This window comes from Catellatospora sp. NPDC049133 (genome assembly GCF_040648455.1).
Lineage (GTDB): Bacteria > Actinomycetota > Actinomycetes > Mycobacteriales > Micromonosporaceae > Catellatospora > Catellatospora aurea.
In genome coordinates, this window is the sequence record NZ_JBEZDT010000003.1 from 171,459 (window position 1) to 227,479 (window position 56,021).

The 56,021-nt window shown below is 71.9% G+C and carries 49 protein-coding genes and 2 pseudogenes (2 of these 51 cut by a window edge); 24 read left to right on the forward strand and 27 right to left on the reverse strand.

Going from position 1 to position 56,021, the window contains the following annotated elements:
• The 8 genes from AB0B35_RS04515 to AB0B35_RS04550 form a co-directional block, all read right to left on the reverse strand.
• Positions 1-902, reverse strand: partial view of a hypothetical protein gene (locus AB0B35_RS04515; protein WP_361040584.1) — the 5' portion only. The gene continues 229 nt to the left of window position 1, outside the view; only the first 902 of its 1,131 coding nucleotides appear in the window; its start codon is at positions 900-902; the stop codon falls past the left edge of the window.
• Positions 899-1,219, reverse strand: coding sequence for a type VII secretion target (locus AB0B35_RS04520; RefSeq protein ID WP_361040586.1), 321 nt, complete (start codon positions 1,217-1,219; stop codon positions 899-901). The genes AB0B35_RS04515 and AB0B35_RS04520 overlap by 4 nt, the downstream gene beginning before the upstream one ends.
• Entirely contained in the window at positions 1,209-1,529 is a 321-nt protein-coding gene (locus tag AB0B35_RS04525; protein WP_361040588.1) for a YbaB/EbfC family nucleoid-associated protein, read from the reverse strand. Before AB0B35_RS04525 ends, AB0B35_RS04520 begins: the two co-directional genes overlap by 11 nt.
• Positions 1,530-1,699: 170 nt before the next feature.
• A complete protein-coding gene (locus tag AB0B35_RS04530) occupies positions 1,700-4,486 on the reverse strand; it encodes a glycoside hydrolase family 9 protein (RefSeq protein WP_361040591.1) in 2,787 nt (928 codons plus the stop codon).
• 374 nt (positions 4,487-4,860) lie between these two features.
• Positions 4,861-5,907: a LacI family DNA-binding transcriptional regulator gene (locus AB0B35_RS04535; protein WP_360521274.1), complete on the reverse strand. Its 1,047-nt coding sequence runs from the start codon at positions 5,905-5,907 to the stop codon at positions 4,861-4,863.
• Between the two features lie 55 nt (positions 5,908-5,962).
• Positions 5,963-8,794, reverse strand: a complete 2,832-nt coding sequence (locus AB0B35_RS04540) for a glycoside hydrolase family 3 C-terminal domain-containing protein (protein ID WP_361040593.1) — start codon at positions 8,792-8,794, stop codon at positions 5,963-5,965.
• 327 nt (positions 8,795-9,121) lie between these two features.
• Positions 9,122-10,141, reverse strand: coding sequence for a sulfotransferase (locus tag AB0B35_RS04545; protein WP_361040595.1), 1,020 nt, complete (start codon positions 10,139-10,141; stop codon positions 9,122-9,124).
• Between the two features lie 214 nt (positions 10,142-10,355).
• The gene (locus tag AB0B35_RS04550; RefSeq protein WP_361040852.1) at positions 10,356-11,567 is read right to left on the reverse strand and encodes an ROK family transcriptional regulator; all 1,212 of its coding nucleotides are present in this window, start codon (positions 11,565-11,567) and stop codon (positions 10,356-10,358) included.
• A gap of 229 nt (positions 11,568-11,796) precedes the next feature.
• On the opposite strand from AB0B35_RS04550, the gene AB0B35_RS04555 reads away from it, so the two are divergent.
• From AB0B35_RS04555 to AB0B35_RS04565, 3 genes are read left to right on the forward strand one after another with little or no spacing between them, the layout of a single operon-like run.
• Positions 11,797-13,467: an extracellular solute-binding protein gene (locus AB0B35_RS04555; RefSeq protein ID WP_361040599.1), complete on the forward strand. Its 1,671-nt coding sequence runs from the start codon at positions 11,797-11,799 to the stop codon at positions 13,465-13,467.
• 13 nt (positions 13,468-13,480) lie between these two features.
• The gene (locus AB0B35_RS04560; RefSeq protein ID WP_361040602.1) at positions 13,481-14,557 is read left to right on the forward strand and encodes an ABC transporter permease subunit; all 1,077 of its coding nucleotides are present in this window, start codon (positions 13,481-13,483) and stop codon (positions 14,555-14,557) included.
• A 17-nt stretch (positions 14,558-14,574) separates the two neighbouring features.
• Positions 14,575-15,486 (forward strand): carbohydrate ABC transporter permease, encoded by a 912-nt coding sequence (locus AB0B35_RS04565; protein WP_361040606.1) that lies wholly within the window; start codon positions 14,575-14,577, stop codon positions 15,484-15,486.
• Between the two features lie 196 nt (positions 15,487-15,682).
• Here the strand turns inward: AB0B35_RS04565 and AB0B35_RS04570 are convergent, their stop codons facing one another.
• From AB0B35_RS04570 to AB0B35_RS04580, 3 genes are all read right to left on the reverse strand, one after another.
• Positions 15,683-16,447 (reverse strand): alpha/beta fold hydrolase, encoded by a 765-nt coding sequence (locus AB0B35_RS04570; protein WP_361040608.1) that lies wholly within the window; start codon positions 16,445-16,447, stop codon positions 15,683-15,685.
• A gap of 299 nt (positions 16,448-16,746) precedes the next feature.
• On the reverse strand, positions 16,747-18,138 hold the full coding sequence (gene xylB / locus AB0B35_RS04575) for a xylulokinase (RefSeq protein WP_361040610.1): 1,392 nt from the start codon (positions 18,136-18,138) through the stop codon (positions 16,747-16,749).
• Between the two features lie 5 nt (positions 18,139-18,143).
• Positions 18,144-20,504, reverse strand: a complete 2,361-nt coding sequence (locus AB0B35_RS04580; RefSeq protein WP_361040612.1) for a TIM-barrel domain-containing protein — start codon at positions 20,502-20,504, stop codon at positions 18,144-18,146.
• A gap of 112 nt (positions 20,505-20,616) precedes the next feature.
• On the opposite strand from AB0B35_RS04580, the gene AB0B35_RS04585 reads away from it, so the two are divergent.
• Positions 20,617-22,668, forward strand: coding sequence for a beta-galactosidase (locus tag AB0B35_RS04585; protein ID WP_361040614.1), 2,052 nt, complete (start codon positions 20,617-20,619; stop codon positions 22,666-22,668).
• Positions 22,669-22,677: 9 nt separating this feature from the next.
• Here AB0B35_RS04585 and AB0B35_RS04590 read toward each other — a convergent pair whose 3' ends face one another.
• From AB0B35_RS04590 to hisN, 4 genes and pseudogenes are all read right to left on the reverse strand, one after another.
• The gene (locus tag AB0B35_RS04590) at positions 22,678-23,070 is read right to left on the reverse strand and encodes a hypothetical protein (RefSeq protein WP_361040616.1); all 393 of its coding nucleotides are present in this window, start codon (positions 23,068-23,070) and stop codon (positions 22,678-22,680) included.
• A 32-nt stretch (positions 23,071-23,102) separates the two neighbouring features.
• On the reverse strand, positions 23,103-24,512 hold the full coding sequence (locus AB0B35_RS04595; protein ID WP_361040618.1) for a DUF1254 domain-containing protein: 1,410 nt from the start codon (positions 24,510-24,512) through the stop codon (positions 23,103-23,105).
• 562 nt (positions 24,513-25,074) lie between these two features.
• Positions 25,075-25,869: pseudogene (locus AB0B35_RS04600) on the reverse strand (hypothetical protein); the annotation flags it as partial.
• 106 nt (positions 25,870-25,975) lie between these two features.
• Positions 25,976-26,779 (reverse strand): histidinol-phosphatase, encoded by an 804-nt coding sequence (gene hisN, locus AB0B35_RS04605; RefSeq protein WP_191841793.1) that lies wholly within the window; start codon positions 26,777-26,779, stop codon positions 25,976-25,978.
• Positions 26,780-26,881: 102 nt separating this feature from the next.
• On the opposite strand from hisN, the gene AB0B35_RS04610 reads away from it, so the two are divergent.
• Positions 26,882-27,160 carry a DUF2087 domain-containing protein gene (locus AB0B35_RS04610; protein WP_361040620.1) on the forward strand — a complete coding sequence of 93 codons (279 nt, stop codon included), beginning with the start codon at positions 26,882-26,884 and terminating at the stop codon, positions 27,158-27,160.
• On the opposite strand, the gene rsgA is transcribed toward AB0B35_RS04610, so the two are convergent.
• Complete coding sequence (rsgA, locus tag AB0B35_RS04615) at positions 27,145-28,146, reverse strand: ribosome small subunit-dependent GTPase A (RefSeq protein WP_361040855.1); 1,002 nt, start codon at positions 28,144-28,146, stop codon at positions 27,145-27,147. The genes AB0B35_RS04610 and rsgA overlap by 16 nt on opposite strands.
• A gap of 43 nt (positions 28,147-28,189) precedes the next feature.
• Positions 28,190-29,476 carry a 3-phosphoshikimate 1-carboxyvinyltransferase gene (aroA, locus tag AB0B35_RS04620; protein ID WP_361040623.1) on the reverse strand — a complete coding sequence of 429 codons (1,287 nt, stop codon included), beginning with the start codon at positions 29,474-29,476 and terminating at the stop codon, positions 28,190-28,192.
• A 111-nt stretch (positions 29,477-29,587) separates the two neighbouring features.
• On the opposite strand from aroA, the gene AB0B35_RS04625 reads away from it, so the two are divergent.
• The 5 genes and pseudogenes from AB0B35_RS04625 (at position 29,588) to rsrA (ending at position 33,009) form a co-directional block, all read left to right on the forward strand.
• Positions 29,588-30,268 carry an SOS response-associated peptidase gene (locus AB0B35_RS04625; protein ID WP_361040626.1) on the forward strand — a complete coding sequence of 227 codons (681 nt, stop codon included), beginning with the start codon at positions 29,588-29,590 and terminating at the stop codon, positions 30,266-30,268.
• A gap of 179 nt (positions 30,269-30,447) precedes the next feature.
• Positions 30,448-30,753 (forward strand): annotated as a pseudogene (locus AB0B35_RS04630) (WhiB family transcriptional regulator); the annotation flags it as partial.
• 363 nt (positions 30,754-31,116) lie between these two features.
• Positions 31,117-31,776 (forward strand): alpha/beta family hydrolase, encoded by a 660-nt coding sequence (locus tag AB0B35_RS04635; protein ID WP_361040628.1) that lies wholly within the window; start codon positions 31,117-31,119, stop codon positions 31,774-31,776.
• A gap of 121 nt (positions 31,777-31,897) precedes the next feature.
• Positions 31,898-32,734 carry a sigma-70 family RNA polymerase sigma factor gene (locus tag AB0B35_RS04640; protein ID WP_360521218.1) on the forward strand — a complete coding sequence of 279 codons (837 nt, stop codon included), beginning with the start codon at positions 31,898-31,900 and terminating at the stop codon, positions 32,732-32,734.
• On the forward strand, positions 32,731-33,009 hold the full coding sequence (gene rsrA, locus AB0B35_RS04645) for a mycothiol system anti-sigma-R factor (protein ID WP_203699406.1): 279 nt from the start codon (positions 32,731-32,733) through the stop codon (positions 33,007-33,009). Before AB0B35_RS04640 ends, rsrA begins: the two co-directional genes overlap by 4 nt.
• A gap of 72 nt (positions 33,010-33,081) precedes the next feature.
• Here the strand turns inward: rsrA and AB0B35_RS04650 are convergent, their stop codons facing one another.
• Both AB0B35_RS04650 and AB0B35_RS04655 read right to left on the reverse strand, forming a co-directional pair.
• Positions 33,082-34,848 carry a hypothetical protein gene (locus AB0B35_RS04650; RefSeq protein WP_361040857.1) on the reverse strand — a complete coding sequence of 589 codons (1,767 nt, stop codon included), beginning with the start codon at positions 34,846-34,848 and terminating at the stop codon, positions 33,082-33,084.
• Between the two features lie 139 nt (positions 34,849-34,987).
• On the reverse strand, positions 34,988-36,049 hold the full coding sequence (locus tag AB0B35_RS04655; protein ID WP_361040630.1) for a MoxR family ATPase: 1,062 nt from the start codon (positions 36,047-36,049) through the stop codon (positions 34,988-34,990).
• Between the two features lie 242 nt (positions 36,050-36,291).
• Here AB0B35_RS04655 and AB0B35_RS04660 point away from each other — a divergent pair, with 242 nt between their 5' ends.
• Positions 36,292-36,507, forward strand: a complete 216-nt coding sequence (locus AB0B35_RS04660) for a biotin/lipoyl-binding carrier protein (protein WP_155374475.1) — start codon at positions 36,292-36,294, stop codon at positions 36,505-36,507.
• Between the two features lie 14 nt (positions 36,508-36,521).
• The gene (locus tag AB0B35_RS04665; RefSeq protein WP_361040633.1) at positions 36,522-37,022 is read left to right on the forward strand and encodes a GNAT family N-acetyltransferase; all 501 of its coding nucleotides are present in this window, start codon (positions 36,522-36,524) and stop codon (positions 37,020-37,022) included.
• Here AB0B35_RS04665 and AB0B35_RS04670 read toward each other — a convergent pair.
• Positions 37,019-37,597 (reverse strand): helix-turn-helix domain-containing protein, encoded by a 579-nt coding sequence (locus AB0B35_RS04670; protein ID WP_360521205.1) that lies wholly within the window; start codon positions 37,595-37,597, stop codon positions 37,019-37,021. The two genes, AB0B35_RS04665 and AB0B35_RS04670, sit on opposite strands and share 4 nt — an antisense overlap.
• A 219-nt stretch (positions 37,598-37,816) precedes the next feature.
• On the opposite strand from AB0B35_RS04670, the gene AB0B35_RS04675 reads away from it, so the two are divergent.
• Positions 37,817-39,334, forward strand: a complete 1,518-nt coding sequence (locus AB0B35_RS04675; protein ID WP_361040860.1) for an MDR family MFS transporter — start codon at positions 37,817-37,819, stop codon at positions 39,332-39,334.
• Positions 39,335-39,569: 235 nt separating this feature from the next.
• Here AB0B35_RS04675 and AB0B35_RS04680 read toward each other — a convergent pair whose 3' ends face one another.
• Complete coding sequence (locus tag AB0B35_RS04680) at positions 39,570-41,402, reverse strand: tetratricopeptide repeat protein (RefSeq protein ID WP_361040635.1); 1,833 nt, start codon at positions 41,400-41,402, stop codon at positions 39,570-39,572.
• A gap of 257 nt (positions 41,403-41,659) precedes the next feature.
• Here AB0B35_RS04680 and AB0B35_RS04685 point away from each other — a divergent pair, with 257 nt between their 5' ends.
• From AB0B35_RS04685 to AB0B35_RS04710, 6 genes are all read left to right on the forward strand, one after another.
• Positions 41,660-42,694, forward strand: coding sequence for an SIS domain-containing protein (locus AB0B35_RS04685; protein ID WP_361040862.1), 1,035 nt, complete (start codon positions 41,660-41,662; stop codon positions 42,692-42,694).
• A 141-nt stretch (positions 42,695-42,835) separates the two neighbouring features.
• On the forward strand, positions 42,836-44,362 hold the full coding sequence (locus AB0B35_RS04690) for a histidine kinase N-terminal domain-containing protein (RefSeq protein WP_361040638.1): 1,527 nt from the start codon (positions 42,836-42,838) through the stop codon (positions 44,360-44,362).
• A 344-nt stretch (positions 44,363-44,706) separates the two neighbouring features.
• Entirely contained in the window at positions 44,707-46,401 is a 1,695-nt protein-coding gene (locus AB0B35_RS04695) for a nitrite/sulfite reductase (protein ID WP_361040641.1), read from the forward strand.
• A 71-nt stretch (positions 46,402-46,472) separates the two neighbouring features.
• Positions 46,473-46,667 (forward strand): hypothetical protein, encoded by a 195-nt coding sequence (locus tag AB0B35_RS04700; RefSeq protein ID WP_239168077.1) that lies wholly within the window; start codon positions 46,473-46,475, stop codon positions 46,665-46,667.
• On the forward strand, positions 46,664-47,374 hold the full coding sequence (locus AB0B35_RS04705) for a phosphoadenylyl-sulfate reductase (RefSeq protein ID WP_360521193.1): 711 nt from the start codon (positions 46,664-46,666) through the stop codon (positions 47,372-47,374). Before AB0B35_RS04700 ends, AB0B35_RS04705 begins: the two co-directional genes overlap by 4 nt.
• Positions 47,364-48,101: a CbiX/SirB N-terminal domain-containing protein gene (locus AB0B35_RS04710; protein WP_361040643.1), complete on the forward strand. Its 738-nt coding sequence runs from the start codon at positions 47,364-47,366 to the stop codon at positions 48,099-48,101. Before AB0B35_RS04705 ends, AB0B35_RS04710 begins: the two co-directional genes overlap by 11 nt.
• Before the next feature lie 260 nt (positions 48,102-48,361).
• On the opposite strand, the gene AB0B35_RS04715 is transcribed toward AB0B35_RS04710, so the two are convergent.
• A complete protein-coding gene (locus AB0B35_RS04715) occupies positions 48,362-48,616 on the reverse strand; it encodes a WhiB family transcriptional regulator (protein ID WP_120318209.1) in 255 nt (84 codons plus the stop codon).
• A gap of 410 nt (positions 48,617-49,026) precedes the next feature.
• Positions 49,027-49,968 (reverse strand): diacylglycerol kinase family protein, encoded by a 942-nt coding sequence (locus tag AB0B35_RS04720; RefSeq protein ID WP_361040647.1) that lies wholly within the window; start codon positions 49,966-49,968, stop codon positions 49,027-49,029.
• Positions 49,969-50,059: 91 nt separating this feature from the next.
• Here AB0B35_RS04720 and AB0B35_RS04725 point away from each other — a divergent pair, with 91 nt between their 5' ends.
• Positions 50,060-50,464 carry a hypothetical protein gene (locus AB0B35_RS04725; RefSeq protein WP_361040649.1) on the forward strand — a complete coding sequence of 135 codons (405 nt, stop codon included), beginning with the start codon at positions 50,060-50,062 and terminating at the stop codon, positions 50,462-50,464.
• 370 nt (positions 50,465-50,834) lie between these two features.
• On the opposite strand, the gene AB0B35_RS04730 is transcribed toward AB0B35_RS04725, so the two are convergent.
• Positions 50,835-51,236: an anti-sigma regulatory factor gene (locus AB0B35_RS04730; RefSeq protein WP_360521747.1), complete on the reverse strand. Its 402-nt coding sequence runs from the start codon at positions 51,234-51,236 to the stop codon at positions 50,835-50,837.
• Between the two features lie 128 nt (positions 51,237-51,364).
• On the reverse strand, positions 51,365-51,775 hold the full coding sequence (gene sodN, locus AB0B35_RS04735; protein WP_360521181.1) for a superoxide dismutase, Ni: 411 nt from the start codon (positions 51,773-51,775) through the stop codon (positions 51,365-51,367).
• Between the two features lie 37 nt (positions 51,776-51,812).
• On the opposite strand from sodN, the gene AB0B35_RS04740 reads away from it, so the two are divergent.
• From AB0B35_RS04740 to AB0B35_RS04750, 3 genes are all read left to right on the forward strand, one after another.
• On the forward strand, positions 51,813-52,190 hold the full coding sequence (locus AB0B35_RS04740) for a S26 family signal peptidase (protein WP_361040651.1): 378 nt from the start codon (positions 51,813-51,815) through the stop codon (positions 52,188-52,190).
• Positions 52,191-52,413: 223 nt separating this feature from the next.
• A complete protein-coding gene (locus tag AB0B35_RS04745) occupies positions 52,414-53,538 on the forward strand; it encodes an NADP-dependent malic enzyme (protein ID WP_361040865.1) in 1,125 nt (374 codons plus the stop codon).
• 366 nt (positions 53,539-53,904) lie between these two features.
• Entirely contained in the window at positions 53,905-54,876 is a 972-nt protein-coding gene (locus AB0B35_RS04750) for a zinc-binding dehydrogenase (protein ID WP_361040654.1), read from the forward strand.
• Positions 54,877-54,882: 6 nt separating this feature from the next.
• Here AB0B35_RS04750 and AB0B35_RS04755 read toward each other — a convergent pair whose 3' ends face one another.
• A complete protein-coding gene (locus AB0B35_RS04755) occupies positions 54,883-55,092 on the reverse strand; it encodes a hypothetical protein (protein WP_361040656.1) in 210 nt (69 codons plus the stop codon).
• Between the two features lie 89 nt (positions 55,093-55,181).
• Entirely contained in the window at positions 55,182-55,727 is a 546-nt protein-coding gene (locus AB0B35_RS04760; protein ID WP_361040659.1) for a GNAT family protein, read from the reverse strand.
• A gap of 139 nt (positions 55,728-55,866) precedes the next feature.
• Between AB0B35_RS04760 and AB0B35_RS04765 the strand changes: the two genes are divergently transcribed.
• A protein-coding gene (locus AB0B35_RS04765) for a LysM domain-containing protein (protein ID WP_361040661.1) crosses the window boundary here: on the forward strand, positions 55,867-56,021 show its 5' portion. The gene runs 298 nt beyond the window's last position; the window shows 155 of its 453 coding nt (coding positions 1-155); the start codon lies at positions 55,867-55,869; its stop codon lies beyond the right edge, outside the window.

Here is a 56,021-nt window from a genome sequence, read left to right on the forward strand (position 1 = left end):
GCGTGTTCGGCGATCTTGTCAGCGATGAGGCCCACGTCGCCGGCCTGGCTCGCCGGGTCGGGCGGGCGGGTGAGGCCGCCGAGCTCGCTGGTCGGCGTCACGCCCCGGCCGCCACGGCCGGGCAGCTCGGGCTGCTGGCGCTTGGCGAACACGATGAAGGCGCCCATGCCGGTGTCGACCTGCTTGATCACCGGGATGAGGTTGCCGAGGCTGCGGAGCAGCGCCTTCACGATCCGGGCGATCTTCGCCGCCCAGCGGGCGACCACGGTGCCGACCTGGGCGACAACCACCGGTGTGGCCAGGCCGAAGGTGAACACCTCCTCGGCGGTCCAGATCGGCAGCCGGGCCAGCAGCGTGGCGACGCATTCGCCGATCAGGTCACGCACGATGGTGCGCACCGCTTCGACCAGCGCACCGGACGCCTCGACGAGCACGGCCATGCACTCGCCGACCTTGGAGAGCGCGAACAGCATCTCCATGCTGCGCTGGGCGTGCGTGCCGTACGCCGCCGCGGCCTGCCCGGTCCAGTCAGGGATGTCGGCGACCGTGCCACGGCCGTATCCCTCGGCGATCCGCTGATGCTCGGCGGCGATGTTGCGCCAGGTCTGGGCGGTCGCCCGCAACTGGTCGGGGTCGCCCGCGAGCTGATCCAGGCACCAGGACAGCGGTTCGACGTGCTCCACGACCCAGCCGAACCCGGCGGTGACCAGCATGCCGAACGGGTCGATCGTCCAGGCGGCGCCTTCCACGACCAGGGTCGCGCCACCGAGGGTGCCGTCGATCCAGGAGCCGTTCTCGATGCCGTCGATGAGCATGTCCAGCGACTCGGCGATGCCGACTCCGGAGAACCACGTCGTGGTGTCGACCCGGTCGGCGACCAGCGTGTCGCCAGGCTCGTTCATCGCACGCCCCGCACGGTGGTGTCGGCGGCGGCGTCGCCCGCGGCGTAGTTGTCGGCGACCGTGCGCAGCCCGTCGGCGACGGTGTCCATGGTGCGGGAGGTCTCGTCGACGCACTCGACGGCACGGTCGACCAGGTCGTCGAGCAGGCGCGGCAGCCAGGAGTTGATCAGCCCGTAGGAGCCGCTGTCGTAGCCGACGCGGGCGGCCGCCGCGCGGGTTTCGGCGACGCGCTCCACCAGGTGGTCGATGGTCCTGCCGTGGTCGCGGATCTGATCGGGCAGCGCCCGCAGCGGCGGGCCGCCGTCGTCAGGTCGCATCACGCAGCCCCGACTCGTCGATGAGCCGGCTCAGTTCGGCCCGCAGCGCCCACCGGGCGGCGTCGTTGGCCTCGATCACGGTCCGCGACAGCTTCTCCAGCGACCAGGCGCGCACACGGTCGTCGAGCTTCAGCGTCGTCAGCCGACCGGTGTGGTCCACCGTCGCGGTCACCGAGCCCTCGGCGGCCGCGACGGTGACGGTCAGCTCACCCTGCCGCTGCGCCAGCTCCCGGGCACGGGCCGCGCGGGCCTCGACGGCCGCCTGCCAGTCGTCGATGCGTTGACTCGCCTGCTCCGGATCACCGAACATCGCGAACCTCGCACCCGACGCGATCGTCGACCCTCACCCGAACCTCCCCCTCCGCCGCCGGTGCCTTCGTCGCGTCAGCCTAGGCACGGCCCAGCGACGTCAGAAGTCCGATGAGGACGGAAGGGGCGCTTTCCACAACACATTGCGTTGTGGAAAGCGCCCCTGGTAAATCAGCTGACAGTGCAGGTCGCGCCGTTGACCTTGAAGGCGGTCGGTTCGGGGTTGGCGGTGGTCCAGACGCCGTTGTAACCGATCGTGGCGGAGGCGCTCGGGGCCAGGTTGGCGTTCCAGGAGAGGTTGGTGGCGGTGACGTTGAGGCCGGACTGGGACCAGTTCGCGCTGTGGCCGCTGCTGACGGCCTGCCCCGCCGCGGGGAACGGGTAGGTCAGCGTCCAGCCGTTGATCGCCGTCGTGCCGGTGTTCTTGATGGTGACCTTCACGGAGAATCCGCCGGGCCACTGGCTCTCGATGAGGTATGCCACGTCGCAACTCGCCCCGCCGCCGGTGCCCGACGTGGTGAACGTGACGGGCGAGGACGCGGTCGAGGTGTTGCCCGCGCCGTCGACGGCGACGACGTAGTAGGTGTACGAGGTGGACGCGGTGAGACCGCTGAGGGCGAAGGAGTTCGTGGTCGGTGACCCGGCCAGCACGTCGGTGGTGCCCGCTTCCCGGTAGACGCGGTAACCGGCCAGGCCGCTGCCGCCGCTGTCGGTGGAGACGGTCCAGACCAGCGTCGCGCCGGTCTGCGTGATCGACGTGGCTGTCGGCGTGCCCGGCTGCGTCGGCGCGGTGGTGTCGTTCGGCGGGGCGGTGGTGCTGAACGTGACCGGCGAGGAGGCGGTGGAGGTGTTGCCCGCGCCGTCGACGGCGACGACGTAGTAGGTGTATGAGGTCGAGGCCGTCAGGCCGGTCAGCGCGAACGAGTTGGTGGTCGGTGAGCCGGCCAGCACGTCGGTCGCGCCCGCCTCGCGGTAGACGCGGTAGCCCGCGAGCCCGCTGCCGCCGGTGTCGGTGGACGCGGTCCAGCTCAGCGTGGCAGAGGTGGCCGTGACCGAGGACGCCGCCGGGGTGCCCGGGGTGCTGGGCGCGACGGTGTCCGGGGTGCCGCCGCCGGGCGTGTCGCCCCAGACCTTGGTGGTCCCGTCGTACAGCGTGATCTTGCTGTTGCGGGCCATGGTCGCCTGGTAGGACCAGTCGTTGCTGACGTCCCAGGTGCCGGAGCTGGTGATCCGGAACTGGATCTCGCGCCGCCAGTCGGACTGCCCGGCCGGGATGATGTTCTGCCCCGCGCACGATATCGTCACGTAGTACACGTTGCCGCTGTGCTGGGTCGGCCCGGTCGGCGGCGAGCACTGGCTGTACGCCACCGACGTGCTGATCTGGCTGGGCGTGGTCGCCCCGTCGAGGGTGAAGTAGTACCGGAACGAGCCGTTGCTCAAAGCGCGCGCCGGCCAGGCCGACTTGTTGTAGACCAAAGCCTTGACCTCGGTGAACGTGGTCCCGGTGGTGTTCAGCCCGGACTCGACGTACATCTCGGCGTCGTCCGGGGTCTCCGTGGGCGGGAAGCTCGCCAGGGGCGTGCCGCCGAACTCGCTGTACATGCGGACCAGCGCGGAGGTGAAGCCGCCGTTGTAGTCGGTGGCGACCTCGTTCATCTGGAAGTTGCTCCGGTCGTCGGTGTACGCGTCGTTGGCCGAGCCGGGCCCGCCGACCAGCGCGCCGTAGAGCACGTGCCGGTTGTTGACCGGGCTGGTCAGGCTGTCGGTCCACGAGCCGTGCGCGGTGCGGTGGTGCGGGTTGATCGGCGGGTTGTTCCCGAACCCGTTGACGTAGCTGCGGTTGTTCGGGTTGTCGCCGAGGATGTAGTTGATCTGCCGGACCGCGAAGTCGTGGTAGCGCGCCTTGCGGGTGGCGTCGCTGATCCAGTCCGAGTAGACGAACGCCACCCAGGCGGTGTTCGCCGAGTAGCGCAGCGAACCCCACTGCTGCAGCCAGGCCTGGCCGCCGGGGGAGTACGTGATGCGCTGGCCGTTGACGCCGACGGTCCAGTAGTCCAGCCACCGGTTGGCGTCGTCGACGTACTGCTGCTTGCCGGTGAGCTTGGCCAGCAGCACGTACGAGCCGTAGGTCTTGTCGTCCCAGTCATGCGTCCACTTGTAGGAGTGGGTGCTCGACTGCGGCTCGGTGCCCAGGTTGGCGTAGTAGGACTCGGCCTTGCTCAGGTAGGCGGCCTCGCCGGTGGCCCGGTGCAGCCAGAGCGCGCCCCAGACCAGTTCGTCGTTGAAGCCGCTCCACGAGTTGTAGTAGCTGCTCGCGTCGGTGATGCACTCGCTGTACTTCTTGCGCACCGTGTCGGCGAAGGTGTACAGCTGACGGGCGTGGCTGACCAGCATGTTCGCGTACGTCGGGTCGGTGGGCCGGAAGACCATCGAGGCCGCGGCCATCGCGGCCGCCGTCTCCGCCGCCAGGTCCGTGCCGCCGCAACTAGAATCGATCTTGTACGCCGGCCGCGCCATCTTCATCACCTCGGCCGGACCCCACCACTGGTGATCCGCCCCGCCGTTGCCGACCTGCCCGTAGAGCACGTTGGCCGACGGGTGCGCCTTGATGAAGTAGTCGTTGACGAAGCGCAGGTTGTTCAGCAGCGGGGTGAGCTGGCCGGACGCCGAGTAGGCGGCGCGGTACTCGACCGCGCCCCAGGCCAGCATGGTGGCCGTGGCCGCCATCGGGAAGCCGAACTTGACGTGGTCGCCCGCGTCGAACCAGCCGCCGGTCAGGTTCACGCCGACGTCGGAGCCGTCGTTCATGGCGGAGTTGCCGCGCCAGGTGACACGGTTCCACGACGGCTTGGGTCCGGCGGCCTGCGCCTCGTAGAAGAACAGGGACTTCTGCAGCGCTTCGCCGTAGTTGTACGGAGCGGCGGCCTGCGCGGGCGCTGCGGACAGACCCGTTGCCATGGAACTGACGATGAGCACGCCGCAGGCTCCGGCGAACAACCGACGCCACCGGCCCGGAGGGCGGATGCCGTCACTGTGGGTAGGCACTAGGATTCTCCTGTCCGTGGAGCCGCGCGACGCGAGTCGCTGCGGTAGGGCACAGGTGGGGCGGATGTGGGCGCATCCGCCCCACCGCTATCGCAGTTCGCGGTGCGGTGGGTTAGTCAGGGTTTTCCTGTACGTTTCGTTCGACATCGATGGAAGCGCTCCCACCTCTGTCAAGCACGATTTAACCGCGCGGTTGCCTTCTTGTGAAGCCCCGATTTCGGCCGCGTCGTCGCCCGCCGATGGTCATGGCCTGACCAGGTGCTTTGTGGACGCCGCGAGCGGGGGCGTCAGGCGGCGGCGGGGGCGGTGCTGGCGCGCGGGGTGAGGATCGGCGGCAACAGCGTGGCCGGCGGCACCGCGCGGTCGTCGAGTTTGCGCATCAGCAGCTCCACGGCCTGCCGCCCGACGTCCTCGGCCGGGATCTGCACCGAGCTGAGCGCCGGGGACGACCGCTCGGCCAGCTCGTCGGGACAGATCGCCACCACGGACACGTCCTCGGGCACCCGGCGGCCCAGCGCGCGCAGCGAGCTCAGCACGTGCGCCACCGCGGCCTCGTTGTGCACCACCAGGCCGGTCAGACGCGGGTGATGGGCGAGCAGCTGGGTGAGGGACTCCTGCACCGCCTGAGGGTGCTCCTCGAACGGCTGCGCGTACGCGGTCAGCCGCAGCCGCTTCGCGGCCTCCACGAAGCCGTCCCGGGTGCGGTGGGCAAAGCCGGTGTCGCGGTCGTACACCACTCGCGGCGCGCCGAGCAGCGCGATCTCCCGGTGGCCCAGTGCCGCCAGGTGCTCCACGCACACCGCCCCGGCCCGGTGGAAGTCCAGGTCGACGCAGGTCAGCCCGGCCGAGTCGGCGGGCAGCCCGATCAGCACGCTGGGCCGTTCCAGCTTGCGCAGGGTCGGCACCCGCGGGTCGTGCATCTCCACGTCCATCAGCACCAGGCCGTCCACCATCGCGCCCGCGGCGACCCGGCGCAGCCCGGCCGGGCCCTCGTCGGCGGTGACCAGCAGCACGTCGTGGTGGTGCCGGCGGGCGCTGGTCACCACGGCGGTGGCGAACTGCATCAGCACCGGCAGGTGCATGCCCTGCCGCAGTGGCAGCACCAGCGCGATCACACTGGACCGGTTGCTGGCCAGCGAACGCGCGCCCGCGTGCGGGTGGAAGCCCAGCGCGCGGATGCTGGCGTGCACCCGGGCGCTGGTCGTGGCGGAGATGGCTCGCTTGCCGCTGAGCACGTACGACACCGTGCTCGTGGACACACCGGCATGCCGGGCCACGTCGGCGATGGTCACCACGCTGTCGCGCTGGGACGACCGCCGTGGACGGCTCCTCATCGGCGGCACCTCCCCGCTGCTCCCGTTCATGCCCACATCCCGCCACCCCTACCGCTCATGAGAAGGCGAGTTCGCTGACGATGATGCCCGGTGCGTCGTACACCAGGTATAGGTCTGTCCGGCCGGATGTGCCGAGCGCGCAGCTGATCTTCTCGTACGCGTACCGGCCCGCCCCCGCGCCGACCGCCTCGGCGAGCACTTCGCCGTCGAGCGGATCGTCGGCCACCAGCGCGACCCGGCCCGCGCCGCCCGCGACGGCGAAGGTCACCCGCTCGCAGCCGGTCAGGTCGGTCGCGCCGAAGGACAGCCACGCGCCCGCGTCGGTGGCGCGCACCGCGTCGCCCCGGTCGAGAGCCGCGTCGACCAGCACCACGCCGCAGGCCTCGTCGTGGTCGATCGCGCGCAGCAGACCGGGCCGGCGGGGGCCGATCCGCTCGCCGCGTACGGTCAGCGTGGCGCAGCTGCGGATGTCGGTCGCCGAACGGCCGACCATCACCTTGTGCCGGGCCGCCTCCACCACGGGCCGTCCCGTGGTCACGTCCCAGAACGACAGGTCGGCGGCGGCCAGCGCGATGCTGACCACGGTCCGCTCGCCCGGTGCGAGCCGGACGCGGCGGAACCCGCGCAACCGCCGCAGCGGCTGCTTGACCCGCGAGCGCTGCTGATGCGTGTAGAGCTGCACGACCTCCTCGCCCGGCCGCTGCCCGACGTTGGTCACCTCGACGGTCACCTCGACCGTGCCGTCGGCGTCGATCGCGGCGGCGTCCAGGCCGACCGCGCCGTACTCGAACTCGCCCCAGCTCAGGCCGTGCCCGAACGGGTACAGCGGGGTGCCGCGGTAGTACAGGTACGTCGCGTCGCTGGTGATGATGTCGTAGTCGTAGAGGTCGGGCAGCTCGCAGTGGCTGCGGTACCAGGTCTGCGGCAGCCGCCCGGCGGGCTCGGCGTCGCCGAACAGCACGTCGGCGAGCGCGTGGCCGAACTCCTGGCCGCCGTGGCTGCTCCACAGCACCGCGGGCAGATGCACGTCGGCCCAGCTGACCGCGTACGGGTAGCTGCTGGTCAGTACGAGCGCGGTGCGCGGGTTGGCGGCGTACACGGCGCGCAGCAGCGCCTCCTGCGCGGGCGGCAGGGCCAGGTTCTCCCGGTCCTCGGTCTCGCGCCCGTTGACCAGAGGGTGGTTGCCCAGCACCACGACCACGGCGTCCGCCTCGGCGGCCACGGCGGCGGCCTGCTCGGCCCCGCTGTGGCGCAGCTCCAGCTGGAGCCGGGACGCCTGCTCGAAGCTCGCGCCGACCGCGGCCACCCCGTCCTCGCCGACGACGAGGTAGCTGCGGCTCAGCTCGTGGTGCAGGGACAGCGTGCCGTCGGCCCGTTCGACCAGCCGGAACGTCTCGTGCACGTCCCAGCCGTGCGGTCCGGGCGCGTCGGCGACCAGCAGGTTGTCGCGTACGGTCAGGTGCCGCCCGTTGGCGGCCGAGCGCAGGGCCAGCACGCTGGTGCCGTGGTGCCCGGCCGGGCCCGGGTGGCTGCCCCAGTCGAACACGTCGAACCCGTGCGGGTCGGCGAACGCCCGCCGCAACGGCTTGGCCTCCTGCGGATCGGCGACCGCCAGATAGCCGCCGCCCACCAGGCGCAGCGCCACCCGGTCCACGCCCTCGTCGAAGCTCACCTGGTCCGAGCCGAGCCGGGCGGCCAGGCCGTCGAGCGCGGTGACCTGGTACGGCAGCGTGCCGCTGTACCAGTCGGCCATCAGCTGGTCGCCGAGCGGCCCGATCACCGCGACCCGCCGCACCTGTTCCGGGTCGAACGGCAGCAGCCGGCACTCCTGCTTGAGCAGCACGATGCTGCGGGTCGCGGCCTCGCGGGCCAGTGCCTGGTGCGCGGGGCAGTTCACGGTGTCCGGGTCGAGGCCGGTGAACGGGTTCGCCTCGGCCGGGTCGAACTCGCCCAGCCGCATCCGGATCGTCAGCACCCGGCGCACCGCGGTGTCCACGTCGGCCTCGGTGATCAGGCCGCGGTCCAGGGCCTCGGTGAGCCGCCCGATGGTGACGTGCGAGTTCGTGTCGGCGTCGGTGAAGCTGTCCACCCCGGCCTTCAGCGAGGCGGCGTGGCTGCTCGCGTGGTCGGGGAAGTAGGCCTGCTGGGCCGGGTCGGCCAGGTTGCTCGGCGCGTACGCGTCCGACACCACCAGCACCTCGTCGCCGGTCCAGGACCGCAGGTCGTCGTCCAGGTGCGGGCTGACGTGCGCGGGACGGCCGTTGACCAGGTTGTACGACGCCATCACGGCGACCGCCGCGCCGCTTTCGATCGCGGGGCGGTACGCGGGCAGTTCGTACTCGTGCAGCACCCGCGGGCCGAGGTTGCTGGAGCTGACACAGCGGTCGTTCTCGTTGTTGTAGCCGAGGAAGTGCTTCAGCGTCGGCGCGGTCTTCAGGTAGACAGGGTGATCACCGCGCAGGCCCTGCGCGTACGCCGCGCCCATCAACCCGGTCAGCCAGGCGTCCTCGCTGTACCCCTCCTCGTTGCGGCCCCAGCGGGGGTCGCGCAGCGGGTTGACCACCGGCGCCCACACGTTGAGCCCGGCCCCGGACGGGTCCTTGTGGTGGCTGGCCCGGACCTCGTCGCCGACCGCGGCGCCGACCCGGCGCACCAGGTCCGGGTCCCAGCTCGCGCCGAGGCCCACCGCCTGCGGGAACACCGTCGCCTCGCCGAGCCAGGCGAGGCCGTGCAGCGCCTCGGTGCCGGTGCGGAAGCCGCCCACGGACAGCCGGGGCACGGGTGGCTGGTGCTGGTGCAGCAGCGCGATCTTCTCGGGGAGCGTGAGCCGGCCGAGCAGGTCGGTGACGCGGTCGGACAGCGGTGCGGAGGGGTCGCGGAAGTTCATCGCCGGGTTCCTTCGTCTGGGCGGACGGTCGGAAGATGCGTCGTGGAGGGGCGGTGCGTCGTGTCGAAGCGCTTCGACAGCGGGTCGCGCGTGTTCCGGATTCTGATCCACAGTCGAAGCGCTTCGACGATCGTCTGAAGAAGACTCCGCATGGCACGTGTTTCTGCCTGATTTCGCAACGGAGTACGCCAGAGATTTACCGTGTTCCACCGGTCGTCGTCAAGGGAGCGTTCCCATGGCTGGTCGGCGGGCATCGAGGTGCGATCGGCTCACCAGCGCCGATGCCCGCCGCTCGGCGAAACTTTCGTGGATCCGCCCCCGGTGGTGTCAGCCCGGCAGTAGTTCGCGCGGCGAGGGTGGGCGGTACGCGAGTTCCTCGGCGGGGCGCAGGCGGTCGCGCAGCCGGGACAGCCCGCGGCGCGCCGCGACGGTGCGGCGCGGCCCGTCCACGTGGGCGTAGTGCAGGTGGTGCACCCGGCCGGGACCGCGCCACCAGGGCGAGCCTGCCCCGGACAGCGGGTAGTCCCGCTCCCGCAGCCGGCTGCCGAGCTTCGCCTCGCACAGGGTGATCTGCCAGGGCTCCAACCGCTCCCGCCAGCTGCCGACCCGATCCGTGGTCACCGGCTCGTGGGTGAGGCGGTGCCAGCTCTTGCGGCTGGGCACGGCGACGTCGGCCAGCCGCGCCGGTTCGGCCATCGCCGGGTCGTACTCCTCGTCCAGGAACCGGCAGATCGCCCGCAGCTCCGGCTCGGGATCGGCGACCAGGTGCTCGTAGCGCACCTCGTGGTAGGAGTCCTCGTCCAGGATGCGGCGGGCGTACGCGGAGGAGTCCATCGCCCGCGCCCAGTCGGAGATCGCGTGGCACACGTCCTTGCCCTGCTGCCAGGGCGTCTCGCCGAGCGAGGCGACGCAGTCGCGGCCGTCGCGCACGATGTTGACGATCTGCGCGTCGGGGAACAGGCGCAGCAGCGGGACCAGGTTGTTCAGGTACGCCGGACGCTTGTCGCCCCAGCGGGGCTTGTCGAAGCGGCGGGCGTAGGCGCGGAACACGGTGCCGAGTGCGGAGCCGAGCGTCGGGGGGCCGGTCACGATCTCCTCGACCACGGCATCCGGGTCCAGGCCGAGGTCACCGAAGGCGGTCCGGGTTCCGGTGATCCACTCGGCCAGGCCGCGCCGGTTGGCGGGTTCGCGCAGGTCGCCGAAGCTCGCCCGGTCGGTGTACGCGCCGAGCAGAAAGCGCGTTTCCGGCGGGATCGCGATCCGCGGGTGCGCGTGCAGCATGAGCTGCAGCATCGTGGTGCCCGACCGCGGGCACCCCACGACGAACACCGGCCGGTCACTGCCCACAGGTGACTCCGTCCATAAGGGTGGCTTGTCCGGATTACACCCTTATTAACGACCCGCGAACAACCGACGATGCGCCGCCCTGCGTCCCACGTCCCCCATGATCGTCCGACTTGCCAGGCACCTGTGCGTATCTTTAGCGCGCATTTGCCCAGGTGCCTGGCAAGTCGAGTGGCCTTGGTGCGCGCCGCGCCCGGCTTGCGCCGCGGTGGAGGGGTCAGAGGCGGGGGAGGCGGCCGGCGTCGACGTGGTCGAGGACGGTGGCGGCACCGCCGGTGGCGGCCGCGCCGTGGTCGAGGATCGAGGCGACGACCTGGGCGCCGCCCTGCTCGGGGCCGATGCGGCGGGCCTTCAGTTCGGCCTCGACCGGGGGCAGGAGCCAGGGGGCGAGGGGGACGAAGTAGCCGCCGAGGACGACGACCTCCGGGTCGAGCAGGTTGGCCAGGATGGAGACGCCCTGGCCGAGGGCCCGGCCCACCTCGTCGAGGGCTCGCAGCGCGGCGGGGTCGTTGGCGCGCGCTCGGCGTACCACCTCGTCGACCTCGGGTTGCAGGTCGGTGAGGTCGCCGTCGCCGGCCAGGTCGGGCAGCACCCGCGCGATGATCGCACTGATGCCCGCGATCGCCTCCAGGCAGCCGCGGCGGCCGCACGCGCACGGCGGGCCCTGCGGGTCGATGGTGATGTGGCCGATCTCGCCGGGGAAGCCACGGTGGCCGCGCAGCGGATTGCCGTCGCTGATGATGCCCGCGCCGATGCCGACCTCGCCGGTCAGGTAGATCAGGTTCTGCGAGCCGGCGAACGCGCCGTACCGCGACTCGGCCAGCACCGCGAGGTTGGCGTCGTTGTCGACGGCGACCGGGAAGCCGGGTTCGCCGAGGGCGCGGTTGACGATGTCGCGCAGGTTGACGTCCTGCCAGCCCAGGTTGGGGGCCATGATGACGACGCCGTCGGGGGAGACCAGGCCGGGCACGCCGACGGTCAGGCCGAGCACCCGGCGGTCCTCCTTGAGGACGCGGTTGACCGCGCGCCGGCCGAGTGCCGCGATGGCGGTGGCGGCCTGCGCGGGGCTGGACGCGAGCCCGGCGAACGAGCGCCGCCAGGACAGCACCTGCTGTCCGGCCAGGTCGATGGCGACCGCGGTGAGGTAGTCGGCGTTGACCTCGATGCCGATCGCCGCGTACGGCGAGCCGTCGAGCACGAGCATGGTCGCCGGGCGGCCGATCCGGTGCTCGGTGAGCCCGGTCTCGCGCAGCAGCCGGCGTTCGATCAGGTCGGCGACGAGGCTGGACACCGTGGCCTTGTTGAGGCCGGTGGTGGCGGCGATCTCCGCGCGGGAGCATGGCGCGTGGCTGCGCACGTAGCGCAGCACGACGGCCAGGTTCGTGGCCCTGACATCGGCGAAGTCCGCCGGTTGAGGGCCGCGCTGCATCGTGATCACCGTCTGCCCTCCGGTGTGGCTGCACTGGTCGCCCCATCATGCCGTATGGAGCCGTCGGTCAGCATCGCCGTCGACGTCGGCGTGGGAACGCTCCCTTGTGGTCGCTCTGACCTTCGGCTAGTTTGTTTAGTCGAAAGCCGAACTAACTGTACCGCGTAACCGCTCCACCGACACCCCTTTCCCTGATCCTGAGCTTGACAAATGACGAAGGGAGCACGCCGTGGACAACCCCCTCGCGGGCGCGGCGGCGAACCGCCGATCGTTCCTGAGCCTGCTCGGCCTGGGCGCGATCGCCGTCGCGGGCAGCGGCACACTCGCCGCCTGCGGTGAGAAGGCGGCGGACGAGGGCACGACACAGCAGCTGGACAAGCTGCAAGCGGTCCTGCCCAAGTACCAGCCGCTGGAACTGGTGCAGCCGGACATCAAGGGCGTCTCGCCGGTCGCCAACGGCTTCACCAAATACCCGTCGACGCTGGTCGACGCGATCACCGAGAAGCCCGGCCGGGGCAGCACCATCACCACGATGACGCCGTACTGGGGGCAGGTGCCGGCCGGTCCGGGGCAGAACGCCTACCTCGACGCGATCAACGCGGAGCTGGGCGCCGTGGTCACCCCGGGCATCCAGGACGGCAACACGTACGCCGACAAGCTGAACGCGATCCTGCCCGCCCGCGACATCCCGGACGTGCTCTGCATCCCGGGCTGGGAGATCAGCAAGATCCCGAACTTCTCCGAGGCGGCCAAGGCGCTGTTCGAGGACCTGACCGACCACCTGGCCGGGGACAAGGTCACGCCGTACCAGATGCTGGCCAGCCTGCCGACCGTCGCCTGGGGCAACGCCGTCTGGAACGAGCGGCTGATGGCGGTGCCGTGGCCGACCGACGGCCCCTACCCGTGGGCGCTGTTCTACCGCAAGGACCTCGTCGACGCGGCCGGTGCCGGGATCCCGAAGACGGCCGACGAGCTGTACGACTTCGGCAAGAAGATGACCAACCCCGGCAAGGGCGTGTGGGCCTTCAACGACATCCAGGCCATGGTCGAGATGATCTTCCGGGTGCCGAACTCGAAGGACGGCTGGGGCTCCAAGAACGGCAAGGTCGTCTTCAAGTACGAGACCGACGAGTTCAAGGCCGCGCTGGAGTTCCTCGCCAAGCTGTACAAGGACGGCCTGATCCACCCCGAGGTCGTGGCAAGCAAGGGCGCGGACGCCAAGCTGCTGTTCTCGGGCGGCAAGATAGCGATGATCCAGGACGGCGTGGGCGCGTGGCTCGGCATGCAGGCCGAGCAGCAGAAGGTCACCACCGGCTTCAACATGCAGCCGGTGCCGTTCTTCGCCGCCGACGGCGGCGCGCCGCTGGTCTGGGGCTCGGGCGACCCGGTCTTCTACACGTTCGTGAAGAAGGGCCTGGGCAAGGAGAAGACCGAGGAGATCCTGCGCATCCTCAACTTCGTCGCCTCCCCGCTGGGCACCAAGGAGTTCGAGCTCATCGAGTACGGCGTCGAGGGCAAGCATTTCACCAAGGGCGCCGACGGCTGGCCGGCCGGCACCGACCTGCAGGGCAAGGAGAAGGCGGACCAGTTCCGCTTCCTGGCCGGCACCGCCCCCACGATCAAGTACGACGCACGGGTTCCGAACTACGTGACCGATCTGATCAACTGGGAGAACGCCGCGGTCAAACACCTCGAAGTGGACCCGTGGCTGGGCATGAAACTGGAGATGCCGGCGGAGTACGTGAAGGTCAAGCAGCCCACTGAGGACAAGGTCAAGGACATCGCCCGCGGGCGGCGTCCGCTGTCCGACCTGGACGCGGTGCTCAAGGAGTGGCGCGACGGGGGCGGCGAGGCCGGCCGCGCGCACATGGCTAAGGCGCTGAGCGACGCCGGTCGATGAACAGGGAGTCGCTGTGAAAGGCACCACCGACGCCGGTGGGCAGTCGCCGGCGGTCCGTCTTCAGGACGGGCCGCCGCGGCAGGCCACCGGCACAGTGGCCGGGTCTTCGGCGGCCCGGCCACTTCCCACACCCCCGGACGGCGCGCCGCCCACCCGGCGGCGGGCCTCGTTCGGGGCGCGCTGGCGGCGGGACTGGCCGCTGCTGCTGATGGCGCTGCCCGCCGTACTGCTGCTGGTGGTCTTCCACTACGTGCCGACACTGGGCAACGTGGTGGCGTTCAAGGACTACGACCAGTGGTCCGGTGACACCGCCATCGAGGCCATCGTCAACAGCCCCTGGATCGGCTTCACCAACTTCGCGGAGCTGTTCGCCGACTCCCAGTTCTGGGACGCGCTGCGCAACACGCTGCTGATCACCACGTTCCAGCTGGTCTTCTTCTTCCCGCTGCCGATCGCGCTGGCGATCCTGCTCAACAGCGTGGTGTCGACGCGGCTGCGCGGCTTCGTGCAGACCGTGGTCTACCTGCCCCACTTCTTCAGCTGGGTGCTCGTCATCACGTTCTTCCTGCAGATGCTCGGCGGCTCCGGCCTGCTGGCGCAGGTGCTGCGGGACAACGGTCTGGAACCGTGGGACGTCATGACCAATCCCGACACGTTCATCCTCCTGGTCAGCTCGGAATCGCTGTGGAAGGACGTCGGCTGGGGCACCATCATCTTCCTGGCCGCGCTGACCGCGATCGACCAGAGCCTGTACGAGGCGGCCGCCTCCGACGGGGCCAACCGGTGGCGGCGGCTGTGGCACGTCACCCTGCCCGGCCTGCGCCCGGTCGTGGTGCTGCTGCTCATCCTGCAACTGGGCAACGCGCTGTCGGTCGGCTTCGAGCAGTTCATCCTGCAGCGCGACGCGGTCGGGCGGCAGGCCGCCGAGGTGCTCGACACCTACGTGTACCACCTCGGCCTGCTCACCCAGGACTACGGCGTCGGCGCGGCGGCCGGGCTGTTCAAGGCCGTCATCGGCCTGATCCTGATCCTGGTCGCGAACCGGGTGGCCCGCCGCTTCGGCGAAGAGGGGGTGTTCGTCCGCTCATGAGCGTTGTCACTCCGGCCATGAGGGCCCGTCGCCGGCGCGCCCAGCGGCCCGCCTGGGAGGAGCCGCCCACGATCGCGGGGCGGATCGGCAAGGGCGTGCTGCTCACCGCCGTGGTGCTGGCGGTGCTGATCCCGCTGTGGTCGGTGATCGTGACGAGCTTCTCGTCGCAGAAGGCGATCGCCGACGCGGGCGGCATGGTGTTCCTGCCACGCGACTTCGACATCTCCGCGTACGTGCTGATCTTCACCCGGGGCGAGGTGTCGCAGGCGGTATGGAACAGCATGTTCGTCACCGTCGTCGGCACCACGCTCAGCGTGCTCTGCACCGTGCTCGCCGCGTACGGCCTGTCCCGCCCCGGCAGTCTCTGGCACCGCCCGCTGCTGCTGTTCTTCCTGATCACATTCCTGATCGGGCCGGGCCTCGTGCCCACCTACGTGGTGGTGACCAGCCTCGGGCTCAAGGACTCGCACTGGGCGCTGATCCTGCCCGCGGCGGTCAACGCGTTCAACCTGATGGTGGTGCGCCAGTTCTTCATGGGCATCCCGGCCGAGCTGCTCGACAGCGCCCGGATCGACGGGGCCGGGGAGTGGACCATCCTGACCCGCATCGTGCTGCCGCTGTCCAAGGCCGTCGTAGCGGTCGTCGGGCTGTTCTACGCGGTCGGGTACTGGAACATCTACTTCAACGCGGTCCTGTACCTCAACGACGCCGAGGACCGGGTGGTGCAGCAGGTGCTGCAGGCGTACATCATCGCCGGTCAGAGCCCCGCCGGCATCGGCTCCCCGCCCGCGCTCGGCTTCAACGCCCCACCCAGCCTCGCCGTCAAGATGGCCGTGGTCGTGGTGGTCCTCATCCCCGTAGTCGCCGTGTACCCCTTCATCCAGCGCCACTTCACCAAGGGCGTCATCACCGGCGCCCTCAAGGGCTGACCAGTCACCCCACCCCTCGCCCCGCCCAGACCGATCGCCGCGGCTCTCCCTTCGCCGCGGCGATCTCTTTTCCGGGTCCCGAGGCCCCTCGATCACGACGATCTTGCGTGGGCTGTGGGTATGACACGCCCATATGAGGCGAACGGCCAACGGTTCGCGCGAGATCGTCGTGATCATGGCGGGGCGGGGGTGAGGGTCAGGCGAGGAAGGAGACGATGGTGGTGGCGAATTCGGGGTTGCGGACGACGGTGAGGTGGTCGCCGGGGAGGACCTTCCAACGGGCGTCGGGGAGGGCGGCGGCGAGGACCTCGGGGCGGGTGGCGAGCCAGTCGTCCGTGCCGGCGAGGACCAGGGCGGGGATCGTGATCCGGTCCAGGGCGATCGGGGTGCGGTGGCCCGCTTCGGCCTGGGCTGCGAGGGCTCTGCGGTCCGCGCCGGAGGCGTCGGCGAACAGGCGGAAGCCCATCACCCGCTCGTCGGTGATGGTGCTCGGATCGTCGGTGAGCAGGCCGTCGATCAGCGCGCGGCCGGGCAGCGCGGACCGGTCCACGCCGCCCTGCTCGACGGCGCCCGCGCCGATGCCGCCGGTGACCAGCCGCCGGACGCGGCGGTCCGCGGCGGCGGTGAGCAGGGCGACGACGCCGCCCATGGAGTAGCCGACCAGGTCCGCCTGCGCCAGGCCGAGCAGGTCGAAGAGGGCGGCGAGGTCGAGCGCCATCTTGTCCTCGCCGTACCGGGCGGGGTCGTGGGGCTTCTCGGACGAGCCGTGGCCGCGGGCGTCGATCGCGATCACGTGGCGGCCCGCGCCGACCAGCGCGTCGACGACGCCGGGGGCCTTCCAGTTGGCCGCCGCAGAGGTGCTGAACCCGTGGTGCAGCACCACGGGCGGCCGGCCGGCGGTGGGCTCGCCCCAGGTGTGGTACGCCAGGGTGGTGCCGTCGAAGGACGGGAAGGTCTGCATGCGGCTCTCCGATCAGGTCAGGGCTCGGAGCCGCCGCACCCGGCCGGCATGCCACCGGGGCACACGATGCCAGGGCGCACGGTGCCAGCGGCTACTTGATCAGTCTGCGCAGTGGCCCGTCACCGCGGCATCGGCGATTTCACCGGTCCGCGGCGAGCCCTGCCGCCCCGGCTTCCGCCCGCTCCGCCGATGTGCGTGCCGTCACCCATCCCACTGCCCTGACCTGTACTTCGACAGGCGTGATGTTGGGAAGGGCACCTTGTACAACGCGGAGCGTTGTCAAGGTGCCCTTCCTTGCACTACAGGCGGGGGAGGGTGAGGTCGCGGGCTTCGGCGTAGCGGGCGCGGAGCGCGGGGAGCGCGTCGGCTTCGAAGAGTTCGAGGCCGTCGAGGGTCCAGGCGGGGGCCGTGCCGGTGGCGATCCAGGCGGCCTGGCGGGCGGCGCCGTCGGCGACGTACTCCCCGGGCGGGGGGACGGCGACGGGGCAGCCGAACACGGAGGGGGCGATGCGGCGCACCGCCTCGGACTTCGCGCCGCCGCCGACCAGGAGCACCCGGTTCACGGTCGCGCCCTGGCCGCGCAGGGCGTCGAGGCCGTCGGCCAGTGCGCAGAGCATGCCTTCGACGGCGGCGCGGGCCAGGTGGGCGGGGGTGGAGCTGCCCAGGGTGAGGCCGTGCAGGGAGCCGGTCGCGTCGGGCTTGTTCGGGGTGCGCTCGCCCTCCAGGTAGGGGACGAGGACCAGGCCGTCGCTGCCGGCGGGGGCGGACAGGGCCAGCCGGGACAGTTCGGCGTGGTCGACGCCGAGCATGGTCGCGGCGGCGTCGAGCACGCGGGCGGCGTTGAGGGTGCAGACCAGGGGCAGGTAGTGGCCGGTGGCGTCGGCGAAGCCGGCGACCGTGCCGCTGTCGTCGGCGGCGGGGACCGTCGCGACGCTGAACACGGTGCCGGAGGTGCCGATGGAGACGATCACGTCGCCCGGCTGCGCGCCCACGCCGAGCGCGGCGGCGGCGTTGTCGCCCGCGCCGGGGCCGAGCAGGACGCCGCCCGGGGTCCGGCCCGGCGAGCCGTCGGGACCGAGCACGGTCGGCAGCAGCACGTCCCGGCCGAGGGCCAGCTTGAGCAGATCGCGGCGGTACTCGCCGGTGCTCGGGGACCAGTAGCCGGTGCCGGAGGCGTCGCTGCGGTCGGTGGCCAGCGCGGACAGGTCGCCGGTGCCGCCCAGCCGCCAGGTCAGCCAGTCGTGCGGCAGGCAGACGGCGGCCGTACGGGCGGCGTTGTCCGGTTCGTGCTGGGCCAGCCAGCGCAGCTTCGTCACGGTGAACGAGGCGACCGGCACGCTGCCGACGGCGTCGGCCCAGGCGCGCGGCCCGCCGAGCTCGGTGACCAGGTCGGTGGCGGCCTGCGCGCTGCGGGTGTCGTTCCACAGCAGCGCGTCGCGGACGACCTGGCCGTCGGCGTCGAGGCAGACCATGCCGTGCTGCTGGCCGCCGACCGAGACGGCGGCGACGTCGTCCAGCCCGCCCGCCGCGGCGAGCGCCGTCTGCAGGGCGTCCCACCAGGCGTCGGGCGGGCAGGACGTGCCGTCGGGGTGGCTTGCCCGCCCCTGGCGGACGAGCGCGCCGGTGTCGGCGTCGCGGACCACCACCTTGCACGATTGGGTGGAGGAGTCGATGCCGGCGACGAGTGCCATGGGGTTCAGTCTCCTGGTGCCTGCCAGGTCGCCGTGAGCAGGCCGTCCACCGGGCCCAGCGTGGCCCGCACGCCGTTGACCAGCACGGTGGCCGGAGGGGTGCCGCCGGCGACGGTGGGGAACGCGATCGCCGTGACCCGGGCCGGCCCGGCGATGGTCACCGAGAGCGTATCCCCGTCCCGGCGTGCGGCGACAGTGCTTACGCAACCGTCGTCCCGGATCTCGGTCACGGCGTCGCCGCCGCCGAAGCTGAGCAGCGTGAGCTGCGCCCACGGCCCGTCGGCCAGATGTGCGGCGGGTACGGTGACCGGTAGCAGAGCGTAACGGCGTACCCACAGCGGCAGCTGGGTCAGCGGGGGAGCGACCCGCGACGTGACGCCGCCGGCGATCACGTCGCCGCTCCACCAGTCGACCCACTCGCCCGGCGGCAGGTAGACGTCCCGCTGCTGGGTGGCGCTGATCATGGGTGCGACCAGCAGCTCCGTCCCGAGCCGGTACACGTGCTCGGCCCGCCACGACGCCGCGTCGGCCGGGGTGTCCACGCCGAGCGCGCGCATCATCGGCTCACCGGTCTCCGCCGAGCGCAGCGCGGCCGAGTACAGGTACGGCAGCAGCCGGTAGCGCAGCCGCAGCGCCTCGATCACGTCGGCCTCGACGGCCGGGAAGCGCCACGGTTCGCGGGTGGTGGTGCCGTGGAAGCGCACCAGCGGCGACAGCGCCCCGAACTGGGCCCAGCGCAGGTACAGGTCGTCGCTGGGGGTGCCGCAGAAGCCGCCGCTGTCGTGCGACCAGTACGGCACGCCGGACAGCCCGTGCGCGAGCCCGCCGTTCATCGACGACGCCATGGCCTCGTACGAGCACATCGTGTCCCCGCCCCACTGCGCGGCATGGCGCTGCCCGCCCAGGTACGACGAGCGCCCCCAGACCGTCGAGTGCCCGTGCACCTCGCGGGTGACCTCGGCCACCGCGTCGTTGAACAGCAGCGCGTACACGTTGTGCAGCTCGGTGCCCGTCATGCCGTTGAAGGCGACCGCGTCGGCGGGCACGCCCTCGGCGAAGTCGGTCTTGAACACGTCCACGCCCTGCCGGGCCAGCGGCCGGAGCAGGTCCTGGAACCAGGCTGTCGCCTCCGGGTTGGTGAAGTCGACGATGCCGCCCGCGGGGAACGAGCCGTGCCAGGAGTCGGCGACGTACACCGCGCCGTCGGCCCGGCGCAGCAGGAAACCCCGTTCGGCGGCCTCGGCGAAGCGGTCGGTGCGGTGCGACAGGTACGAGTTCATCCACACGCACACCCGGAAGCCCTGCTCGTGCAGGGTGGCCAGCATGGCGTCCGGGTCGGGGAACGCCACCGGGTCCCACAGCAGGTGCGACCAGGTGCCCTCGGCCTGCCAGTACGTGTCCAGGTGCAGCACGTCGCAGGGGATGCCGTGCGCGCGGATCGTCGCCGCGCGGGCCAGCACCTGCTCCTGGGTGTCGCGGCAGAAGCCCGAGGAGATCCAGGAGCCGAACGCCCACTTCGGCGGGCAGGCCGGGCGGCCGGTGAGCGCGTTGTACCGGGCCAGCACGTCGGCCGGGGTGGGCCCGGCGAGCACGTAGTACTCGATCAGGTCGTCGGGCACGATCAGCTGGGTCACGCTGCCGGTGGACGCGCCGAAGTCGAACTCCACCGGCATGCCCGAGTCGACCACGATGCCGTAGCCCCTGCTGGACTGGTAGAACGGCACGTTCTTGTACGCCCGGTCGGACTCGCTGCCGAAGGCGTCGAAGTTCCACATCACCGGCCGCTGGCCGCGCAGGTTCAGCGCGGTGAAGCGCTCACCGGTGCCGGACAGCACCTCGTCGGCGGGCATGAGGAAGCTCTCGTGGTAGGCCACGATCCGGCCGTCCACCCGGGAGCAGCCCAGCGGCAGGGTGCGCATGCGGCCGGAGATGTCGGTGAGCCCGGGGTCCGCGCCCAGCAGGCGGCGGCCGTCGGCGTCGTGGAAGGACAGCCGCCACGGGCTCAGCGTCACCTCGGCGGTCAGCGGGCCGGCCGTGACGGTGACGGTGTTCTCGCCGGTCACCACGGTGGCCACCGCGCCCGGATCGGGCTGGGTGAGCGGGAGCAGCCGGGCGCTGCGGCTGCGCGCGCCGGACTCCTCGGACAGCCGCACCCGCAGCACGCCGTCGCCGGCCGCGCCTATGTGCAACTGCAGCGTGGTGCCCGCGTCGGTGTGCGCGTGCAGCGTCGCGCCGGTGGAGTCCTTGCCGGTCAGCTCGGCCCACACGACGGACTCGGGGCCGTGCTCCCCGTACGCGCGCCGGGGCAGTTCCGGCGGGTCGGCGGAGAAGTACTCGTGGGCCACCAGCGGTGGACGGAACGGCATGATCGGCTCCCAGTGCGGCGTCTGCTGCAGGTACGGCACCTTTTAGTTTTCCGTGTAGCCAAACAAACGTCAACGGTTGACGGTCGTGAGTGATCCCTCTACTTTGGCCGCCGTGCCAACTAACCCGTTGTTCTTCGGCGCCGACTGGAACCCCGAGCAGTGGCCCGAGCACGTCCGCGACACCGATCTCGCCCTCATGCGCGAGGCCCGCGTCACCGCGGCCACCGTCGGCGTCTTCAGCTGGTCGCGCCTGGAGCCGAGCCCGGGGGTGTACGACTTCGGCTGGCTCGACCGGGTCCTCGACGGCCTGCACGAGCACGGGATCGGCGCGGTGCTGGCCACCCCGACCGCCTCCCCGCCGCCCTGGTTCACCCAGGCCCACCCGGGCGCGCTGGCGATGCGCCGCGACGGCGTACGCCTGGTCCACGGCTCCCGCGACACCTACTGCGTCAACGCCCCCGCCTACCGCGCCGCGAGCCTGCGCATCGCGACCGCGCTGGCCGAGCGCTACGCGAGACACCCGGCCGTGCGGCTGTGGCACGTGCACAACGAGTACGGCACCTGGTGCTTCTGCGACCACTGCGCTCGTGCCTTCCGCGCCTGGCTGCGCGAACGCCACGGCACGGTGGCCGACCTCAACGACGCCTGGACCGCGGACTTCTGGAGCCAGCGCCACACCGACTGGGCACAGGTCCTCCCGCCCCGCGCCACCCAGTACCTCGGCAACCCCGCCCACGAGCTGGACTACCGGCGCTTCCTGTCCGACAGCATGCTCGCCGCGTACGCCGAGCAGCGCGACGCGATCAAGGCGGTCGCGCCGGACGCTCAGGTCACCACGAACTTCGTGCTCGGCGGCTGGGTGCCCGTCGACCACGCCCGCTGGTCCCGCGAGGTCGACCTGGTCGCCATCGACCACTACCCGTCCTCCCTGGACGGCACACCCGCCCAGAGCGCCTTCGCCGCCGACGCCGCCCGAGGCTGGTCGGCCGCCGCCGGCCACGACGGCACCTGGCTCCTCATGGAACACGCCCCCGCCCACGTCACCGAGAACGGCGTACAGCGCCGCAAGCCACCCGGCATGCTCGCCCGCATCGCCCTCGCCCACCTCGCCCGTGGCTCCCTGGGCGCGATGTACTTCCAATGGCGCGCGAGCGTCGGCGGTGCCGAACAATGGCACAGCGCGATCATCGGCCACGCCGGCCCCGACACCCGCCTCTACCGTGAAACCCGCGCCCTCGGCGAAACCCTCGCGAGCGAAGGAAGGGCACCTTCTTATCGCTCCGCGTATAAGAAGGTGCCCTTCTTAACCGACGAACCCGGCGGAGCTGGGGCGGAGTTCGGCGAAGGCGGGTCCGGCGCGAGGGCAGCCGATCGGCGTGCGGAGGCGGACGCGGTGGCAGCGGACGGCGACGGGGTTGCCGGCCGCGGGGAGGTGGCGGTGTGGTTCGACGAGGTGTGCGGGTGGGCGGTCGGGGCGTCGCACCTGCCCGCGCCGCTGGACTACCGGGGCGTAGTCGAGAGCTGGCACCGCGCGCTGTGGCGGCGGGGGTATCCGATCGACGTCGTGCCGCCCACGGCGGCGCTCGCCGGGTACCGCGTGCTGGTCGTGCCCGCGGCGTACCTGCTCACCGACGAATCAGCGCGCAGGTTGGACGAGTACGTCCAGGCGGGCGGGCACCTGGTGGTGACCTACCTGTCCGGGATCGTGGACGAGCACCTGCGGGTGCGGACCGGGGGCTATCCGGGTGCGCTGCGCGAACTGCTCGGCATCCGGGTCGAGGAGTTCGACCCGCTGCCGCCCAGTGCGGTGGTCACCCTCGACACCGGAGATGTCGCCTCGTCCTGGACGGAGCACCTGACCGCGTCCGGCGCGGAGGTGCTCGCCCGCTACCCGGACGGCCGCCCGGCCGTGACCCGGCGCGAGCACGGCGCGGGCGTCGCGTACTACGTGTCCTGCGCCCTGGACGACGCGGCGACGGCCCGCCTGCTCGACGGGATCTGTGCCGCCGCCGGGTCCGCTCCGATCCTGCCCCACCTGCCCGACGGCGTGGAAGCGGTGCGCACCCTCGACGGGGTCTGGCTCTTCAACCACACGGACGAACCGCACACGATCGCAGGCCGTCTCCTCGCCCAGGGCACCGCCGCAAGACTCGCGGCCGCATAGCGGCTCCGGTCAGGCGGGGCGGTGGTCGACGAAGCGGTCGCCGCCGTACGCCGCGAGCGTCGCCGCGATCTGATCCGGCGTGTCCTTGACCTTGGCCAGGTCGAGCAGCACCCGGCAGGGGCGGCCGTCGACCGGGTTGGGCGCGTGCACCAGTCCCCGGTCGAGCAGCGCGCCCGGGACCGGCACAAGCAGCAGCCGGCAGACGACACCACCGTCGAGGCCCGGTCCCTGGTACAGGATCACGGTTTCCACCTGGGACCAGAGCACCTCGGTCGCCCAGGCGCCCCGGGTCAGCGACAGGCTGTGCGCATCGACCCGGAACCCGTGCCACCGACCCCACCAGACACCGGCGCTCCAGCGCCCGAATCTGCTGAGCCACCCGTCGAACCGCCCGCCAGCCATCGGGCACATGCTAGGGGACGGCGTCGCGGGAGTCAGCCGGTGCGCTCGATCTCGCCGGGTCGCCAGGTCTGGTCGTACCAGGGCTGGAGCGGGCCGTAGAGGCGCAGCATGGTGAACCAGTGCTTGCCGGGCACGGTCTGGATCCAGTTCGGCTCCCGCCCCGGCGGCGCGGTCGGGCCGAAGAACACGTCGGTGGTGCCGTCGGCGTTCGCCGAGACAGTGCCGGACAGGCTGCTCACGCTCGGGTACGGATTGTCGGTGACGAGCAGCGAGCGGGTCTGGCAGTCGTACACGGTGACCGACCAGAACGTCTTCGCGGGCACGTGCCGGGGCAGGCGCAGCCGGTAGGAGCGGCTTCCGTCGAGCCACCGCCCCTCGTCGTCCTCGGCGGTGTAGGCGTACGCGGAGCCGGTGCCCACGGGAGAGGCCGCCATCGCGGGCGTGACCACGGTGGCGAGGTGGTGGAACATGACGCGGGCGTCCAGTAGGCGGGCGCCCTCGCTCAGGAACTCGTGGCTGCCGCCGACGAAGATGCGCTTCCACGAGGAGTCCGGGTAGTAGTAGGCGTGCGGGTCGCGAGGGCGGAAAGCCAGCGCACGGGCGATGCCCGCACCCAGCGGGGCGGCCGTGGCGAGGATCGCGCGCATCCGGTGGTCGGGGCCGAACACGTCGCCCTTGACGATGCCGATGCTCGCCAGGATGCCGCGCCGTTCGGGGTCCAGCGACTCCAGCGGCTCCTCCTGGACCACCACGTCGACCTCGTCGTAGAAGGTCGCGTCGTTGGCGTGCACGGTGTTGTGCGGCCGGTCGGCGAGGTCGACGAACTCGTTCGGCGGCGGGTAGGCGGCCTGTGCGAGCGGGTACACCCGGACCTGGCGGACCGCTTCGACGCCGTCGAGCGCCCGGAACACCGCCCAATTGGTGAAGGTCGGGCAACGGAAGGTGTAGTAGCCGTCGGGCACCTCGTCCTCGTGGTCCGGGGGCAGGAACAGGTATTTGCCGCCCCGGCCCTGGTCGGGCCCGGCCAGGCCCAGGTCGGTGACGTAGCGGAACCAGAAGTCGTCGACGACGCACAGCGAGTTCGGCGGCACCTCGACCACGGTCGGCCCGTCGGTGTCCAGGTCCAGGAAGGTGTGCCCGTACGTGGTGTCGGTGTTGGGGGTCAGGTAGAGGCTGGTGGAGTTCAGGCGCGGGTCGGTGATGCCGATCTGGCGGGCCGAGGTGACGCCGACGTTGCGCAGCCCGGCCCGCATCGCGGCGAGCGACGCGCCGGGCATGGCCACCAGGAACGCCTCGACCGCGCGGATGAGGTCGAGCGCGTCGTACAGCCCGTCGACGCTCTCCGCGGTGGGCAGGCCGTCGTGGAAGCCGAACTGCCCGAGCGGAGTGTCCAGGCTCTCGGGCATGCCGATGGCGGCCAGGATCTCCTTGGCGATGGACATGACGCGCACCTCTCGCGCGGCCGCGTGCCGCGCCTTACCGCACGGTACGCAGAGATGAGGCGATATGTCCCGGTTATCAGAAGGAAGTGCGCGTCCCCGGCGGGGCAGGCCGTGGTCAGTCGGCGTTGACCGACAGCGGGCGGCGGACGGGGCCTGGCAGCGTCATCGGTGGGTGTCCGGCCGGGTGGTGCCCGTTGCCCGGGTCGGCCGAGCCGTGGCCGTTTGCTGCGCCGGGTCCGAAGCCGTTGCCGGTGCCGGGCAGGTAGCCGCCGGTCGCCTGCTCGGGGGCCGGGCCCGCCGGCGCGGGCAGGTGACCGTTGCCCGCGGCGTGGCCGTTCGCGGGAAGCTGCGTCGTCGAGACGGGGACCATGACCGGCACGTAGCCGCCGGTCGCGGGCTCGGGGTCGGGGGTGCGGGCGGGCAGCGGGATGGTTCCGGTGCGCGGGCCCGCTTCACCCGCGCCGGGCACCTGGAACACGCCGCGTGCCGGATGCTCGGGTAGACCGGGCACGGAGGCGGAACTGAACCGCACCGGTAGCGGCACCGGCTCGGCGACCAGGTCGTGTTGGGGCTCGGCGTAGCGGGTGAGCGCGATGACCGCGCCCAGCGTGATCACGAAGCCGAGCGCGGCGACCCAGGACATACCGGGGCGGATCTTGTCGCCCAGCAGCAGCATGCCGATCACCGCGGCGGGCACCGCGCCCGCGGCGTCCATCGCGGCGACCGCGGCGTTGGTGGAGCCGCGCTGCATGGCCAGGCCGAGCAGCAGCTGCCCGGTGAGCGAGTGCGCGATGACCAGGTAGAGCAGCGGATTCAGGCCGAACTCGACGATGGTCTGCGCCGAGGCCAGCGGCCGGGCCGCGATGGCGGCGGAGGCGAAGCAGAGCCCGGCGAGCGAGCCGAGCACCACCGAACCCAGCACGCCCTTGACCTTGCCGGCGAACGCGCTCACCCCGGCGATCGCGACCAGCGCGACGACCAGCGAGATCACGCCCTTGGTGTCCAGCGGCTCGGCGTGGCCGGGCTCGGCGGACACGGCCAGCATGCCGATGCCGGCCATGACCCCGAACAGCAGCAGGATCTCGGCGAGCGGCAGTTTCCACTTGAGCAGCACGACCCCGGCGAACGCGGTGACGCACAGGCCCGCGGTCACCGCGGACTGGACGAGGAACAGCGGCAGGTCGCGCCGCGCGCCTAGGGCAAGGAAGAAACCGAGGATCTGGCAGCCGAGGCCGAGCAGGTACGTCGAGTTGCCGAACAGGCGCAGCAGCAGCCCCGGATCAAGGCTGTCCGTCGTCGCTGTGCGTGTCGCCGCGATGGACTGCAGCAGGTTGGCGATGCCGTACGCGGCGATCATCGCCACCAGGAACCACCAGCCAGAGGACACCACCCACGCAGCTTAGACCCTTAGGGGTCGGCTGCGCCCTACCCGCCCGGCGACTTCACCGAGTGAATGAGAGTGACTACAGTGCGCGAAGACCGGCGGGGCTCAACCGTTCCAGCACGTCATCGTGCAACTGCCCGTTGGTGGCCACCGCGGAGCCCCCGCCCGCGCCCGTCCGGCCGGACAGGTCGGTGAAGGTGCCGCCCGCCTCGGTGACGATCGGGACGAGCGCGGCCATGTCCCAGAGCATCAGCTCCGGCTCGATCATGATGTCGAGCGCGCCCTCGGCCAGCAGCATGTAGCCGTAGAAGTCGCCGTACGCGCGGCTGCGCCAGGTCTTGCGCATCAGGTCGAGCACCGAGGCGAGCCGGCCGGTCTGCTCCCAGCCGTCCAGCGAGGAGTAGCAGAAGCTCGCGTCGGCCAGCCGGCGTACACCGGAGACGCGGATCGGCTGCGCGGCGGCCTGGTGGCGGCCCGCGAACGCGCCCAGCCCCCGCGCGGCCCACCAGCGGCGGCCCAGCGCCGGGGCGGAGACCATGCCGACGACGGGCTCGTCGCCCTCCATCAGCGCGATCAGAGTGCCCCAGATCGGCACGCCGCGGATGAAGTTCTTGGTGCCGTCGATCGGGTCGATGACCCACTGCCGGTTGCCGCTGTTGCCGGTGACCCCGAACTCCTCGCCGAGCACGCCGTCTCGCGACCGCGTCCGCGCCAGCGTCGAGCGCAGCGCCTTCTCCACCGCCGTGTCCGCGTCCGAGACGGGTGTCAGGTCCGGCTTGCTCTCCACATAGAGATCGAGCGCCTTGAACCGGGACATGGAGATGGAGTCGGCGGTGTCCGCCAGCACGTGGGCAAGCCCAAGGTCGTCCGAATAGCGGGCCATGGCGAGAACTTATCGGATCTCCGCCCCGCCGAGGTAACGGGTTGGCGGACCCGCCGCAAATGGGAACGCGTGGACCGCGGCGGGAGGGGTACTTTCCCCATTATGAGTGCGAACCCGGAAAAGGTGCTCCGGACGTTCCTGGACGAGCACGGTCGGCTGATCTCGATGCCGGCGAAGGCGGGCAAGCGCCAGGTGCTGCTGGAGCACATCGTCGCGGCGTTCGAGCCCGGCGTGAAGATGACCGAACGCGAGGTCGACGCGGTGCTGCGCGCCTTCTACGAGACCGACTGGGTGTCGCTGCGGCGCTACCTGATCGAAGCCGGCCTGATGGCCCGCGCCGACGGCGTCTACTGGCGCACCGGCGGCTACGTCGAGGTCTGACCGGGTTCCGTGTCGCCGGCCCGGGAGGCCAGCAGGCGGCGGAACGAGGCCAGGCGGCGGGCGTCGGCCTTGCCCTGGGCCACCCAGGCGTCCAGGGCGCACTCGCCGCCGGTGTGCTCGCAGTTCGGCGGGCAGTCGACGGTGCCCTCGACCAGGTCGGGGAAGCCGTGCAGCAGGTCGTCGGAGGAGACCAGGGCCAGGCCGAAGCTGCGTACGCCCGGGGTGTCGATGATCCACGACTCGCGCTTGTCGGGCAGCCGCAGCGCGACCGCGCTGGTCGAGGTGTGCCGCCCCTTGCCGATGGCGCTGACCACGCCGACCGCCCGGCGGGCGTCCGGGATGAGCCGGTTGACCAGGGTCGACTTGCCCACGCCCGAGTGCCCGACCAGCACCGAGCGCCGCCCGGACAGGCGCTCGCGCAGCTCGTCGAGGTCGCCGTCGGGGCGGGTCAGCACGTAGTCGAGGTCGAGCTCGGCGTAGTAGCCGATCACCTGCTCCGGCCCGGCCAGGTCGGCCTTGGTCAGGCACAGCAGCGGCTCGATGTCGGCGGCGTACGCGGCGACCAGGCAGCGGTCGATGAAACCCTCGCGCGGCGGCGGGTCGGCCAGCGCGCTGACGATCACGAGCTGGTCGGCGTTGGCGACCACCACCCGCTCGATGCGGCCCTCGGCGGTGGTGTCGTCGTCGTCGGCGGTGCGCCGCAGCACCGAGCGCCGCTCCTCGATGCGCACGATCCGGGCCAGGCTGCCCGCGTCGCCGGTCACGTCGCCGACCAGGCCGACCTCGTCGCCCACGACCACCGACTTGCGGCCCAGCTCGCGGGCGCGCATCGCGGTGACCTCGAGGACCTTCCTGCCCTCGTGGACCACGCACGTGTAGCGGCCCCGGTCGACGGCGACCACGAAGCCGGTCACCGCGTCGTCGTGCTTGGGCCTGGTGCGGGTGCGGGGACGCGAACGCGACGACTTGGTGGCCCGCACCTTCACGTCGTCCTCGTCGTACTCCCGCTTCTTCTTCACCGCCGGCCTCTCATCTTCCCGCGACCACCGCGCTCCATAGTGACGGGAATTCGGGCAGCGTCTTGGACGTACACGCCACGTCGGTGAGCCGCACACCGGGCACCCGCAGGCCGATGACGGCGGCGGCGTGCGCCATGCGGTGGTCGTCGTAGGTCTCGAAGACCGTGCCGGTCAGCGGGCCGGGCGTGATGGCCAGGCCGTCCGCGGTCTCCTCGACCCGCGCGCCGAGCGCGGTCAGCTCGCGGGCCAGCGCGGCCAGCCGGTCGGTCTCGTGGGTGCGGATGTGCCCGACGCCGCGCAGCGTCGACGGGCCGTCGGCCAGCGCGGCCAGCGCGGCGACGACCGGGGTCAGCTCGCCCACGTCGGACAGGTCGGCGTCGATGCCCTTGATGGTCCCCGTGCCGGTCACGGTGAGGCCGTGCTCGGAGAGCGCGACCGTGCCGCCCAGCGCGCCGAGCAGCTGCCGGACCTTGTCCACCGGCTGCACGCTGCTGCGCGGCCAGCCGGCCAGGGTGACGCTGCCGCCGGTGACCAGCGCCGCGCCGAAGAACGGGGCCGCGCCGGACAGGTCCGGCTCGATCTGCCAGGCCCGGCCGGACAGCCGGCCCGGCGCCACGTGCCAGACGTCGCGGACCGAGTCGTCGACCGCCGCGCCCGCGGCGCGCAGCATCTGCACCGTCATCCGCAGGTGCGGTGCACTGGGCACGGGGTTGTCGCCGGTGTGGCGCACCGTGATGCCCTCGTCGAAGTCGGCCGCGGCCAGCAGCAGGCCGGAGATGAGCTGGCTGGACAGCGAGGCGTCGACGGCGACGTCGCCGCCGCGCAGGCCGCCCTTGCCGTGCACGGTCAGCGGCAGGCCGTCGATGCTCGACGCCTCGATCGTCGCGCCCAGCGCGCGCAGCGCCTTGAGCAGCGGACCGAGCGGTCGCTGCCGGGCGCGCGGGTCGCCGTCGAAGGTGACCGGACCGTTGGCGAGCGTCGCCACCGGCGGCAGGAAGCGCATCACCGTGCCGGCCAGGCCGACGTCGACGTGGGCGGGCCCGACCGGCGGCCGGGGCCGGATCTCCCAGCGCTCGTCGTCGGAGGTGGACACGTGCGCGCCCAGCGCCCGCAGCCCGGCCGCCATCAGCTCGGTGTCCCGGGCGCGCAGCGGGGCCAGCAGCGTCGACGGCCCCATGCCGAGCGCGGACAGCACGAGTGCCCGGGCGGTGATGGACTTCGAACCCGGCAGCCGCACGACGGCATCCGTCGCATCGACGGCGGTCGGTGCGGTCCAGGGCACGAGTGCTCTGCTCACGCCTTCTCCTCGCTGCGCTTCTTCGGCGGCTTCTTGGCCGCGCACGGTTCGCTCCCTGCGTTCGCTTACGCTCACAGTCTGCCTGATAACCGCTGGCGTAAGGTGAGCGGCATGTGTGGGCGGTACGCGACGACACGTACGGCGGCGGATCTGACCCGGCTGTTCGGGGCCGAGGACGAGACCGCCGAATCGCTGGCCCCCGACTACAACCTCGCGCCCACCGACCCCGCCCCGATCGTGCGGGTCGACACGGCGCGCGACGCCCGGGTGCTGAGCCTGGCGCGGTGGGGCCTGGTGCCGCCTTGGGCGGACGACCCGCGCACCGGCCTCAAAATGATCAATGCGCGGGCGGAGACGCTCGCCACCTCGCGGGTGTTCGCGCCCTCGTTCGCCGGCAAGCGCTGCATCGTGCCCGCCGACGGCTGGTACGAGTGGGTCCGCACCGACAGCGGCAAGCAGGCCTACTACATGACCGACCCGGCTGGGGGGCTGGCCTTCGCGGGCCTGTGGACGGCGTCGAGGTTCGGCTTGAGCTGCACCATCGTCACCACGGCGGCGCAGGGCGAGCTGGCCCGGGTGCACGACCGGATGCCGCTGCTGCTGGAGCCGGAGCTGTGGGCGGCCTGGCTGCGGGGTCCGGCGGACCCGGAACTGCTCGCGCCCCCGGCGCCCGGCTACCTGTCCGGTCTGGAGATCCGCCCCGTGGGTCCGGCCGTCGGCAACGTACGTAATGATGGCCCTGAATTGACGGCGCGCCTCGCCGAGCCGGACGTTCAGGCTGGCCTGTTCTGATTTTGCGCTGGATCGTTCCAGTTTGTGTCACGGGTTTTCGGGTAAACCCTTGCCCGTTCCTTCTACCGTGCGGTAGAACGCAGCGTCGGTGGTAAGCGGCAGTGCCGCGCGTCACCGTCTGTCTGAGCCGGATCCTCCCGCCGGGGGCGGGGGGACCGACCCACGGGGGAGGTGGGTGGATGACCCGCGCGCGTATTCCACGCCCGCACGAAGTCGCCGCTGCTCGCAGAGACCCGCGCTTGGTGCGGGCCGTGCGGGAGCGGCATGACAACGCCTGGCGCACCAGAGGCGCCTGCCAGGCCGTCGATCCGGAGACGTTCTTTCCGGCGCCGCTGGAGCCGGCCGACACGGCCGTCCAGCTGTGCGGCAGGTGCCCGGTGTCGGGGGCCTGCCTGGCCTGGGCGCTCAGTGTCGGCGACTGCCACGGTGTCTGGGGTGGCACGACCGCACGTGAGCGGCGGGCCATGCTGGTCGCCTGGCGCACCGAGGAGCAGCAGGAGGAACTGCCCTACACGGCGTACGGGCCCCAGCCGGACCTGGTGGTCTCGGCCGGGCAGCTCGCCCCGCCGCAGCGGGCGCCCGGGGTGGCACGGCAACTGCCGCGCATCCCCACCCAGTCCCGCGCCGAACTCGCCCTCTGCACCCTGGGCGAAGCCGACCGCGACAACGCCCTTCTCCTGACCAGAGAACCCGCCCACGCGGCCTGACCCACACCACCCACCCACCCGCGTTGATCATGAACTTATGGCAAGGCTCGACGGTGTGTCGCTGCCACAACTTCATGATCGATGCGGGTGGAGGGGGTGTGCCGCACGGAGACCGGGCGGTCGGGGCGGCATGATCGCGGTATGCGAGGCGTGACGGAAACGGTCGAGACCGGGCGCGGCCCGGCGCAGGTTGCTGTCACGGTGCCCGGTGAGGTGTCCGGGCCGTCCGGCGGACGAACCGGAAAGCAGGTGGCCGGTGCTCCGGTCGCGCTGCTGGTGCTCGGGCACGGGGCCGGGGGCAGCGTGGACGCGCCCGATCTGACCGCCGTGCACGACGCCGCGGTCGCCGCCGGGCTGGTGGTGGCCCTGGTCACCCAGCCGTATCGGGTGGCCGGGCGGCGTGCGCCCGCCCCGGCGGGACATCTCGACGAGGCGTGGCGGACGGTCGTGGACGGGCTCACCGAGCGTTTCCCCGGACTGCCTCTGATCGTCGGCGGCCGCTCCAGCGGGGCGCGGGTCGCCTGCCGCACCGCCGGTGCGGTCGGCGCGGCCGGCATCGTGGCGCTGGCGTTCCCGCTGCACCCGCCGGGCAAGCCGGAGCGCAGCCGGGCCGAGGAGCTGGGTACGGGGCTGCCGACGCTGGTCGTCAACGGTTCGGCGGATCCGTTCGGCGTGCCCGACGCCGTACCCGGGGTCGAGGTCGTTGTTCTCGAAGGGGAGCGGCACGACCTGCGCAAAGCGCCGGAAACCGTCGGCCGGGCCGTGCTCGGGTGGCTGCACACCCGCGGCTGGGCGCGGTAGCCGGCGAGCCGGAGTGACGGTCGCCACTGCCCGGGTCGTCCCGCGGAATGCGACAGCCGTCGCGTGGCGTTACAGACCGCGGGTGGGCCGGAAGCTTGCGGCCCCGGCGAGAGGTGGATCCATGGTGCGGACGGGAACGCGCTGCCTGACGCGGTCGGGCGACGATCCGGTGCTGAAGACCGTGGAGCGGCTGCTGTCGGCTCCCGCGTGGCCGGCGACACTGGACGACGACGCCGCATCGGGTATTACCGCGGTGCCCGCCCCGCGGGTGCACCTGGCATCGGTAGAGTCAGCCTCAGCGCTGCGGTCCGCTGTCAAGGAGCCGCGGCAAGAGCGTACTCCGAGGGTGGTCTCGCGGTTGACCAGCACCGACAGCGTCGAAGAGCGTCGTTCCCGCTTCGAGCGGGACGCGATGCCCTTCCTCGACCAGCTCTACGCGGCCGCATTGCGGATGACGCGCAACCCGGCCGACGCCGAGGACCTGCTCCAGGAGACGTTCCTCAAGGCGTACGCCGCGTTCCACCAGTTCGAGGACGGCACGAACCTCAAGGCGTGGCTCTACCGCATCCTCACCAACACCTTCATCAACTCGTACCGCAAGAGGCAACGGCAGCCCATCCAGGCGCCGACGGACGAGATCACCGACTGGCAGCTGGCCGAGGCGGAGTCGCACACCTCCTCGGGCCTGCGCTCGGCCGAGACCGAGGCGCTCGACCGGCTGCCCGACAGCGACGTCAAGGACGCGCTGCAGTCGTTGCCGGAGGAGTTCCGGTTGGCGGTGTACCTCGCCGACGTGGAAGGCTTCTCCTACAAGGAGATCGCGGACATCATGAACACGCCGATCGGCACCGTGATGTCCAGGCTGCACCGCGGCCGGCGCAACCTGCGCAAGCTCCTGGAGGGCTATGCGGCGGAGCGCGGGTTCTCGGGCACGACCAGCGCTCGGGAGGCGTCATGACGACGGAACACGAGGACGGCGACTGCCGCGAGGTGCTCACCGAGGTATACCTCTACCTCGACCTCGAATGCTCCGACGACCGGCGTTCGCTGATCAAGCAGCATCTCGACGAGTGCTCGCCGTGCCTGCGCGAGTACGGCATCGAGCAGGAGGTCAAGGCGCTGGTGAACCGGTGCTGCGGGCAGGAGCAGGCGCCCGCGGAGCTGAAGGACCGGCTCCGGGCCAAGCTCTCCGAACTCGTCGTCGAGGTCGAGGTCACGCGCGAGCTGGGCTGACCGGCTCCAGTCACGTGTCGAAGCTCCGCCCGCCTCGCGTGGACGGAGCTTCGATCATGTCTGGAGCAGGCGTCAGCGCAGCCGGAACACCTCGCCGCGCGGGGTGAACGGCAGCCGGGCCCGCTCGGGCATCAGGTACGCGTGCTCGCGGCGCACCCGCAGCACGTCGCAGTCGCCGTCGGTGATGATCAGGATCGGGCCGTCGGCGGGGAAGTCCTCGGCCCGCTCCAGCAGCCGGATGCCGGGCTGGAGCTCGGTGCCGCCGCGCCCGCGCACCTTCACCCGGCCTGCGATGTCCTCGACCGGCAGGTAGCCCGCGTCGTAGGCGGCCGCGTCGCAGAACACCACCCGTGCCGCGGGCACGTCGCGGGCCAGCGCGTACGCCGCGATCGCCCCCAGCGCCCGGCCCATCAGCTCGGCGCTCATCGAACCCGACGTGTCCAGCACGACGCCGAAGGTGCGCTGCCGCTCGACCAGCTCCGGCCGGGCCCGGCCGGGCCGCGGGATGTCCGGGGTCGCGGCCTGGCGGCGCGAGGCGCGGGCGTACGAGCGGGTCGGCTCCAGCGGCGTGAAGTAGCGGTCGAACCACTGTGCCAGTTGCACGTCCCAGGGCGGCGGCGGGTGGTCCAGGACCCTGATCTCGGCGACCAGGCCGGCCGGCAGCAGACCCCGGCCGCTCCGCTCGTGGTGGGCCAGCCCGCCGAGCAGCGCCCGGCGGCAGAAGTCGTCGACGTCGCCCGCCCGCCGGGCCTCGCCCACTCCGGGGATCGGCCGGTCGAGCATGTCACCGAGCCCGCGCCCGCGCAGCGTGGCCAGCTTGCGGTAGCGGCGCAGGTTGCCGGTGATCAGGTCGTACACCTCCTCGGCGGAGTGGTCCTTGAGCGCCGGGTCGTAGAGCACGTCCTCGGGCAGTTCGCCGACGCCCATCTGCACCAGCCAGCCGTTGATGACGTAGTCCGCGGCGACGTTCCACAGGTACGGGTCGCGGGGGCCGACGCGCTGCCCGTGGCGCAGCGCGGCGTGCAGCATCTCGTGCGCGAGCACGAACCGGCGCTCTGGGCCGGACATGCGCCGCAGCGGGTTCACGTAGATCTCGCCGGCCGCGGCGTCGACGGCGGCCACGGAGATCTGCCAGGTCCGCGCCAGCTCGGCATCGGCGACGATCTTGAACCCGGCGGCCAGGGCCCCGAGCAGCGGGTACGACGACACGAACCAGCGCCGGGCCTGCTCCCACGGGTGGTCGGGCGGCAGCTCGCCGTTGGTGCGGGGCCGGTTCTGCCCGGCCTCCTCGACGGCCTCGGTCGCGGCGGCGGCCAGCCCGACCGCGAACAGCTCCGCCCAGGTCGGCGGGGGAGCCGTGGTGGCGGCGGCCTGCCGCGCCCAGCGCCCGCGCGGCGGCTCCGAGGTGAAGTCCAGGTCCTGATCGGAGGACGCGCCGCCGCAGCCCAGCGCGGCGTACTCGGCGGGCACACCGGTGTCGCGCCACAGCGCGGCCAGCCGCTCCTCGTCGGTGCCGGGCAGCTCGGCGGGCACCGGGAACGGCGGCACGCCGATCCGCAGCTGCTGCTGGAACCGGGTCACCACCAGGCAGGCCGCGGCCTGCGCGGCGTGGTCGGCGGTCCGGCCCGGCTCCAGGTGCCCGAAGCCGAGGTGCAGTGCGCAGTGCGCGAGCACCCACATCCACTCCGCCGGCTCGGCGGGCGCGTGGCGGTTGACGGTGATCCGGCCGTCCGCCCGCACCCGGGCCCAGCCGCGGGCGCGGCTCAGCGCGTCGTCCTCGGTCCACCAGGTGACCAGCGACCGGCCGTCGTACACGACGTCGTTCATGGTCTGGAACATGCGCTGCTGGAAGACGGCGCGGGCGGCACCGTCGAACGCCTCCCGGCGCGGGTCCTTGCGCGCCGCGCCGCGACCGCGGCTCACGCCGGACCGCTTCGGCGACCGTGCGGCCGGGCCCCGTCCGGGCGGGCGGGGCCGGTCACGTGCGGGCCGCGACCAGGCGCGGCAGGTCGCGGGTCACCTCCACCAGGAACCAGGCGGGCAGCACCGGGCGGCCCTCGTCGTCGGTGGCGACCACGAGCTGCGCGCACTCCAGCGAGATCTCGGCCAGCTCGACCAGCAGGCCCTTGGCCCGCAGCGCGAACTCGCGCACGGCCCGGCTCGCGTGCTCGCGGCTGTCCGGCAGGTCCCGGATCAGCCGGGCCCGGAACGCCTCGGCGAAGAAGAACAGCAGGTCGCGGTCGGTCGCGGCGCGCGGCCAGGAGGCGTCGCCGCGCACGATCGCGTCCAGGCCGTAGCGGTGGCGCACCGTCTTGACGTACGCGCAGAAGCCCGACGCGTGCGCCGGGGTGAGCGTGCCGCCCGCGAGCAGGCGCAGCGTGTCCTCGACGATGTCCTCACCGTAGGAGTGCAGCGCGTCGGACAGCATGTGCCAGGCGCGCGGGGTGGAGAACGGCTCCTCGGTCTTCGGCGGCTGGACCCACAGCTGATCGGGGCGCTGGGTGAGGTAGTCGAGCACCCACGGGTGGATGCCCGCGCCGGCAGCCCAGTCCAGCCAGTCCACCGCCGACGCCCGCAGGTGCAGGTGCAGCAGGCGGTTGACCAGGGCGGACGCCATCGGGCGGGCGAGCGCGTTGTCGGTGGCGCGGTTGCCCGCGCCGATCACGATCGAGCCCGCGGGCAGCTCGTACTCGCCGATGCGGCGGTCGAGGATCAGCGAGTAGAACGCCTTCTGCACATCGGGGCTGGAGGCGTTGAGTTCGTCGAGGAAGAGGCAGTACGGCTCGGGGCGGGCGATGGACTCGGGCGGCGCGAAGCGGCTGCGGCCGTCCCGCAGCTCCGGAACGCCGATCAGGTCCTCGGCGGCGAGCTGAGTGCCGACGAGCGTGACGCAGGGCAGGCCGAGCGAGTCGGCGAAGGCGCGGACCAGCGAGCTCTTGCCGATGCCGGGCGCTCCCCACACGAAGACGGGCCGGACCACCGCGACGTGCAGGAGCAGGTCGGGCAGCTGGGCCGGGGTGAGCGTGAGGGCGGAGTGCACGGCGGGAAATGATCCGCCCCGGCGTGCACTCCGGCAACGTGTTTAGGCGTTGGGTCGCTTGCCGTGGTTGGCCTTCGAGCCCTTGCGAGCCTTCTTCTTACGGGCCTTCTTGCCCATGGTCACTCCCCTTCCGTCGGCGGTTGCGCAGCTCGAATCCTATGCTCAGGTTGAACGGCGCTCGCCAGGCGCTCCGTGATTGGATACGACTCGTCCTGCTTGCGATCCAAGGGAAGGGGCCGGCGATGGCCGAGGAGATCAAGGCCGAGATGGTGGCCAACGTGTGGAAGGTCGTGGCGTCCGCCGGAGACGAGGTGTCCGAGGGCGACACCCTGGTCATCCTCGAGTCGATGAAGATGGAGATCCCGGTCATCGTGGAAGCCGACGGCGTGGTCTCCAAGATCGCCGTCAACGAGGGCGACGTCGTCCAGGAGGGCGACCTCATCGCCGTGATCGAGTAGTAGCGTCACCGGGCATGACCGAGATCCACGTCCGCCCGGCCACGTCCGCCGATCATGACGCGATCGGCGCGCTGTCCGTCGCCGCCTACCGTGGCGACGGGCAGACCAGGCAGGACCACCCGTACGAGCCGCACCTGCGGGACGTGGCCGCCCGCGCGGCCGGCGGCGAGGTGCTGGTCGCCGTCGACGAGGCCACCGGGGTGGTGCTGGGCTCGGTCACCTTCGTGCTGCCGGGCAGCCCGCTGGCCGAACTGGCCGAGGACGGCGAGGCCGAGTTCCGGATGCTCGCCGTGTCGCCGCAGGCCCAGGGCCGCGGCGTGGGCGAGGCCCTGGCACGGGCGTGCCTGACCCGGGCCGGGGAGCTGGGCTGCCGCAGCGTCGTCATCTGCGTACGCGACTTCGCCGCCGACGCGCGCCGCCTGTACGCCCGAATGGGGTTCGAACGCGCCCCTGAGCTGGACTGGTCGCCCCTGCCCGAGGTCACCCTGCTCGGCCTGCGCTACCCGCTGGCCTAGCGGAGCAGGTCGAACGCGACCTCCATGGCCGCCTCGCGCCGTTCCTCGTCGCTGATCTCGGTGTCGCGCAGCAGGAACCAGCTGGTGTTGATGGCGAGCACGGCCATGCCCGCGCGCAGCTTCGCGGTCGGCGTCGACTCGTGCTCCACGAGCAGGCCGATGATGTCCATCATGGCCTGGCGCATCTTCGCGCCGGCCGGCGCGTTCTTGAAGGCCGGCTGGTTCTGGTGGAAGAACTGCATCACCTTCGAGTACCGGCCGGTGTAGAGGTCGTCGGCGTAGCGCTGCAGCAGCTCGCGGCGGAACTCCGGCGAGCTGGTGTCCGGTTGGCTACGGGCCCACTCCACGATTCGGTCGAGCTTCTCCAGCTGGTCGGCGCTGAAGCTGTCGACGATCTCCTCTTTGCTCTTGAAGTGGTAGTAGAGGGCGGCCTTGGTCACCCCGAGCCGCTCCGCGATCTCGCGCAGCGAGGTGGCGTCGTAGCCCTGCTCGGTGAACAGGTCGAGAGCGACGGTCTGGATGCGGGCGCGGGTGTCCGGCCGGGGCTCGGCACGGCTCGCTGCGGGCTCGTTCATCACTGCTCCGTGTTACGTCGACCACACTGTCATCCGGTCGTGCTAACTAACTTGACGGCCGGCAAGTAGGGAACTTACCGTACGGCTAGTAAATATTCTAGCCGGGCGGCAAGTAAGCGTACCGGTGAACGAGTGGAGCCCCCCGTGACCACAGTGCAGGACGCCACGTCCTCCCCTGACATCCCCAAACCGAATCTCCGGGTGGTGCTGCCCGGCCTCATGCTGGCCATCCTGCTGGCGATGCTCGACAACATGATCGTGGGCACGGCCATGCCCCGCATCGTCGGCGAGCTGGGCGGCCTCGACAAGCTGTCGTGGGTGGTCACGGCGTACGTGCTGGGCACCACGATCTCGACCCCGATCTGGGGCAAGCTGGGTGACCTGTACGGCCGCAAGACCATCTTCCTGGTCTCGATCGTCATCTTCCTCATCGGCTCGGCGCTGTCCGGCGCGGCCGGCGAGATCGACCCCGCGTCGGGCATGAACCAGCTCATCGCCTTCCGTGCCCTGCAGGGCCTCGGCGGCGGCGGTCTGATGGTCGGCGCGATGGCGATCATCGGCGACCTCGTGCCCCCGCGCGAGCGCGGCAAGTACCAGGGCATGATGGCCGCGATCATGGCGATCGCGATGGTCGGCGGCCCGCTGATCGGCGGCCTGATCACCGACCACGCCGACTGGCGCTGGGCCTTCTACGTGAACCTGCCGATCGGCGGCATCGCGCTGTTCGTGCTGGCCAGCACGCTGCACCTGCCGAAGTACCGGACCGAGCACCGCATCGACTGGCTGGGCGCGGCCCTGCTGAGCGTCGGCGTGACCGCGCTCGTGCTGATCACCACCTGGGGCGGCAACAAGTACGCCTGGGGCTCCAAGGAGATCCTCGGCATGGCCGCCGTGGGCGTGGTGATGATCGCGCTGTTCCTGTGGACGCAGACCCGGGTCGCCGAGCCGATCCTGCCGCTGGGCATCTTCCGCAACCGCAACTTCAGCCTGGTCTCGATCATCGGCTTCATGGTCGGCTTCGCGATGTTCGGCGCGATCTCCTTCCTGCCGCTCTACATCCAGACCGTGCAGGGCGCGTCGGCCACCAACAGCGGCCTGCTCCTGCTGCCGATGATGCTGGGCATGATGGTCACGTCGGTCGTCGCGGGCCGCACCATCACCAAGACCGGCAAGTACCGGATGTTCCCGATCATCGGCGGCGTCACGCTGGCGCTGGCGATGTTCCTGCTGACCCGCCTGGACGTGGACACCAGCATCACCGAGTCCTCGATCTACATGGTCGTGCTGGGTGTCGGCATGGGCTTCCTGATGCAGACCACCATGCTGATCGCACAGAACAGCGTGGAGCAGAAGGACCTGGGCGTCTCCAGTTCGACCGCCACGTTCGTGCGCTCCATCGGCGGCTCGTTCGGTGTGTCGATCTTCGGCGCGGTCTTCGTCAACCGGCTCAAGGACGACCTGTCCGGCGCGATGCCGGCGGGCAGCCCGGCCGGCGGCATGTCGCTCGACGTGGGCGGCCTGCAGCCGGACAAGCTGGAGCTGCTGCCCGAGCCGGTCAAGGCGGCGGTGCTGCACGGCATCGCGTACGCCACCTCGGGCCTGTTCTGGTGGGCGCTGGGCTTCGCGATCCTGGTCCCCGTGGCGGCCTGGTTCGTCAAGGAGGTGCCGCTGCGCGGCTCCGAGTCGGTGGACGGCGCAAACGAGCAGGCTCCCCGCCCGCTGGTGGCCGTCGACTGATCAGCCCGCGGGTGCACCGGTCGGCACCGAGCCAGAGTCGGCCCGCACGCGTCGAGTGAGGCCCCGTTCCGCTGCTTCGGCAGCCGGGACGGGGCCTCACCCGTTCCCGGCACGCCGAGCCGTCCCCGACGGGGCAGATGGAGAGACGGGCGGGCGGCCGGTTGCGGCGGGCCGGGCGCGGGCGCGGGGACCCGGATCGGCTGCGAGGTGCGGCCCGGAGCACGAGCGGTGGCCCTCAGTCCCGGCCGAGCAGCCGCCCGAGCCAGGAGCGGCGCGGGCGGGGTAGCGGCATGGCCGGGCCAGGCTCGTAGGCCGCGGATGCGGGCCATCGGTCCTCGGCCAGTTCCCGGGCCAGGGTGCGTACCGCGGCCGGCATACCCGGCGTGACGAAGGCGAGCTGGGCCACGGACACGGCGACCGGCACGACCCGGGTGCGCCGGGCGTCGAGCACCGCCCGCAGCCGTGCCGTGAGCAGCTCGGCGACGTCGGCACGGCACGACGGGTCCACCCAGGCGGCGGTGACCAGCGCATAGAGGGCCGCCTCGGTGGTCCAGTCCTCGGCCCCGAAAGCGATCTCCACCAGCAGCCGCCGCCGGGTCGAGGTCGCCCACGGCTCGGCGGTGCGGTGGTGCAGCAGGCCGAGGCACGCCCACGCCTGCAGCTGCCGCTCGGGCACCGACACCCGGTCGCGGTCCGTCTCGACGGTCGGGGTCGGCGGGTGCACCAGCGCGGCGAGCAGCTCGTCGACCGGCACCCCGGACAGCCGCACCGCCATGTCGTACGCCATCGGCGGGGCGGCCCAGCCCAGCGGCAGCATCGCGGCGAGCTCGCGGACGGCGTGCGGGCTCGGCGGGTCCAGCGCGGGTGACGGGCGGGTGCCGTCGAAGTCCCAGAGGCGTACCCCCGGCCGCAGCGCCACCCGCGGGTCCGGCGGGCCGGGCTCGCCCGCCGCGACCGCCACCCCGGGCCAGGTCCGCCGCAGCAGAGCGAGCGCGCTGGGCGAGCCCATCGTGGACACGCCCAGCTCACCGGGGTGCGACCGCTCCTCGCCGGTGGTCTGACGCAGCACCTCGACGTAGGGCTCGACGGCCGCCGGCACGTAGCCCAGCCAGGGCAGCCCGTCGCAACAGTGCTGCAGGTCGTGGTGCTCGTGGCTGGCGTCGGTGGTGGCACGCATGAAGTCGGCCAGCGCCACGAGGTGGTCCGGGTCGCCGTCGGACTGGAAGCGCAGGCGGTGCGCGGTGTGCACGGCGCAGTCGTACGCGGGGTTCTTGGCCAGCGCCTGCTCGATCAGCTCCAGTGCCTCCGCGGTGTGGCCGAGTTCGGTGAGCCACAGCGCGAGGTCCGAGGTGACCGACAGGTCGTCGGGGTCATGCCGCTGGGCCGCGCGCATCGCCTGCACCGCGGCGGCCAGCCGGCCGTCGGCGCGCAGCGCGTTGCCCCACCACATCTCGGTGAGCTTGCTCGACTCCAGCTCCACCCCGCGCTGGGCCCAGCGCAGCGCCAGGGGCACCTCACGCAGCCGCCGGGCCACCCCGGAGGCCGCCCCGTGCAGCAGCGCCTCCTGTGGGTACGCGGCCAGCGCCCGCTCGGCGAGGTGCAGGTAGGGCCGGGTGGCGGCGGCGATCGGCGCGGGCGCCGGGTCGGGCAGCGCGCCCAGCACCGCGAGCAGTACCCGCACCAGCCGGTCGGCGGTGATCCGTTCGGCGTCCAGGGCCTGCACCCAGCTGACGTCCGCCCACGGCCGGCTCGGGTCGTGCACCGTCGCCTGGGCCAGCAGGCTGAGCGCGTCGGCTTCCGCACCGTGCCGGGCCAGCACGTGGGCGAACGCGACGACCCGGCCCACCGGTGCGCGCTCACCGGGCCGGAACAGCGCGAGGCCGCCGTCGTCGCAGCGGGCGGCGAGTTTCGCCAGCAGCTCGTGCGCCTCGGGCAGGCAGGGCTCGTGGGCCAGGGCCACGGACAGGTGGCTGACCGCATGGTCGAGGTCGTGCTCGTCGAGGGCCAGGGTGGCCAGGGCGAGCTCGCCCAGCGCCTCCTGGTGCGGGTCGTTGACGCCGTCAGCCACGTGCTCTCCCTCGGTCCGCGGAACGGGTGGGGGAGTCCCCTGGCACGCGCCGCGCGAGGCGGCTGTGCCCGGACGGGCCATGTTCCGGCACGGACAGGCTAGAGCCGGTCGGGCGAGTTGTGTGCCCCTGCTCATTTCTGCGCAGTGTGTTGCTATGGCGGTCATGAACGTGCAAGACTGCGCACGGAACGCGCGATATCGCGCAGCACTCCAGGGCGAAGTGGTAGGAGAGAAAGATGGCCCAGCGTGGCACCGGAATGGCAGCCGACATCGCCGAGCAGCCGGAGGTGTACGCGACGCTGCTGGAACCGGCCCACGCCGGCGCCATCGCGCAGGTCGCGAAGGTGATCGCGGAGCGCCGGCCGCAGCACGTGGTGTTCACCGCGCGCGGCACCTCCGACCACGCCGCGCTCTACGCCGCGTACCTCACCGAGATCCGCCTCGGGCTGCCCGCCGGGCTGGCCTCGCCGAGCGCGATCACCGTCTTCGGCGCCCGCCCCGACCTGTCGCACGCCCTGGTCATCGGGGTCTCGCAGAGCGGCGGCTCGCCCGACCTGGCCGAGGTGCTGCGGGTCGCCCGGGAGTCGGGCGCGCTCACCCTCGCCGTGACCAACAACCCCGAGTCGGTGCTGGCGCAGACCGCGGAACTGTCCGTGGACGTCGCCGCCGGGCACGAGCGCGCGGTCGCGGCCACCAAGACCTACACCGCCGAGCTGATGGCACTGCTGATGCTGATCGAGGGCGTACGCGCCGGCGACGGCGTGCTGCCCGCCGACGAGCACGCCGCCCTGGCCAAGCTGCCCGAGCTGGCCACCCGCACGCTGGCCGACAGCACCGCGGCCGACCTGGCCGCGCGCTACCGGTTCGCGGCCCGCATGGTGACCACCGGCCGGGGCTACGCCTACCCGTCGGCCCGCGAGGCCGCGCTCAAGCTGATGGAGACCTCGTACCTGCCCGCGCTGGCGTTCTCCGGCGCGGACCTGCTGCACGGCCCGCTCGCGATGACCGACCCGGACGTGCCGGTGCTGGCCATGGTGGGGGCCGGGCTCGGCGGGCAGGCCATGCGGGAGGTGCTGGCGCGCCTCGACGAGCGCCGAGCGGACGTGGTCGCGGTCGGTCCCGAGGCCGTGCCCGGCGCCAAGGCGCTGCTGACCGTGCCGGCGGTCGACGAGCGCTACGCCCCGCTGCTGGAGATCCTGCCGCTGCAGCAGCTCGCGCTCTCGCTGGCGCTGGCCCGCGGCGAGGACCCCGACGCCCCCCGCGGCCTGAAGAAGGTCACCGCCACGCTGTGACCTGCTCAAGATCGTCCGACTTGCCTGGCACCTGGGCGTATCGCGGTTCAAGATACGCACATCTGCCCGGCAAGTCGGACGATCTTGTGGGTCGGGGCGGGTTCGCCGGGACGGCGTGAGCGGGCGTGAGAGGCTGACAGCGTGTCAACGCTGCGTGAACTGGTCGAGGAGCACACCTCGCTCGGCCCGGTCGACATCGACCACCTGCACCGGCTCGCCGGTGACTGGCAGTTGATCTCCGACCTGTCCTTCGCCGACCTGCTGCTGTGGGTGCCGGTCGAGGGTGATCCCAGCGCTGGCCAGTCGTTCCTCTGCGTGGCGCAGGTCCGGCCGACCACCGCGCCGACGGCGTACCAGGACGACCAGGTGGGGCGCACCTCCAGCGGCGCGGAGGTGGCCCACCTGGGCGTCGCGCGCGAGCAGGGCCGCATCTGGCGTGAGGGCGACCCCGTCTGGTACGGCGACACCCCCGCCCGGCACGAGGCGATCCCGGTCCGCCGGCGCGGCGAGGACGGCGAGGCGGGCGCGGTGATCGCCGTGGTGGGCCGCGACACCAACCTGTCCACCGCGCGCACGCCCAGCCAGCTGGAACTCAACTACCTGACCACGGCCGACGACCTGGCCCAGATGATCGCCGACGGCACCTTCCCGTCGGTGCGCCACCCGGGCGAGACCACCTCCGCCCCGCGCGTCGGCGACGGCCTGATCCGGCTGGACGGCAGCGGCAAGGTCACCTACGCCTCGCCCAACGCGCAGTCCGCGATCCGGCGGCTCGGCTTCTCCGCGCACCTGGTCGGCGAGGACCTGGCCGCGCTGTTCAACCGGCTGGCCGAGGACCCGCTGGAGGGCTCCGAAGCGAGCAACCGCATCCTGGGCGCGCTGCGCGGGGACGCCCCGCCGCGCAAGGAGATCGAGGCGCGCACCGCCACCGTGCTCAGCCGCGCGTTGCCGCTGATGCCGGCGGGCGTGCCGATCGGCGCGCTGGTGCTGGTCCGCGACATCACCGAGGTCAAACGCCGGGACCGCGCGCTGATCACCAAGGACGCCACCATCCGGGAGATCCACCACCGGGTGAAGAACAACCTGCAGACCGTTGCCGCACTCCTGCGCCTGCAGGCCCGCCGGGTCAACCACCCGGAGGCGCGGGCCGCGCTGGAGGAGTCGGTGCGCCGGGTCGCCTCCATCGCGTTGGTGCACGAGACGCTGGCCATGTCCGCCGACGAGGCGGTCGAGTTCGACGGCATCGTCGACCGGGTCGCCAACGCCGCCGCCGAGGTCGCCTCGCCCGAGTCGCCGGTGCGCACCCGCCGCGAGGGCACCTTCGGCGTGCTGCCCGCCGAGATCGCCACGCCGCTGGTCATGGTGCTCAACGAGCTGCTGCTCAACGCCGTCGAGCACGGCTTCGAGTCGCTGGAGGGCAAGGCCACCGACGGGGCCGAGGTCGTGGTGCACGTCGAGCGTGCCAAGCGGGAGCTGCACGTCGTCGTCGCCGACAACGGCCGGGGCCTGCCCGAAGACTTCAACCCGACCACGAACAAGCGGCTCGGCCTGCAGATCATCCGTACCCTCACCACCGGTGAGCTGCGCGGCACCATCGAACTGCGCAACCGGGACGGCGGCGGCACGGAGGCCCTGCTGTTCGTGCCGCTGGCGAAACGCGACAGGTAGTCCCGGTTTTAACAAAGAGCGATCTGCGTCACCCTCGCGTCAATATGTGGGATGCAACGCGACCGGTGATTGGCACGGGCCCGCCCGCCGTGAGAAAGTGACACCATGACCGCCGCTGCCAGCCGCCGCTTGATGGGGCTCGGGCTCACCGCCCGCCGCCACATCGATTTCGGCCGCGTGCGCAGCGCCATCTGTCCGGCTGGCTGACTGCGCCCGTCCGTTTTTTCGAAACCCGGGCGCGCATACGCGCCGGGAGCATTCATTTCTTTGAATCTCGACCGCTGACCCGCGGTACTGGCGCATAGGCGCGTCCTCGCTCACTGGACTTACAGGAGGACGCTGCGATGGCAGCAAGCACGCCAGCCACCACCCCGGGCCGGGCCGCGCGCAAACCGCGTGGTGAAGGTCAGTGGGCGCTCGGGCACCGCGAGCCCCTCAACCCGAACGAGCGCACGAAGAAGGACGACAACGGCCTGAACGTGCGCGCGCGGATCGAGAACATCTACGCCCATCGCGGCTTCGCGTCGATCGACCCCGCCGACCTGCGCGGCCGGATGCGCTGGTGGGGCCTGTACACCCAGCGCAAGCCCGGGATCGACGGCGGCCGCACGGCGGTGCTGGAGCCGCACGAGCTCGACGACGAGTACTTCATGCTGCGCATCCGCATCGACGGCGGCCAGCTCGACCTGGCCCAGCTGCGCGCCATCGCGAACGTGTCCAGCAAGTACGGCCGCGACACCGCCGACATCACCGACCGGCAGAACATCCAGCTGCACTGGGTGCGGGTCGAGGACGTGCCGGCGATCTGGCGCGAGATCGAGGCGGTCGGCCTGTCCACCACGGAGGCCTGCGGCGACACCCCGCGTGTCGTGCTCGGCAGCCCGGTCGCCGGGATCAGCGAGCACGAGGTCCTCGACGCGACGCCCGCCATCGACGAGATCGTCGAGAAGTACATCGGCGACCCGGCGCTGTCCAATCTGCCCCGCAAGTTCAAGTCGGTGGTGTCCTGGCTGGCCGACGTTCCGTACGAGGCCAACGACATCGCGTTCCTCGGGGTCGAGCACCCCGAGCACGGGCCCGGCTTCGACCTGTGGGTCGGCGGCGGCCTGTCCACCAACCCGATGCTGGCCCAGCGCCTGGGCACGTGGGTGCCGCTGGGCGAGGTCGCCGAGGTGTACGCCGCCGTCGCGCGCCTGTTCCGCGACTACGGCTACCGCCGCCTGCGCGCCCGCGCCCGGATCAAGTTCCTGGTCGCCGACTGGGGCGTGGCGAAGTTCCGGCAGATCCTGGAGGACGAGTTCCTCGGCCGCAAGCTGATCGACGGGCCCGCGCCGGTGCTGCCCGAGCACCCGATCGACCACATCGGCGTGCACCGCCAGCGCGACGGCAACTTCTACGTCGGCGCGGCGGCTGTCGCGGGCCGGGTCAGCGGCACAGTGCTGGCGCAGGTGGCCGACATCGCGCAGGCGCACGGCTCGGGCCGGGTGCGGCTCACGCCGTACCAGAAGCTGCTGGTGCTCGACGTCGCCGAGGACAAGGTCGAGTCGCTGATCGCGGCGCTGGATGCGGTGGGGCTGCAGGCCCGGCCGTCGTCGTGGCGGCGGGACACGATGGCCTGCACCGGCATCGAGTACTGCAAGCTCGCCATCGTCGAGACCAAGGCGACCGCGGCACGCACCATCGAGCACCTGGAGCGCACCATCGGCCGGATCGACGGCTCCATCTCGATCAATGTCAACGGCTGCCCGAACGCCTGCGCCCGCACCCAGGTCGCCGACATCGGCCTCAAGGGACAGCTTGTCCCGGGGCCCGACGGCGAGATGGTCGAGGGCTTCCAGGTGCACCTGGGCGGCGGCCTGAGCATGGCGCAGGGCCAGAACCCGAACTTCGGCCGCAAGCTGCGCGGCCTCAAGACCACCGCCGCGGAGCTGCCCGAGTACGCCGAGCGCCTCGCCCGCCGCTACCTCGACGGCCGCAAGGACGCCGCCGAGCCGTTCGCGGAATGGGTGCTGCGGGTGGACGAGGAAGAGCTGCGGTGAGCAGTCATGAGTGAGCGCAGCGAGCGAATCATGAGGCCCGTCGGACTCGTGGCGACGCCGGAGGCGGCGTCATGAGTGAGGGTGCGCAACGCGCGGTGCCGTATTACTGCCCGTTCTGCGGTGAGGAGGCCTTCCTCCGGCCGCACGCGGGTCCCGAGACCGAGGACGCAGAGCCCGCCAGCACACACGGGCAGTGGGAGTGCCGAGCATGCCGCAGGGTTTTCGCGCTGAAGATGATCGGACTGCTGGGGAGGGTGACGCCATGACCGTGGACGTGCGACGTTCCACCGCCGAGCTGATGGATCTGGCCGCCCGTGCCGGAACCGAGCTGGAGGGCGCGCCGGCCGAGGAGATCATCGGCTGGGCCGCCGAGACGTTCGGGCCCCGCTTCTGCGTCACCAGCTCCATGGCCGACGCGGTGCTGGCGCACGTGGCCTCGCGGGTGGTGCCCGGTGTGGAGGTCGTCTTCCTCGACACCGGCCTGCACTTCCCGGAGACGCTGCGGGTGCGCGACCAGGTCACCCGCACCATCCCGGTGACCGTGGTGACGGTGCGGCCCGAACTCACCGTCGAGGAGCAGGACGAGCGCTTCGGCCCGCGGCTCTACTCCCGCGACCCCGACTCGTGCTGCTACCTGCGCAAGGTGAAGCCGCTGGAGGACGCGCTGGCCGGCTACGACGCGTGGGCGGCCGGCCTGCGCCGCGACGAGTCGCCGACCCGCGCCAACACGCCGGTGGTGCACTTCGAGCAGGCCCGCGGCAAGGTGAAGGTCAACCCGCTGGCCACCTGGACCCAGGCCGAGGTCGACCAGTACATCGCCCGCTACGACATCCCGGTCAACCAGCTGCTGAACTCCGGGTACGGCTCGGTCGGCTGCTGGCCCTGCACCCGGCGCATCCAGCCCGGCGAGGATGCCCGCGCCGGCCGCTGGGCCATGTTCGACAAGACCGAGTGCGGTCTGCATGCGGCCTGATCCGGAGGCCCGCACCGCGGCGCCCGTGGTGCTGGTCGCGCACGGCTCCCGCGACCCGCGGGCGCAGGCGGCGACCCGGGCGCTGGCCCGTGGCGTCGCCGCCGCGCGCCCAGGGCTCGACGTGCGGGTGGCGTTCCTGGAGCTGGCCGACCCGCGCCCGGCTGACGTGCTGGGGGCGCTGCGGGCGGCGGGGGAGCCCGCGCCCGTGGTGGTCCCGCTGCTGCTCACCCGGGCCTACCACGGCCGGGTGGACCTGCCCGCCCAGGTCGCCGGGTTCGACTGCACGATCTCCGACACCCTGGGCGAGGTGTCCGAGCCGCTGCTGGCCGGCCTGGTCCGGCGGCTGCACGAGTCGGTGACCGGGTACGACGCGGTGGTGCTCGCCGCGGCCGGCACCAGCGTGGCGTCGGGCCGGGCCATGGTCGACGAGGTCGCCGGGGCGCTCGCCCTGCGGCTGGGCGTGCCGTGTGTCGCGGCGTACGCGAGCGCGGCCGCGCCCACCGGTGGCGAGGCCGTTGCGGCGCTGCGGGCCCGCGGGGCGCGCCGGGTGGCGGTGGCGTCGTACTTTCTCGCGCCGGGCCGCCTCCACGAGGCCGTGCTCGCCGACGCCCGCGCCGCGGGCGCGTTCGGGGCGGCAGCCCCCTTGGGAGCGTCGAGAGAGCTCGTTCGGCTCGTCCTGCAACGCGTGGACGCGGTCACGCCGCAACGCGCCCTACTGACCGTCTGAGCCGGTTCGCGCGCCCGTTCACCAGGCGTAAGCGCCTGCTCACAGCCCTATGGAAGCCCTCGCCCGCCGCATCAAGATCATCCGACTTGCCCGGCAGGTGTGCGTATCTTGAACCCGCATTCGCACAGGTGCCTGGCAAGTCGAGCGATCATGGCCGGCGGGGCGCCGGTGGCCGTCGGGTTCCGGACAACGTAAAAGCCCCGGAGCAGCGGCGCTCGGGGCTTTCTACGTTTTCGGTGAGGCGTTGCGGTGTGCGGTGCTCAGAGCGAGTGTGCGCGGACCCGAAGGCCGCCGCGGCGCTTGACGGCGCGCCGCTCCTCCTCGCTCATCCCACCCCAGACACCAGCGTCCTGCCCGGTCTCCAGCGCCCACTTGAGGCACTCGGTGGAGACGGGGCACCGCCCGCACACCTTCTTGGCCTGCTCGACCTGAAGCAATGCGGGGCCGGACGTCCCGATCGGGAAGAACAGCTCCGGGTCTTCGTCGCGGCAGACCGAATGGTGGCGCCAGTCCATGGCGGAAACACTCCTTGTGATGGCAGTGGAAATTGCTAACGCTTCGTTTGGTACGTTCGGGCTTCTCTGTATGCGAACGCGCGTGAAGCGATTTGGATGCGGATCCAGTTGGTTACGGACCGCTACCGAAATCAGCAGCGCGTGTAGGAGCAACAGGTTCAGCGCTCGGTACGCTTGTGAATGCTTTCACGAACTCCCACGATGTCAAGGGGGGTGCCGGAAATTAGGACAGACGGGTGAGCAAGCTCACGACCGTTTTGTCCGGATCACCGGGCGTTACCCTGACCCCCGACATCCGACAGTCAGTGATCAATGTAGTACGGGGCGTAATAGGCCGCCAGTATTTCCAGCGTGTGTCACGTGTGCCCATTGACACAAATCTCCGCCGCGCTGCCTTTCGACAGCGACTCTTAGCAGATTACGCGCAGTGCCCCGGGCACAGCGGTGAATTTCACCTTTTCGCGTTCACCTAGGTAGTCCCCGTCTAGTTGGAACGCCTGCGGGGTGGCGCAACGGACGACGAACTCCGCCAGATCGTGGCGCACTGTGATCTTCTTTCCGGTCATGTCACCCCGTTCGTCGGGGTCGTCCGGCTGGTGGGCCAGCATCTGCGTGACCGTATGGAGGGTGCTCGGCAGGTGGAGGGCTTGCAGCGCAAGCACATCGAGCCCGCTGTCGAACGACGCGCGAGGGCTGGCGTGGATCTCCCGGTCCCCGAGATAGGTCCACGGCGCGGTGTTCTGGATGATCAGGTTCGCCAGGCCGCTCACTGCTTCGGCGCCCGGCTCCTCCAGGGTGATGCCCGGATCCCGGCGGCCCTCGACGAAGTACTGCCCCAGCGTCGAGCGCAGGTAGAGGCCCGGGGTCGAGCGGCGGCCCTTGCGCCGCGCCTGCTCGACGCGGCGCACCACCGCGGCATCGAGGCCGAGGCCCGCGCAGAAGGTGAAGTAGCGGTCGTCGGCCAGCCCCAGGCTGACCTGTCGGCTGGTGCCGCGGCGCAGCGCCTTGAGGATCACCGAGGTGGCGTCGACGGCATACCGGGGCAGGCCCAGGGCGCGCACGAAGACGTTGGTCGACCCGCCGGGCACCACCGCCAGCGCCGGCGTCGCCGCCCCCTTCTGCGCTGCCATCAGGCCGTTGACGACCTCGTTGACGGTGCCGTCGCCGCCGAGCGCGACAACCACGTCGACACCCCCCGCGGCCGCGTCGCGGGCGAGATCGAAACCGTGGCCGCGGCGGCGGGTGAAGCCGAGGGTCAGCTCCATCTCGCTGCGCAGCGCGCCGGCCAGCACGTCCCGGGTACGGGCGGACGTGGTGGTCGCCTTGGGGTTGACGACGAGCAGACCTCGCATGACCGGCAATGTACCGGGTGTGGTGACCTCGCGTTACGCCGCCCGCACGCGGCGAGACGGCCGCCACCGCGGGTTCGCTAGGGTGTCATTCATGTCCGCCGCAGAGACGACCACCGCCCGCCCGCCCGCCACCCTGTACGGCGCGGTGGCGCTGATGGCGCTGCAGGCGGTCGCGGTCACCGTGCTGGGCGCGGTGCTGATCTACGCCGACCTGACCGCCGAGGCCGCCGACATCCGGCTGGCGGTCGGGGTGACGCTGTTCGCGCTGGCCATCGCCGGCAGCCTGGGCGGGCTCGCCCGCGCGCTGAGCCGCCGCCGCCCGGGTGCCCGGGGGCCGTCGCTCGCGCTGGAGCTGATGCTCTGCGCACCCGCCTATTTCATGATCAACGGCGGTATGCCGCAGCTCGGCTGGACCGTCCTGCTCGGCGCTCTCGCCGCGATGGCCCTCATCCTGGCCCCGGCCACCACCCGCTGGCTCGGCTGGAACCCCCGCTGACCGATCCGCCCGCCCGGCGTCCCGCTGTCGACGCGGGCTGACTGCCGCCCGCCGTGCGACCCCGCGCCCGCCGTGCGACCCCGCGCCCGCCGTGCGACCCCGCGCCCGGGGGACGGCTCGACGTGGCTCAAGGTCATCCGACTTGCCTGGCAACCGGGGATATTCGCGGTCAAGATACGCACGTGTGCCCGGCAAGTCCGACGGTCATGGTGAGTTCGCCGCCCGCGTGACACCCTGCGCACCTACGGGCGGGTGGCTCGGCGCATCAATGCCTGCCCGCGACGTGGAGATCGTCGTTTCGGGTCACTTTCTGCGGTCAGGCGCCGTCTTCTGTCCTGAAACGGCGATCTTGGCCGTGCCCGCGTGCCGGTCAGGAGGTGGGGAGTTCGGTGACCAGGCGGATGGTGGCGCGGCCGTCGGCCTGCTCGGCGTCGACGCGCGAGGTCAGGCCGCTGAGGACCTTCCAGGCGAAGGCGGACTGCTCCGGGAGCTTGCGCTTGCCGTTGACCGGCGCGGAGATCGCCACCGTCAGCTCGCTGTCGCCGATCTCGAAACGGCAGTGCAGCTGCCCGCCGGGCGGGGCGATGACCAGCAGCATCGCGCACGCCTCGTCGACGGCGATGCGGAGATCCTCGATCTTGTCGCCCGCGAAGCGCAGCCGGGCGGCGAGGCCCGCGGTCGCGGTGCGCAGCACGCCCAGCCAGCCGCCGTCGGCAGGCACGGTGACAGCGACGACGTTGTCGGTAAGCGCCGTCGCCGCCGGTTGCAGAATCTGACTCACCTGGCCCAACCCCCCGCGCGGAGCCTAGCTCATAGCCGGGCGGTTGTGCGCACTCGTCGTCCGGTGATGCCGGGTGGCCGTGCGGGCCACCCGGCATACGTCGGCGCTGACGTCCAGGCTCAGGCCTGCTTGGTCTCCCAGAAGATCTTGGAGATCTCCTCGATCTTGCCCAGCAGTTGCTCGGCCACGGCCGGGTCGGCCTGACCCTTGGTGCCGGCGGCGCCGGACAGCTTGGTGGCCTCGTTGAACAGCTGGTTCAGGTTCGGGTACTTCTCGAAGTGCGGGGCCTTGAAGTAGTCGGTCCACAGCACCCACAGGTGGTGCTTGACCAGCTCGGACCGCTGCTCCTTGATGATCAGAGCCCGGGTGCGGAACTCCGGGTCCGTGTTGGCCTGGTACTTCTCGCAGATGGCCTTGATCGACTCGGCCTCGATCCGGGCCTGGGCCGGGTCGTAGACGCCACACGGCAGGTCGCAGTGAGCACTGACCACCGTGCGCGGCTTCAGGCTGCGTCCTTTCAAGAACTGCATCGGGATCCTCCATGAGGTACGTGGTCTGAACGGGACAATGATCCCCTTGCGACCCTACTCCGCCGGGGAGGCTCAGTTGCGCTGGCCGCTGTTTCCCGTACTGGTTCACGGACCGTCCATGGCGCCGACCCTGCGGCACGGGGACATGCTGCTCGTACGCCGCGGCGGCCGGCCGGTGCGGCCCGGCGACGTGGTGGTCGCGCGCTTCCGGTCCCGGCCCGACCTGCTGGTCGTCAAGCGCGTCGAGCGCGCCCAGGACGGCGGCTGGTGGCTGCTCGGCGACAACGGCCTGGTCGCCGACGACTCGCGGGCGTACGGCGTCGCCGACGTGCTCGGCCGGGTGCTGTGCCGGTACTGGCCGCACCCGGCGCGGATGCGCGCGGGCCACCCGGCCGGCACGGGCGACGAGCTGTGAACCGGACACCGTCCCCAGCAGGTGTGAAATCCTCCACGGCCGGCGGCCCCGCTCATTGATCAAGTGCGGGCCCGGGTCTAGACTCCTGACCTCGGGAGAACCCCGTGACCTCGCCGCGCCGTGTCAACGCTGACCCGTCGTTGAACCGACCCGGCTCTGTGCGTTGTCATCGTGGGAGTCCAAAGTGGATCATCCAGCATTCGAGCGGCATCGCGGCGGCAAGATGGCCGTCGCCAGTACGGTGCCCCTGAGCACCCGAGAAGACCTCTCCCTCGCCTACACACCCGGCGTCGCGCTGGTGTGCGAGGCGATCGCGGAGAACCCGGCCCTGATGGACGACTACACCTGGGTCGGGCACACCGTCGCGGTGGTGACCGACGGTTCGGCCGTGCTCGGCCTGGGCAACATCGGCCCACGTGCGGCGATGCCCGTGATGGAGGGCAAGGCCGTCCTGTTCAAGCAGTTCGGCGGGGTGGACGCGGTGCCGGTGTGCCTCGACACCCAGGACCCCGACGAGATCGTGTCGATCGTCAAGGCGCTCGCGCCCAGCTTCGGCGGGATCAACCTGGAGGACATCGCCGCGCCACGATGCTTCGAGATCGAGCGGCGGCTGGTCGAGGCGCTGGACATCCCGGTGTTCCACGACGACCAGCACGGCACCGCGGTGGTCGTGTTCGCGGCGCTGCGCAACGCGGCGACGCTGCTCGACCGCAAGCTGTGCGACCTGCGCGTGGTGGTCTCCGGGGCGGGCGCGGCCGGGGTCGCGGTCACCAAGATGCTGATCGCGGGCGGGGTCGAGGCATCCGCGGTGATCGTGTGCGACTCGCGCGGCGCGATCCACGCCGGGCGGGCCGACCTGGTGCCCGGCTCGGCCAAGGCCGACCTGGCCGAGCGCACCAACGCGGCCGGGGTCACCGGTGGCATCGAGGCTGCGCTGGACGGCGCGGACGTGCTGATCGGCGTCTCCGGTGGGCAGATTCCCGAGCGGGCGGTGGCCGGCATGGCCCCCGGCGCGATGATCTTCGCGCTGGCCAACCCGACGCCCGAGGTGCACCCGGACGTGGCCGGCCGGTACGCCGCCGTCGTGGCCACCGGGCGCAGCGACTTCCCGAACCAGATCAACAACGTGCTGGCCTTCCCGGGCATCTTCCGCGGCGCGCTCGAGGCCCGCGCGACCCGGATCACCGAGGGCATGAAGCTCGCCGCCGCGACCGCCATCGCCGACGTGGTCGCCGCCGAGCTCTCCGCTGAGGCCGTCGTGCCCAGCGCGCTCGACCCGCGGGTGGCCCCCGCCGTAGCGGCCGCCGTGGCCGACGCCGCGCGCCGCGAGGGCGTGGTACGCGCCTGACCGGCCCCGCGGGGCCGTCGGGCCCCGCTGAAGCCGCCACCGCGGCCACCCCGGGGCCCGACTCCCGTCCCGGCGACCGCGACGCGACAGAGGCCGCCTCAGGCCCCTCTCCCGAACCCCGTCACCCCCCCGGGCACACCGTGCCCGGACCCGGCCGTGGGCCCGGCCGCCGTCACGACCCCCGCCTCACCCCACCCGGGTGCCGCCGTGCCCGGGTCGGCCGGCGGCCCGGCTGCAGTTTCGGGGAAACTGCGCCAATCGCGTCGCGAATGGCTGCCGTTTCTCCGAAACTGCGCGGGCAACAGCTCCTGAACGGACCTTCAGGGCGGTCGGGGCCGGGGTTGGGGTGGCTGTTAGCGTCGGGTCATGCGTGCCGTCTATGCCGACTCGATCAATCCGGACAACCCGCTGGCGGGCCTCGTGGTGGGCGAGCGGCCCGAGCCGCAGGTCGCGGAGGGCTGGACCACCGTACGCGTGATGGCCAGTGCGCTGAATCATCACGACCTGTGGTCGCTGCGCGGCGTCGGCCTGTCCGCCGAGCAGCTGCCGATGATCCTGGGCTGCGACGCGGCGGGCGTCGACGAGGACGGGAACCAGGTCGTCGTGCACGCGGTCGTCGGTGACCCGGTGGCAGGGGACGGCGACGAGACGCTCGACCCGAAGCGCTCGCTGCTGTCCGAGCGCCACCAGGGCACGCTGGCGGACCTGGTGACCGTGCCGCGGCGCAACCTGGTCCCCAAGCCCGAGGGCATGACCTGGACGGACGCGGCGTGCCTGCCGACGGCGTGGCTGACGGCGTACCGCATGCTCACCACCCGCGGGCGGCTGCGCGAGGGCGGCAGCGTGCTGGTGCAGGGCGCGGGCGGCGGTGTGGCCACGGCCGCGATCGTGCTGGCCGGGGCGCTGGGCGCGCGGGTGTACGCCACCAGCCGCGACGCCGCCAAGCGGGAGAACGCCGCCGGGCTGGGCGCGACCGTGCTGGCCCCCGGCGAGCGGCTGCCCGAGCGGGTGGACGTGGTGATCGAGACCGTCGGCGAGGCCACCTTCGACCACTCTGTGAAGAGCACGAAGCCGGGCGGCCGGATCGTGGTGTCCGGCTCGACGTCCGGGCACCTGGCCACGGTGGACCTGCGCCGGATCTTCTTCCTGCAGCAGGAGGTCGTCGGCTCGACCATGGGCACCCGCGACGAGCTGGCGGCGCTGCTGGAGCTGATGGCGGCCCGGAAGATCGCGCCGGTGGTGGACACCGTCTTCGACTTCGCCGACGCCCGCGGGGCCTTCGAGCGGCTGGCCGCGGGCGCGGGCTTTGGCAAGATCGTGCTCGACCACCAGGGCTGAGCCGGGTCACACCCGCGGAGCCGCCGCCGGCTCCGCGGTGGTCTCGGTCAGGCCGCCCCATAGGTCACGGCAGACGTAACTCAGGTCGGCGTGGATCCAGCGGCTGTCGTTGTCGCGCAGCACCGGACGTGAGCAGTGCCGGCACGGCGAGACCCGGGGGTACGCCGCCCGGCCGCTCGCACCGATGGAACCCGTACGCGTGGTCGGCTCGTGCACGCACCCTCCCCGGACTCGACTGTCGACCGTGTCGTTCATCGACATTGTCGATGATGGTCTGTCCGATCAGGATGCGCAAGTCCCGCTGCTCAGGCGGGCGGCCACTCGTGCGCCAGCATCGACCAGAACTCGCTGTCGTAGCGCTTGCCGCGGTACGGGAAGGACTCGCGCAGCACGCCCTCCCGGGTCATGCCCAACCGGGCCGCGACGGCCAGACTGCGTACGTTGTCCGGCCGGGTCACCCACTGCACCCGGCTCAGGCCGCGCTCGCGGAACGCCCAGTCGAGCATCGCCCGGCACGCCCGCGTGATGAGCCCCCGGCCCTGGGCGGCGGGCTCCAGCCATACCCCGATCTCGCCGTTGCCCGCCTCGGCGTCGACACCGAACAGCATCGTGCCGCCGACCAGCGTGCCGTCAAGCCAGATGCCGACGATCCGGCCGGTGCCCGCGGCCTGCAGGTCGGCGTAGCGCTGCAGGGTGGCGCGGGCCGAGTCCAGATCGGTGGAGCGGCTCGCGAACGGGATCCACGGGTCGACGTCGGCCCGCGCGCGGTCCATGTGGGCCAGGAACTCCTCGGCCTTCCACGGCTCCAGCGGCCGGAGTTCCGCGCCGTCGCCGAGGGGGAATGTGAGCATGCCGGTCCTCTCTCACTTGCGATGATCACGACGGTGGCCATTGTGCCCCATCCGAGGTTCCGGCGAACCAGTCCGAAACGGTTTCAAACGGCGCTAGTCTGGCGTCGGATCGTGATCGATCACAGACACGGGGGGACAGATGAGCGAGCCGCAGGACAAGGAAGGCCGCCTGGAGGACCTGGAACATGAGGCCGCCGGCTTCATGAACCCGTTCAAGTGGGGCAAGAAGAAGAAGGAAGAGGAGGAGGCGAAGAAGGCGCAGGAAGCCCAGGCGCACGCCCAGGCGCAGGCGCA

What these genes read in the sequence shown, in the direction of transcription:
- AB0B35_RS04720 (WP_361040647.1), bottom strand. Translation starts at nt 49,968, where the DNA reads ATGCGAGGTCTGCTCGTCGTCAACCCCAAGGCGACCACCACGTCCGCC.
- xylB (WP_361040610.1), bottom strand. Translation starts at nt 18,138, where the DNA reads ATGGCACTCGTCGCCGGCATCGACTCCTCCACCCAATCGTGCAAGGTG.
- AB0B35_RS04660 (WP_155374475.1), top strand. Translation starts at nt 36,292, where the DNA reads ATGGCCGAGGAGATCAAGGCCGAGATGGTGGCCAACGTGTGGAAGGTC.
- AB0B35_RS04670 (WP_360521205.1), bottom strand. Translation starts at nt 37,597, where the DNA reads ATGAACGAGCCCGCAGCGAGCCGTGCCGAGCCCCGGCCGGACACCCGC.
- AB0B35_RS04625 (WP_361040626.1), top strand. Translation starts at nt 29,588, where the DNA reads ATGTGTGGGCGGTACGCGACGACACGTACGGCGGCGGATCTGACCCGG.
- AB0B35_RS04550 (WP_361040852.1), bottom strand. Translation starts at nt 11,567, where the DNA reads ATGCAGCGCGGCCCTCAACCGGCGGACTTCGCCGATGTCAGGGCCACG.
- AB0B35_RS04530 (WP_361040591.1), bottom strand. Translation starts at nt 4,486, where the DNA reads ATGGCAACGGGTCTGTCCGCAGCGCCCGCGCAGGCCGCCGCTCCGTAC.
- AB0B35_RS04565 (WP_361040606.1), top strand. Translation starts at nt 14,575, where the DNA reads ATGAGGGCCCGTCGCCGGCGCGCCCAGCGGCCCGCCTGGGAGGAGCCG.
- AB0B35_RS04580 (WP_361040612.1), bottom strand. Translation starts at nt 20,504, where the DNA reads ATGCCGTTCCGTCCACCGCTGGTGGCCCACGAGTACTTCTCCGCCGAC.
- AB0B35_RS04525 (WP_361040588.1), bottom strand. Translation starts at nt 1,529, where the DNA reads ATGTTCGGTGATCCGGAGCAGGCGAGTCAACGCATCGACGACTGGCAG.
- AB0B35_RS04685 (WP_361040862.1), top strand. Translation starts at nt 41,660, where the DNA reads ATGGCAGCCGACATCGCCGAGCAGCCGGAGGTGTACGCGACGCTGCTG.
- hisN (WP_191841793.1), bottom strand. Translation starts at nt 26,779, where the DNA reads ATGGCCCGCTATTCGGACGACCTTGGGCTTGCCCACGTGCTGGCGGAC.
- AB0B35_RS04740 (WP_361040651.1), top strand. Translation starts at nt 51,813, where the DNA reads ATGATCCCCTTGCGACCCTACTCCGCCGGGGAGGCTCAGTTGCGCTGG.
- AB0B35_RS04570 (WP_361040608.1), bottom strand. Translation starts at nt 16,447, where the DNA reads ATGCAGACCTTCCCGTCCTTCGACGGCACCACCCTGGCGTACCACACC.
- AB0B35_RS04635 (WP_361040628.1), top strand. Translation starts at nt 31,117, where the DNA reads ATGCGAGGCGTGACGGAAACGGTCGAGACCGGGCGCGGCCCGGCGCAG.
- AB0B35_RS04700 (WP_239168077.1), top strand. Translation starts at nt 46,473, where the DNA reads ATGAGTGAGGGTGCGCAACGCGCGGTGCCGTATTACTGCCCGTTCTGC.
- AB0B35_RS04650 (WP_361040857.1), bottom strand. Translation starts at nt 34,848, where the DNA reads ATGTTCCAGACCATGAACGACGTCGTGTACGACGGCCGGTCGCTGGTC.
- AB0B35_RS04535 (WP_360521274.1), bottom strand. Translation starts at nt 5,907, where the DNA reads ATGAGGAGCCGTCCACGGCGGTCGTCCCAGCGCGACAGCGTGGTGACC.
- AB0B35_RS04760 (WP_361040659.1), bottom strand. Translation starts at nt 55,727, where the DNA reads ATGCTCACATTCCCCCTCGGCGACGGCGCGGAACTCCGGCCGCTGGAG.
- AB0B35_RS04745 (WP_361040865.1), top strand. Translation starts at nt 52,414, where the DNA reads ATGGCCGTCGCCAGTACGGTGCCCCTGAGCACCCGAGAAGACCTCTCC.
- rsrA (WP_203699406.1), top strand. Translation starts at nt 32,731, where the DNA reads ATGACGACGGAACACGAGGACGGCGACTGCCGCGAGGTGCTCACCGAG.
- AB0B35_RS04665 (WP_361040633.1), top strand. Translation starts at nt 36,522, where the DNA reads ATGACCGAGATCCACGTCCGCCCGGCCACGTCCGCCGATCATGACGCG.
- AB0B35_RS04750 (WP_361040654.1), top strand. Translation starts at nt 53,905, where the DNA reads ATGCGTGCCGTCTATGCCGACTCGATCAATCCGGACAACCCGCTGGCG.
- AB0B35_RS04715 (WP_120318209.1), bottom strand. Translation starts at nt 48,616, where the DNA reads ATGGACTGGCGCCACCATTCGGTCTGCCGCGACGAAGACCCGGAGCTG.
- AB0B35_RS04710 (WP_361040643.1), top strand. Translation starts at nt 47,364, where the DNA reads ATGCGGCCTGATCCGGAGGCCCGCACCGCGGCGCCCGTGGTGCTGGTC.
- AB0B35_RS04595 (WP_361040618.1), bottom strand. Translation starts at nt 24,512, where the DNA reads ATGTCCATCGCCAAGGAGATCCTGGCCGCCATCGGCATGCCCGAGAGC.
- AB0B35_RS04610 (WP_361040620.1), top strand. Translation starts at nt 26,882, where the DNA reads ATGAGTGCGAACCCGGAAAAGGTGCTCCGGACGTTCCTGGACGAGCAC.
- AB0B35_RS04695 (WP_361040641.1), top strand. Translation starts at nt 44,707, where the DNA reads ATGGCAGCAAGCACGCCAGCCACCACCCCGGGCCGGGCCGCGCGCAAA.
- AB0B35_RS04675 (WP_361040860.1), top strand. Translation starts at nt 37,817, where the DNA reads ATGCTGGCCATCCTGCTGGCGATGCTCGACAACATGATCGTGGGCACG.
- AB0B35_RS04590 (WP_361040616.1), bottom strand. Translation starts at nt 23,070, where the DNA reads ATGGCTGGCGGGCGGTTCGACGGGTGGCTCAGCAGATTCGGGCGCTGG.
- AB0B35_RS04540 (WP_361040593.1), bottom strand. Translation starts at nt 8,794, where the DNA reads ATGAACTTCCGCGACCCCTCCGCACCGCTGTCCGACCGCGTCACCGAC.
- AB0B35_RS04705 (WP_360521193.1), top strand. Translation starts at nt 46,664, where the DNA reads ATGACCGTGGACGTGCGACGTTCCACCGCCGAGCTGATGGATCTGGCC.
- sodN (WP_360521181.1), bottom strand. Translation starts at nt 51,775, where the DNA reads ATGCAGTTCTTGAAAGGACGCAGCCTGAAGCCGCGCACGGTGGTCAGT.
- AB0B35_RS04520 (WP_361040586.1), bottom strand. Translation starts at nt 1,219, where the DNA reads ATGCGACCTGACGACGGCGGCCCGCCGCTGCGGGCGCTGCCCGATCAG.
- AB0B35_RS04725 (WP_361040649.1), top strand. Translation starts at nt 50,060, where the DNA reads ATGTCCGCCGCAGAGACGACCACCGCCCGCCCGCCCGCCACCCTGTAC.
- AB0B35_RS04640 (WP_360521218.1), top strand. Translation starts at nt 31,898, where the DNA reads ATGGTGCGGACGGGAACGCGCTGCCTGACGCGGTCGGGCGACGATCCG.